General features: G+C 72.1%; 44 protein-coding genes, 1 tRNA gene and 2 pseudogenes. 23 read left to right on the top strand and 24 right to left on the bottom strand.

The window, feature by feature from the left end; genetic code table 11:
- Positions 1-75 precede the first annotated feature (75 nt).
- Positions 76-771: a histidine phosphatase family protein gene (locus ACJ6WD_RS28160; protein ID WP_233658050.1), complete on the bottom strand. Its 696-nt coding sequence runs from the start codon at positions 769-771 to the stop codon at positions 76-78.
- Between the two features lie 71 nt (positions 772-842).
- On the opposite strand from ACJ6WD_RS28160, the gene corA reads away from it, so the two are divergent.
- Positions 843-1,835, top strand: a complete 993-nt coding sequence (gene corA / locus ACJ6WD_RS28155) for a magnesium/cobalt transporter CorA (RefSeq protein WP_233658051.1) — start codon at positions 843-845, stop codon at positions 1,833-1,835.
- A 22-nt stretch (positions 1,836-1,857) separates the two neighbouring features.
- Here corA and ACJ6WD_RS28150 read toward each other — a convergent pair whose 3' ends face one another.
- Positions 1,858-2,646: a ferritin-like domain-containing protein gene (locus ACJ6WD_RS28150; RefSeq protein ID WP_331247601.1), complete on the bottom strand. Its 789-nt coding sequence runs from the start codon at positions 2,644-2,646 to the stop codon at positions 1,858-1,860.
- Positions 2,647-2,908: 262 nt separating this feature from the next.
- Positions 2,909-3,958 (bottom strand): LLM class F420-dependent oxidoreductase, encoded by a 1,050-nt coding sequence (locus ACJ6WD_RS28145; RefSeq protein WP_038518472.1) that lies wholly within the window; start codon positions 3,956-3,958, stop codon positions 2,909-2,911.
- 159 nt (positions 3,959-4,117) lie between these two features.
- Between ACJ6WD_RS28145 and ACJ6WD_RS28140 the strand changes: the two genes are divergently transcribed.
- Positions 4,118-5,101, top strand: a complete 984-nt coding sequence (locus tag ACJ6WD_RS28140; RefSeq protein WP_233658053.1) for an aldo/keto reductase — start codon at positions 4,118-4,120, stop codon at positions 5,099-5,101.
- Positions 5,086-7,431 carry a helix-hairpin-helix domain-containing protein gene (locus ACJ6WD_RS28135; RefSeq protein ID WP_407616782.1) on the top strand — a complete coding sequence of 782 codons (2,346 nt, stop codon included), beginning with the start codon at positions 5,086-5,088 and terminating at the stop codon, positions 7,429-7,431. The genes ACJ6WD_RS28140 and ACJ6WD_RS28135 overlap by 16 nt, the downstream gene beginning before the upstream one ends.
- 81 nt (positions 7,432-7,512) lie before the next feature.
- On the opposite strand, the gene ACJ6WD_RS28130 is transcribed toward ACJ6WD_RS28135, so the two are convergent.
- Complete coding sequence (locus tag ACJ6WD_RS28130) at positions 7,513-8,199, bottom strand: hypothetical protein (RefSeq protein WP_016574226.1); 687 nt, start codon at positions 8,197-8,199, stop codon at positions 7,513-7,515.
- A gap of 47 nt (positions 8,200-8,246) precedes the next feature.
- Here ACJ6WD_RS28130 and ACJ6WD_RS28125 point away from each other — a divergent pair, with 47 nt between their 5' ends.
- Entirely contained in the window at positions 8,247-8,435 is a 189-nt protein-coding gene (locus ACJ6WD_RS28125; RefSeq protein ID WP_018537156.1) for a DUF5703 family protein, read from the top strand.
- 85 nt (positions 8,436-8,520) lie between these two features.
- Here ACJ6WD_RS28125 and ACJ6WD_RS28120 read toward each other — a convergent pair whose 3' ends face one another.
- The 3 genes from ACJ6WD_RS28120 to ACJ6WD_RS28110 form a co-directional block, all read right to left on the bottom strand.
- Entirely contained in the window at positions 8,521-9,393 is an 873-nt protein-coding gene (locus tag ACJ6WD_RS28120) for a chaplin family protein (RefSeq protein WP_407616771.1), read from the bottom strand.
- 229 nt (positions 9,394-9,622) lie between these two features.
- A complete protein-coding gene (locus tag ACJ6WD_RS28115) occupies positions 9,623-9,856 on the bottom strand; it encodes a chaplin (RefSeq protein WP_233658056.1) in 234 nt (77 codons plus the stop codon).
- Between the two features lie 350 nt (positions 9,857-10,206).
- Positions 10,207-11,532: a M20/M25/M40 family metallo-hydrolase gene (locus ACJ6WD_RS28110; RefSeq protein ID WP_016574229.1), complete on the bottom strand. Its 1,326-nt coding sequence runs from the start codon at positions 11,530-11,532 to the stop codon at positions 10,207-10,209.
- Between the two features lie 304 nt (positions 11,533-11,836).
- Here ACJ6WD_RS28110 and ACJ6WD_RS28105 point away from each other — a divergent pair.
- Both ACJ6WD_RS28105 and ACJ6WD_RS28100 read left to right on the top strand, forming a co-directional pair.
- A tRNA-Leu gene (locus ACJ6WD_RS28105) sits at positions 11,837-11,924 on the top strand.
- 155 nt (positions 11,925-12,079) lie between these two features.
- Positions 12,080-12,763, top strand: coding sequence for an HAD family hydrolase (locus ACJ6WD_RS28100; protein WP_407616770.1), 684 nt, complete (start codon positions 12,080-12,082; stop codon positions 12,761-12,763).
- Between the two features lie 85 nt (positions 12,764-12,848).
- Here the strand turns inward: ACJ6WD_RS28100 and ACJ6WD_RS28095 are convergent, their stop codons facing one another.
- Both ACJ6WD_RS28095 and ACJ6WD_RS28090 read right to left on the bottom strand, forming a co-directional pair.
- Positions 12,849-14,474, bottom strand: a complete 1,626-nt coding sequence (locus ACJ6WD_RS28095; RefSeq protein ID WP_407616769.1) for an ABC-F family ATP-binding cassette domain-containing protein — start codon at positions 14,472-14,474, stop codon at positions 12,849-12,851.
- A 312-nt stretch (positions 14,475-14,786) separates the two neighbouring features.
- Entirely contained in the window at positions 14,787-16,217 is a 1,431-nt protein-coding gene (locus ACJ6WD_RS28090) for a cytochrome P450 (protein WP_331247595.1), read from the bottom strand.
- A 148-nt stretch (positions 16,218-16,365) separates the two neighbouring features.
- On the opposite strand from ACJ6WD_RS28090, the gene ACJ6WD_RS28085 reads away from it, so the two are divergent.
- Positions 16,366-16,773, top strand: a complete 408-nt coding sequence (locus ACJ6WD_RS28085) for a (2Fe-2S) ferredoxin domain-containing protein (RefSeq protein ID WP_331247594.1) — start codon at positions 16,366-16,368, stop codon at positions 16,771-16,773.
- A gap of 113 nt (positions 16,774-16,886) precedes the next feature.
- Positions 16,887-17,681 carry a winged-helix domain-containing protein gene (locus ACJ6WD_RS28080; protein WP_407616768.1) on the top strand — a complete coding sequence of 265 codons (795 nt, stop codon included), beginning with the start codon at positions 16,887-16,889 and terminating at the stop codon, positions 17,679-17,681.
- 57 nt (positions 17,682-17,738) lie between these two features.
- On the opposite strand, the gene ACJ6WD_RS28075 is transcribed toward ACJ6WD_RS28080, so the two are convergent.
- Together ACJ6WD_RS28075 and ACJ6WD_RS28070 are read right to left on the bottom strand one after the other, a co-directional pair.
- Complete coding sequence (locus ACJ6WD_RS28075) at positions 17,739-19,025, bottom strand: MFS transporter (RefSeq protein WP_407616767.1); 1,287 nt, start codon at positions 19,023-19,025, stop codon at positions 17,739-17,741.
- Complete coding sequence (locus ACJ6WD_RS28070) at positions 19,022-19,633, bottom strand: helix-turn-helix domain-containing protein (RefSeq protein WP_233658122.1); 612 nt, start codon at positions 19,631-19,633, stop codon at positions 19,022-19,024. The genes ACJ6WD_RS28075 and ACJ6WD_RS28070 overlap by 4 nt, the downstream gene beginning before the upstream one ends.
- A gap of 335 nt (positions 19,634-19,968) precedes the next feature.
- Between ACJ6WD_RS28070 and ACJ6WD_RS28065 the strand changes: the two genes are divergently transcribed.
- The 9 genes from ACJ6WD_RS28065 (at position 19,969) to ACJ6WD_RS28025 (ending at position 27,370) form a co-directional block, all read left to right on the top strand.
- Positions 19,969-20,868 (top strand): DMT family transporter, encoded by a 900-nt coding sequence (locus tag ACJ6WD_RS28065; protein ID WP_407616766.1) that lies wholly within the window; start codon positions 19,969-19,971, stop codon positions 20,866-20,868.
- A 148-nt stretch (positions 20,869-21,016) separates the two neighbouring features.
- Positions 21,017-21,670 (top strand): TetR/AcrR family transcriptional regulator, encoded by a 654-nt coding sequence (locus tag ACJ6WD_RS28060; RefSeq protein WP_407616765.1) that lies wholly within the window; start codon positions 21,017-21,019, stop codon positions 21,668-21,670.
- Complete coding sequence (locus tag ACJ6WD_RS28055; protein ID WP_233658064.1) at positions 21,663-22,454, top strand: glucose 1-dehydrogenase; 792 nt, start codon at positions 21,663-21,665, stop codon at positions 22,452-22,454. The genes ACJ6WD_RS28060 and ACJ6WD_RS28055 overlap by 8 nt, the downstream gene beginning before the upstream one ends.
- Before the next feature lie 65 nt (positions 22,455-22,519).
- Positions 22,520-23,071 carry an NUDIX domain-containing protein gene (locus tag ACJ6WD_RS28050; RefSeq protein WP_233658065.1) on the top strand — a complete coding sequence of 184 codons (552 nt, stop codon included), beginning with the start codon at positions 22,520-22,522 and terminating at the stop codon, positions 23,069-23,071.
- Between the two features lie 4 nt (positions 23,072-23,075).
- Entirely contained in the window at positions 23,076-23,459 is a 384-nt protein-coding gene (locus ACJ6WD_RS28045; protein ID WP_233658066.1) for a YidH family protein, read from the top strand.
- A 14-nt stretch (positions 23,460-23,473) separates the two neighbouring features.
- Entirely contained in the window at positions 23,474-23,839 is a 366-nt protein-coding gene (locus tag ACJ6WD_RS28040; protein ID WP_233658067.1) for a DUF202 domain-containing protein, read from the top strand.
- 145 nt (positions 23,840-23,984) lie between these two features.
- On the top strand, positions 23,985-24,941 hold the full coding sequence (locus tag ACJ6WD_RS28035; protein ID WP_016573478.1) for an MBL fold metallo-hydrolase: 957 nt from the start codon (positions 23,985-23,987) through the stop codon (positions 24,939-24,941).
- 157 nt (positions 24,942-25,098) lie between these two features.
- On the top strand, positions 25,099-26,148 hold the full coding sequence (locus tag ACJ6WD_RS28030) for a phosphotransferase family protein (protein WP_233658068.1): 1,050 nt from the start codon (positions 25,099-25,101) through the stop codon (positions 26,146-26,148).
- A 7-nt stretch (positions 26,149-26,155) separates the two neighbouring features.
- Positions 26,156-27,370, top strand: a complete 1,215-nt coding sequence (locus tag ACJ6WD_RS28025) for an acyl-CoA dehydrogenase family protein (protein ID WP_407616764.1) — start codon at positions 26,156-26,158, stop codon at positions 27,368-27,370.
- Positions 27,371-27,664: 294 nt separating this feature from the next.
- On the opposite strand, the gene ACJ6WD_RS28020 is transcribed toward ACJ6WD_RS28025, so the two are convergent.
- From ACJ6WD_RS28020 to ACJ6WD_RS28010, 3 genes are read right to left on the bottom strand one after another with little or no spacing between them, the layout of a single operon-like run.
- Positions 27,665-28,276 (bottom strand): TetR/AcrR family transcriptional regulator, encoded by a 612-nt coding sequence (locus tag ACJ6WD_RS28020; RefSeq protein ID WP_038518492.1) that lies wholly within the window; start codon positions 28,274-28,276, stop codon positions 27,665-27,667.
- A gap of 29 nt (positions 28,277-28,305) precedes the next feature.
- The gene (locus ACJ6WD_RS28015; protein ID WP_376443418.1) at positions 28,306-29,958 is read right to left on the bottom strand and encodes a class I adenylate-forming enzyme family protein; all 1,653 of its coding nucleotides are present in this window, start codon (positions 29,956-29,958) and stop codon (positions 28,306-28,308) included.
- Positions 29,955-30,728: an SDR family oxidoreductase gene (locus tag ACJ6WD_RS28010; RefSeq protein ID WP_233658071.1), complete on the bottom strand. Its 774-nt coding sequence runs from the start codon at positions 30,726-30,728 to the stop codon at positions 29,955-29,957. Before ACJ6WD_RS28010 ends, ACJ6WD_RS28015 begins: the two co-directional genes overlap by 4 nt.
- Positions 30,729-30,920: 192 nt before the next feature.
- Here ACJ6WD_RS28010 and ACJ6WD_RS28005 point away from each other — a divergent pair, with 192 nt between their 5' ends.
- Positions 30,921-32,189 (top strand): exo-beta-N-acetylmuramidase NamZ domain-containing protein, encoded by a 1,269-nt coding sequence (locus ACJ6WD_RS28005; protein WP_407616763.1) that lies wholly within the window; start codon positions 30,921-30,923, stop codon positions 32,187-32,189.
- Between the two features lie 362 nt (positions 32,190-32,551).
- On the opposite strand, the gene ACJ6WD_RS28000 is transcribed toward ACJ6WD_RS28005, so the two are convergent.
- The 5 genes and pseudogenes from ACJ6WD_RS28000 to ACJ6WD_RS27980 form a co-directional block, all read right to left on the bottom strand.
- Positions 32,552-32,941, bottom strand: coding sequence for a hypothetical protein (locus ACJ6WD_RS28000; RefSeq protein WP_407616762.1), 390 nt, complete (start codon positions 32,939-32,941; stop codon positions 32,552-32,554).
- A 7-nt stretch (positions 32,942-32,948) separates the two neighbouring features.
- Positions 32,949-33,224, bottom strand: a complete 276-nt coding sequence (locus ACJ6WD_RS27995; RefSeq protein WP_376443426.1) for a hypothetical protein — start codon at positions 33,222-33,224, stop codon at positions 32,949-32,951.
- A gap of 509 nt (positions 33,225-33,733) precedes the next feature.
- On the bottom strand, positions 33,734-34,072 hold the full coding sequence (locus ACJ6WD_RS27990; protein WP_407616761.1) for a hypothetical protein: 339 nt from the start codon (positions 34,070-34,072) through the stop codon (positions 33,734-33,736).
- Between the two features lie 157 nt (positions 34,073-34,229).
- Positions 34,230-35,057 carry a hypothetical protein gene (locus ACJ6WD_RS27985; protein ID WP_407616784.1) on the bottom strand — a complete coding sequence of 276 codons (828 nt, stop codon included), beginning with the start codon at positions 35,055-35,057 and terminating at the stop codon, positions 34,230-34,232.
- Between the two features lie 301 nt (positions 35,058-35,358).
- Positions 35,359-35,427 (bottom strand): annotated as a pseudogene (locus tag ACJ6WD_RS27980) (helix-turn-helix domain-containing protein); the annotation flags it as partial.
- Between the two features lie 563 nt (positions 35,428-35,990).
- Here ACJ6WD_RS27980 and ACJ6WD_RS27975 point away from each other — a divergent pair.
- Positions 35,991-36,392, top strand: a pseudogene (locus ACJ6WD_RS27975) (tyrosine-type recombinase/integrase); the annotation flags it as partial.
- 94 nt (positions 36,393-36,486) lie between these two features.
- On the opposite strand, the gene ACJ6WD_RS27970 reads toward ACJ6WD_RS27975, so the two are convergent.
- The 3 genes from ACJ6WD_RS27970 to ACJ6WD_RS27960 form a co-directional block, all read right to left on the bottom strand.
- On the bottom strand, positions 36,487-37,251 hold the full coding sequence (locus ACJ6WD_RS27970) for a barstar family protein (protein WP_407616760.1): 765 nt from the start codon (positions 37,249-37,251) through the stop codon (positions 36,487-36,489).
- Between the two features lie 68 nt (positions 37,252-37,319).
- Positions 37,320-44,174, bottom strand: a complete 6,855-nt coding sequence (locus ACJ6WD_RS27965; protein WP_407616759.1) for a polymorphic toxin-type HINT domain-containing protein — start codon at positions 44,172-44,174, stop codon at positions 37,320-37,322.
- A gap of 116 nt (positions 44,175-44,290) precedes the next feature.
- Positions 44,291-48,550 (bottom strand): LamG-like jellyroll fold domain-containing protein, encoded by a 4,260-nt coding sequence (locus ACJ6WD_RS27960; RefSeq protein WP_407616758.1) that lies wholly within the window; start codon positions 48,548-48,550, stop codon positions 44,291-44,293.
- A gap of 378 nt (positions 48,551-48,928) precedes the next feature.
- Between ACJ6WD_RS27960 and ACJ6WD_RS27955 the strand changes: the two genes are divergently transcribed.
- Complete coding sequence (locus tag ACJ6WD_RS27955; RefSeq protein WP_376443438.1) at positions 48,929-50,260, top strand: MFS transporter; 1,332 nt, start codon at positions 48,929-48,931, stop codon at positions 50,258-50,260.
- A gap of 19 nt (positions 50,261-50,279) precedes the next feature.
- On the opposite strand, the gene ACJ6WD_RS27950 is transcribed toward ACJ6WD_RS27955, so the two are convergent.
- Positions 50,280-51,320 (bottom strand): LysR family transcriptional regulator, encoded by a 1,041-nt coding sequence (locus ACJ6WD_RS27950; RefSeq protein WP_376443441.1) that lies wholly within the window; start codon positions 51,318-51,320, stop codon positions 50,280-50,282.
- 195 nt (positions 51,321-51,515) lie between these two features.
- Here ACJ6WD_RS27950 and ACJ6WD_RS27945 point away from each other — a divergent pair, with 195 nt between their 5' ends.
- Positions 51,516-51,863, top strand: coding sequence for a hypothetical protein (locus tag ACJ6WD_RS27945; protein WP_407616757.1), 348 nt, complete (start codon positions 51,516-51,518; stop codon positions 51,861-51,863).
- A gap of 112 nt (positions 51,864-51,975) precedes the next feature.
- Here ACJ6WD_RS27945 and ACJ6WD_RS27940 read toward each other — a convergent pair whose 3' ends face one another.
- A complete protein-coding gene (locus ACJ6WD_RS27940) occupies positions 51,976-54,798 on the bottom strand; it encodes a penicillin acylase family protein (RefSeq protein WP_233658079.1) in 2,823 nt (940 codons plus the stop codon).
- Between the two features lie 251 nt (positions 54,799-55,049).
- Here ACJ6WD_RS27940 and ACJ6WD_RS27935 point away from each other — a divergent pair, with 251 nt between their 5' ends.
- Positions 55,050-55,664 carry a hypothetical protein gene (locus tag ACJ6WD_RS27935; protein WP_233658080.1) on the top strand — a complete coding sequence of 205 codons (615 nt, stop codon included), beginning with the start codon at positions 55,050-55,052 and terminating at the stop codon, positions 55,662-55,664.
- 80 nt (positions 55,665-55,744) lie between these two features.
- Entirely contained in the window at positions 55,745-56,473 is a 729-nt protein-coding gene (locus ACJ6WD_RS27930) for a 3-keto-5-aminohexanoate cleavage protein (RefSeq protein WP_233658124.1), read from the top strand.
- Positions 56,474-56,702 lie beyond the last annotated feature (229 nt).

Below are 56,702 nucleotides of genomic sequence, written 5' to 3'. Positions count from 1 at the left end.
CGGTGCCCCAAAGGGTTACTGCGCGGATCACACGGGCGTCGCAGCGCCGTCGCACCACCCTACTGCGCCCGCTGATCACGCTGCGCCCGCACCGCCCCCGACGGCCGCGTCCCGCTCGCCGCCCGCCGCGCCGTCCGCGCGGGGCAGCAGCGACGCGAGGTCACCGGTGTCACCCAGCCGCACCACGTAGGGGCGGAGCCGGGTGTAGCGGATCACGGTCACCGAGCACGGTTCCACGGAGATCCGCTGGAAGAGGTCCAGGTGCATGCCGAGTGCGTCCGCGACCAGGGACTTGATGATGTCACCGTGCGAGCACATCAGATAGGTCGCCTCGGCGCCGGCGGTCTCCTCGACGCGGGCGTTCCAGTCCCGCACCGCGCTCACCGCGCGGGCCTGCATCTCCCGCATCGGCTCGCCGCCGGGGAAGGCGGCCGCGGAGGGGTGCTGCTGGACGGTCTCCATCAGCGGCTCGTCGGTCAGCTCGGCGAGCTTGCGGCCCGACCAGTCTCCGTAGTCGCACTCGGTGATCCGTTCGTCGGTCTCCAGGCGCAGCTCGGGGCGGGCGTCCAGCAGCGGCGCCAGGGTCTCCAGGCAGCGTTGGAGCGGGCTGGAGACGGCGGCGGCCAGCGGGACTCCCGCGAGCCGGGCGGGCAGCGCCGCGGCCTGGGCGGCGCCGCGTTCGTCGAGGGCGACGCCGGGGGTCCGGCCGGCGAGCACACCGGAGGTGTTGGCGGTGGAGCGGCCGTGCCGCACCAGGATCAGCGTGGGCATGACCGCAACCCTAGGGCAGGCCGCCGGCGACTGGCCCGCTTCCCTGGCAGGGGCCCCGGCGACGGGCGAGAATGCCTGGTGTGATCGTGGACTGCGCCATCTACCGCGAGGGCCGCCGCAGCGAGTGCGCGACGGACTTCTCCCGCGCGCTGGACGCGGCCCGGGCGGAGGGCCACTCCTTCCTGTGGTTGGGCATGCACGAGCCGACCCAACACGAGTTCGACCAGGTCAGCAGCGAGTTCGGCCTGCATCCGCTGGCCGTGGAGGACGCCCTCAAGGCGCACCAGCGGCCCAAGCTGGAGGTCTACGACGACTCGCTGTTCATGGTGCTGAAGCCGATCACCTACGACGTCGCGGCCGACACCGTGACCGCTTCGGAGCTGATGCTCTTCGTCGGCGACTCCTTCGTGGTCACCGTCCGGCACGGCACGGCCAGCCCGCTGGCGACGGTCCGGCAGCGGCTGGAGCAGCATCCGGAGATCCTGCGGCACGGCCCCGGTGCGGTGCTGTACGCGGTCAGCGACGCGGTGGTGGACCACTACCTGGAGGTCGCCGGCGAACTCCAGGTGGACATGGAGGAGTTGGAGGCGGAGGTGTTCGCCCCGATCCGCCGGGAGACCCGGAACACCGCCGCGCAGATCTACGCGTTCAAGCGCGAGGTCCTCGAATTCCGGCGGGCCACCGTGCCGTTGGTCGATCCGATGAGCCGGCTGCAGGACACCCGCGTGCCGTTCATCCACGACCACGCCCGGCCGTTCTTCCGGGACGTCGACGACCACCTCACCCGCGTCAACGAGTCCGTGGAGGGCCTGGACCGGCTGCTGTCGGACATCCTCGCCGCCCATCTGGCGCAGATGGGGGTCCGGCAGAACGACGACATGCGCAAGATCTCGGCGTGGGCGGCGCTGGCCGCGGTGCCGACGCTGATCGCCGGCATCTACGGCATGAACTTCCACGACATGCCGGAGCTGTCCTGGTCACTGGGCTATCCGACGATCCTGCTGCTGATGGCCGTCATCGAGGTGTCGCTCTACCGGTTGTTCAAGCGCCGCGGCTGGCTGTGAGGCGTCCGGCCCGGCGCGCCGGTCAGGCCAACTCCGGTGCGGCGGTGGCCGGACCGCCCAGCGCGTCGCGCCGCTCGGGCATGGCGAGGCTGACCATCCGCCGCCAACCGAGCAGCCGCTCGTAGCCGTAGTAGGCCGTGATCCCCGCCGTGAGCAGTGCGGACTTCAGCGGCGGCCAGCGCAGCAGGCGGCCCATGTGCGCCATCACGGCCAGGCTGACGTCCCGGTGCACGGCGATCTCGGCGAGCGCGCACTCCCGGAGGGTCCGTTGGATGGTCCGCCCGTGGCCGGCCCGCGCCAGGCGCAGCAGTTCCTCGTGGCAGTAGGCGAGGTGGTTCTCCTCGTCGTGGCAGATCATCGTGACCGCCCTGCCGACCTCGGGGTGGTCGCCGAAGAACCGGCGCAGCAGCAGCATCTGCTCGGCCGCGCGCTGCTCGGTGACCCGGCTGTGGGCGAGGTAGGTGATGACGTCCCGTTCGGTGAGCGGCTCGTCGCCGTGGAGCTTGTCGTGGGCCAGTCCGATGCCGCGGCGCTCCAGCAGCACGGTGTAGTCGGTGGCCGCCGGGACCTCGACGGGCGTCAGGCCGCGCTTGCGCAGCAGCGCGTGGAAGATCCGGCCGTGCTTGTCCTCGTCGGCGCCGTGCCGGGCGACCTTGGGCGCCAGCGCGCGCTGGGACGTCGGGAGCAGCGCGGCGATCCGGCCGTTCTCCCAGCCCCCCTGGGCCTCCCCGCTGGCCGCGATGGAGCAGAACAGGCGGTAGGAGGCGTCGTTGTCGACGATCTCCTGGAACAGGCTCCTGACCGAGAACATCAGCGTCACCTCCGAACGGACACGCCCGTAGACGGCAAGCCAAATGCCGTGTTCCGGCGGGGGCAACCGGGGGCGGTGCCCCGTGCGCCCGTTCGCCTGACCGGGTCGGCGCCGGGCCCGTAACCCGCCCGGGGCTGAGCCGTTGAGTTCCGTGACGGCCGTGGCGGGGAAGACCCCCGAGCCCCCACCACGGCCGCAGTGCTCCCCGACAGGCCCGGTGCCCAGGCACCGGGCCTGTCCGGCGTCCGGGACGCCGCGGGGGCTACGCCAGGCCGGCGCGCTCCAGCGCCTCGACGCCCGCGCGCAGCGCGGCCACCCGCTCGTCGAGGGTGAAGCCGGCCGGGGCCAGCGTCAGGGTGGTCACGCCGACCGCCGCGTACGCCTGCATCCGCTCGGCGATCCGGTCGACCGAACCGAGCAGGGTGGTCTGGTCGATCAGCCGCTCGGGGATCGCCGCGGCGGCGCCGGCCTTGTCACCGGCCAGGTACTTGTCCTGGATCTCGGCGGCCTCCTTCTCGTACCCCATCCGCTGCGCCAGCTGGTTGTAGAAGTTCTGCTTCCGGCTGCCCATGCCGCCGACGTACAGCGCGGTGTACGGGCGGAACTGGTCGGCGAGCGCGCTGACGTCCGCGCCGACCGCCAGCGGGAGGGTGGGGCAGACGTCGAAGCCCTCCATGGTCGCGCCGGCCGCCTCCCGGCCCGCCCGCAGGTGGGAGAGGGCGGTCTCCTCCAGGTGGTCGGCGGAGGGGAAGATCAGCAGCGCGCCGTCGGCGATCTCACCGGTCTGCCGGAGGTTCTTGGGCCCGATCGCGGCGATGTAGAGCGGGATGTGCTCGCGCTGCGGGTGGACGGTGAGCTTCAGCGGCTTGCCCGGGCCGTCCGGCAGCGGGAGCGTCCAGTGCTGGCCCTCGTAGGACAGCCGCTCGCGGGACATCGCCTTGCGGACGATCTCCACGTACTCACGGGTGCGGGCCAGCGGCTTGTCGAACTTCACGCCGTACCAGCCCTCGGAGACCTGCGGGCCGGAGACGCCCAGGCCGAGCCGGAAGCGACCACCGGAGAGGGAGTCCAGGGTCGCCGCGGTCATCGCGGTCATCGCGGGCGTGCGGGCCGGGATCTGGAAGATCGCCGAGCCGACGTCGATCCGCTCGGTCTGCGCGGCCACCCAGGACAGCACCGTGGGGGCGTCGGAGCCGTACGCCTCGGCGGCCCAGCAGACCGAGTAGCCGAGGCGGTCGGCCTCCTGCGCCACCGCGAGATTGTCGGAGTCCATGCCGGCGCCCCAGTAACCGAGGTTGATGCCAAGCCTCATACCGCTCCCCTTACCCATCAGTAACGTCGCTGTTCCGCGGACTCTAGCGCGCGGGTGCCGGAGCCGTCATCGGTGGGCGACGACCGGCCCGGGACCCGTCGCGCTGCCGTTGTCCACAGGTCCCCTGATCGTGCCGCACGGCGCGTAGGGTCTGGGCCCATGGAGCAAAGGCACCTCGGCCGCACGGGTCTGCGCGTGTCCCGCCTCGGGCTGGGCACCCTGAACTGGGCACGCGACACCGGCGAACAGGACGCCGCGGAACAGCTCAAGACGTTCTGGGAGGCCGGCGGCACCCTCGTCGACACCGCCGACATCTACGCCGACGGCGGCGCCGAGTACCTCCTCGGCCGGCTGATGGAGGGGCTGGTGCCACGCCCCGACCTGGTCGTCGCCACCAAGGCCGGCAGCGTCCTCGCCGCGGACCGCCGGGTCGACGGCTCGCGCCGCCACCTGCTCACCGCCCTGGACGCCTCCCTCGCCCGCCTGGGCACCGACTACGTGGACCTCTGGCAGCTGCACGCCTTCGATCCGCGCACCCCGTTGGAGGAGACCCTCCAGGCGCTCGACCTGGCGGTCACGACCGGCCGGGCGCGCTACGTGGGCCTGGCGAACTTCTCCGGCTGGCAGCTCGCCAAGGCCGCCACCTGGCAACTGGCCGCCCCCGACGTCCGCAACCGGCTGGCGAGCACGCAGATGGAGTACTCCCTGGTCCAGCGCGGCGTCGAGCGCGAAGTACTGCCCGCCGCCCGGGACCTGGGCCTCGGGCTGCTGCCCTCGTCCCCACTGGGCCGCGGCGTGCTCACCGGCAAGTACCGCCACGCCACTCCGGCCGACTCCCGCGGCGCCTCGGACCACCTCGCGCCGTTCGTCGCGCCCTATCTGGACGACACCGCGAGCCGGGTCGTCGACGCGGTCGCCACGGCCGCCGACGGACTCGCCGTCACGCCCCTGCACGTCGCGCTCTCCTGGATCCGCGACCGCCCGGGCGTCACCGCCCCGCTCCTCGGCGCCCGCACCGCGCAGCAGCTCAGAGCCGCGTTGTCAGTGGAGGCGCTTAGTCTTCCTGACGAGATCCGCCGGGCGCTGGACGATGTGTCGGCTCCGGTGCACCACTATCCCGACCACGACTGGAGCACGCTGTGAGTACCGACCGCGCCGGCGACAACCCGCCCGAGCAGGAGGCTGCCGCGCCCGGTGACGAGGCGGTCGGCGCGGCCGGCAGCGCGGCCGGCGCCGAGGGCGCCCCCCAGTCCGGCCCCGCCGCCTCGGTGGCGGCGCTGGCGGCGGCGGTGCGGGCCGTGGAGAGCGGTGAGCGCTCCGCCGCGTCGTTCTTCGCCGAGGCCCCGCGGGCCGGCAAGCCCGCCGCACCCGCCGCCCGCCCCGCGGCCGGCGGGACCGAAGGCCCGGGCCGGGGCGGGCAGTCGGCTCCGGCGGGCCCGGCGCCCGCCCCGACCCGCCCGACCGCACCGGACCCCGCCGCCCGGGACACCGCACCCGCCCCCGCGGTCCCCGCGGCCCGCCCCGCCGTCGCCCCGGCACCCGGCATCGAGGGCGTGCGGCGGGTGCTCGCGGCCGGCGGCGCCCCCGAGGCGCTCGCGGAGCGGGCCGCGGAGACGCTCGGCCAGCAGGCCGCCGAGACGCTGACCGAGGATCCCTGGCAGCTGCTCGCGGTCCCCGGCGTCCGCCCCGAGCAGGCCGACGGCTTCGCCCGGGCCCTGCTCGGCGCCGCCTGCGGGCCGGGCGACGAGCGGCGCGCCCAGGCACTGATCGGCTGGCTGCTGGAGCAGGCCGCCCTCGCCGGCCACTCCGCCCTGGAGGCGTCCGCACTGCGCGCCGCCCTCGCCCAGCGCGCCGTCCCTGACCCGGACGAGGCCCTCCAGCACGCCATCGCGGACGGCGCGGTGCTGGTCTTCCAGGACGCGCTGGAGACCCCGGGCCGCGCCCGGGCCGCCACGGACGACGACGCGGAGCAGCCGGTCCGCGTCCTGCTCGGCCTGGACCGGTTCGCGATGGCCGAGGAGAGCGTCGCCGACGGCCTGGCCCGCCTGCTGAACACCTTCGAACGGCCGGCGGACGAGCCCACGACCGCCATGCCGGGCGCCACCACCGACGACGCCGGGGCCGACGGCGAGCCCCCGGCGCCCCAGGGCCCCGCGACCGAGGACGGCCCCGAAGCCACCGCCCCGGAGGACGCCGGGGCGGACGACGCGGCGGACGCCCGCGTCCACCCCTCCGCCGGCGCCTGGGCGGCCGTCGCGACGGCCGCACCGTCGTCCTCCGCCGCCGAGCTGATCCAGACCGTCGCGTCCAGCGGCCTGACGACGCACACCGGCGGCGAGGCGGCCCGCGCCGAACCCGCCGCACTGATCGCCGCGGCCCGCGCCCTCGGGCTGCGGGCGTGCGGCGCGACCCACACCGCGGACGGCCGCCGGCGGCTGGCCGCCCACCTCGCCGAGGTCGCGGCGGACGGCGCCGCCGCCGAGCCGGCCGGGGCGGACGCCGCGGTGACCGTCGCCGGCCTGCTGTCCGGCCAGGAGGGCCCGGGCCGGGACGCCGACGGTGCGCTCGCCCTCGACCTCCTCGTGGTGCTGGACGCCCCGCAGCTCGACCTGGACACCGCCGCCGTGCTCGTCGAGTCGCTGTCCGACGGGACGCGCCTGGTGCTCAGCGGCGATCCCGGCGTCCTGTGGTCCGCCGGCCCCGGCCGGCTCTTCCAGGACGTCCTGCAGTCCCGCTTCTGCCCCCAGGTCGCGTCCCGCACCCCGGACTTCGGCCCGATCGGTGAGCTGGTGTCGGGCATCGGCGTCGGCGAGCTCGACGCGGTCCAGGCGCCCGGCAAGGAGGTGGTGACCGTTCCGGTCCGGGACGCCGGCGAGGCGGTCCACCGCACCGTCCAGCTGGTAGCCGACTCGGTGCCCCGGGCCCTGGGCATCCCCGCCGACCAGACGCAGGTCATCACCGTCGGCCACGGCGGCGCCGCCGGCACCCGCGCGCTGAACTCCGCGCTCAAGGAACGCCTCAACCCCGGAGCCGGCCGGTTCGGCGGCTTCGACTCCGGCGACCGCGTGGCCTACGCCCCGGCGCCGGGCCGGACGCTGACCGGCACGGTCACCGGCGCCGACGCCGAGGGCCTGCACCTCGACTGCGAGGGCACCGCCGTGGTCGTCCCCCGCGAGGAGGTGGCGTCGGGCGCCGTCCGGCACGGCTGGGCACTCACCGCCCACCAGGCGGCCGGGTCGCGCTGGCCCGCCGCGGTCGTGGTGCTGCCCGGCGACGCCGCCGGCGGGCTGACCCGCGCCTGGGTCTACACCGCCTTCAGCCGCGGCGAGCGGCACCTGTCGGTGGTCCAGGGCGTGGACCAGGCGCTCGCCCGGGCGGTCGCCGAACTGCCCGCCAAGGAACGCACCACCCGGCTGCGGACGCTGCTGCGGTTGCAGGCCGAGGAGCAGGCGGCCGATCCGGCGGCGGACTGACCGCACGCACCCCGCGCGGCGACGGGCCCGCGGGGCGACGGCACACCGGCCGTCCGCCCCGCGGGCCCGCTGCGCCGCGTCTCACCTGCTCCGGTCGGCCGGCTCCAGGAGGTCGTCCTCGTCATCGTCGTCGTCGAGTTCCTCGTCGAAGACCGAGCTGACGTCGAAGCGGCACACCACCCGCTGCGGATCCGCGTGGTCGAACGGCGCGGCGAGCCACTCCCCCGGCTCCGCCGGCTCGTCCACGGCCGCCACCCACAGGGTGGAGTCCCCCTCCTCCAGGCCGAACTCCCGGTGCCGGGAGGCGATCTCGTCCGGTTCGTACTCGCCGAAGAGCACCCCGAGCGCGGCGTGGACGCTGCTGCCGACCACCGCGACGGCGTCGGCGGCGCGGCCGGTCGCGTCAGTGGCGGCGTCCGGGTCCAGCGCCGCGATGCGCTGTGCCTGATGCAGCAGGCGCTGCGGCTTCGCGACGGTGTAGTCGCGCCGGATGAGCACGCTCAGCGCGCTCGGCTCCTCGGGGCCCGCGTAGGCGGGCAGGGCGTCGTTCCCGGGGATCTCGAAGGGGGTGACCTCGTCGTAGGCGTCGTAGAGCAGCTCGTCATAGGCCTCAGCGGCCGCGGCGACTTCGTCGAACGCGGCGTAGACGGCCGGGTCCTCCGGCCCCGAGCGGCGCTCGACCGCGTCGAGGTGACGGTCCAGCGCGGCTTTGACCGCCTCAGCGGCGGCACGTACCTCGGCAGCGGAAGGCTGCGCAGCATCAGACATAGTGCAGACGCTATCCGTACCGGGGCCGGTCCCGCACAATAGATGCGATGCCGGAATACGAATTCTGCGATGTGTATGTGCCTCGGGGCGTCTCCCGCAAGGCCGCCACACGCCTGCTGACCGACCACGCCGAGTACGGACACTGGGAGTTGGACCGACTTCGTCTCAATCCCGACGGCAGTCGTCGGGTGCGGCTGCGCCGCCGGATCATCCGACAGCTCCGCGCCACCTGGTGAGTCCCGGGAGCGCGTGATCGCAGCAGAGCGGGCCCCGGTGAGGTACGGGGCCCGCTCCGTCGTGCTGTCACACCGCGGTCGCCGCTCAGCTACGGGCGGTGCGCGCCCGCCGGTAGAGGACCGCCCCGCCGAGCAGCATGCCGGCACTGGCCGGGATCGCGTACCCGAGGGCCCCGGCGCCGGTGTGCGCCAGCTGCTCCCCGCGCTCCGGCGTCACCGTCCGGGCGTGCGGTGCACCGGCGGTCTGCGTCCGCACGCCCGGGACGTCCGGCGTCTGCGGGGTGGACGACCGCGGCTCGTGCGGGCTGCCGGGCTGGTGCGGCGTCCCCGGCTGGTGCGGGGTGCCCGGGTGGCCGGGAGTACCGGGGTGACCGTGCTCCGGCGGCTGGCCGGGCTGCGCCGGGTGCCCCGGGTGGGACGGGTGCCCCGGGTGGGACGGGTTCCCGGGGTGCGACGGGTTCCCGGGGTGCGACGGGTTACCGGGGTGGTGCGGGCGTCCCGGGCCCGACGGCGCGGTGTTGGCGCAGTCGTTCCCGAAGGACGGGTTGAGCACGCCGACCACGTCGACGCTGTTGCCGCACACGTTGACCGGAACGTCGACCGGGGCCTGGATGGTGTTGCCGGACCCGACGCCCGGGGAACCCTTCGCCCCGCCCACGGCGGTCGCCCCGCCGTGCCCACCGGACGTCCGCCGGTGCGTGCCCCCCTGGTCGTGCGTCCGCCCGTGGCCGCCGCCGTGCCGGCCGCCGGAGCCGTTCGCGCAGTGGTTGCCGAACGCCGGGTTGAGCACGCCGACCACGTCGACGGTGTTGCCGCACACGTTGACCGGGACGTCGATCGGGGCCTGGATGGTGTTGCCCGATCCGACCCCCGGCGAATGTGCCGTACCGCCCGCGGCGTTGGAGTCCGCCTGGGCGTATCCGGCGGCCATGGCGAGCATGCCGCCTGCGGCCGCCATGGTGATCAGGCCTTTTCGTGCGACCTGCCTCATAAGTCTTCCCCTGCCTTGTGCCTTACTGGAATGCGGCGGGTGGCGGCCGGCGGAGGTGTGGGTCACGCTCCGCGGACCGCCTCAGGTGGAGGATGCACCCGGCCGCGAAAATGCCCAGCGGCTCCGGAATGCCGCAAGGACACTCCGGAGCCGGACCGGGCCGGCCCTCAACGGGCCGGAGACGTCATCGGTAACGTCAGCCGTTCACGCAGGTGTTGCCGAAGGACGGGTTCAGCAGGCCGATCACGGAGATCGTGTTGCCGCACACGTTGACGGGGATGTGCACCGGAGCCTGGACGACGTTGCCGGAGACCACACCCGGGGAGTGCACCGCAGCACCCTGGGCACCGGAGTCGGCAACGGCCAGACCGGCACCCGCGATGACGACACCACCGGCGATCGCGGCAGCGGCGACGACCTTCTTGATCATGGTTCCTCCTAGTAGGCAATGCGGTCCCAGCCGCGGACCGCAGTCTGATCAACGAAGGCCGTGCCGTTGAAGCTACGAACACATCGCGGCGTTCACCCTTTCCGGCGAAGTCAATGTGAAAGGCAGGGAATTCACATCGACTTCACACTCGCCGTGGGCCACCGCACAGGTCGCCTTCCGGCAGGCACGACCCAGCAGGGAAGCCGCCGACGGCTCCGCGCGCGGACACACGACCCACCGGCGGCGTCGTCGCCGGCCGCACGCCCGCTCGCACACCTCTCCCCCGGCCGAACGGGCTTTCCCTTCCGGCCGGGGCGCAGCGGTGTGCCGCGCTCAGCTCTGCTCGATGCTCAGCTCTGCTCGATGAACCGGTCGAGCACCCGCACCCCGAACTTCAGCCCGTCCACCGGGACCCGCTCGTCCACCCCGTGGAACATCCCGGCGAAGTCCAGCTCCGGCGGCAGCTTCAGGGGGGCGAACCCGAACCCGCGGATGCCCAGGTCGTCGAAGGACTTGGCGTCGGTGCCCGCGGAGAGCATGTACGGCACGGCCCGGGCGATCGGGTCCTCGGCCTGGAGCGCCGACTGCATCGCGTCCACCAGGGCGCCGTCGAACGTGGTCTCCAGCGCCTTGTCCGCGTGGATGTCCTCGCGCTTGACCCGCGGCCCGAGGATCCGGTCCAGGTCCGCCAGGAACTCCTCCTCGTACCCGGGCAGGAAGCGGCCGTCGACGTGGGCGGTGGCCTCGCCCGGAATCACGTTGATCTTGTAACCGGCGCCGAGCTGCGTGGGGTTGGCGGTGTTCCGCAGCGACGCGCCGATCAGCTTGGCGATGCCGCCGAGCTTGGCCAGCGTGGCGTCCATGTTCTCCGGGTCCAGCTCGGTGCCCAGCGCGTCCCCGAGCTCGTCCAGGAAGGCCCGCAGCGTCTTGGTCACCCGCACCGGGAACTCGTGCCGGCCCAACCTCCCCACGGCCTCGGAGAGTTCGGTGATGGCGTTGTCCCGGTGGATCATCGAACCGTGCCCGGCCGAGCCGGCCACGGTCAGCTTCATCCAGTGCATGCCCTTCTGGGCCGTCTCCACCAGGTACAGCCGCAGGTTCTCGTTGACGGTGAAGGAGAACCCGCCGACCTCGCTGATCGCCTCGGTCACCCCCTCGAACAGCTCGGGGTGGTGGTCGACGAGGTACCGCGCGCCGTAGGTGCCGCCGGCCTCCTCGTCCGCGAGGAACGCCAGCACGATGTCCCGCGGCGGCTTGCGCCCCGTGCGCAGCCGGTCCCGCACGACGGCGAGCGTCATGGCGTCCATGTCCTTCATGTCGACCGCGCCGCGGCCCCACACGCACCCGTCGGCGATCTCCCCGGAGAACGGGTGGTGGGTCCAGTCGTCGGCGTTGGCCGGCACCACGTCGGTGTGCCCGTGGATCAGCAGGGCCGGCCGCGACCGGTCCGCGCCCTCGATCCGTGCGACGGTCGACGCCCGGCCCTTGTGCGACTCGAAGATCTGCGGCTCCAGGCCGACCTCGGCGAGCTTCTCCGCGACGTACTCGGCGGCGACGCGCTCCCCCGGACCCGAGTGGTCCCCGTAGTTGCTGGTGTCCATCCTGATCAGGTCCCGACAGAGGTCGACCACCTCGTCCTCGCCGGTGATCGTGCGGGACGGCTGCGCCTCGCTCATGCCGAAACCTCGCTTCGTCCGGCCCCGCATGCACGGGCCTCGCACCTCTCCGTCGTTCGCTCGCGGAGCTGGCTCACACTGCCTCCTGTTGGTTCACGGCCGCGGCGGCGTCCGAGGGCGCACCGCGGCGGGGTCCACCGCCATCCTCCACCCCGCACCCGCTCCGCCCAAGGCCGCAATGATCCCGACATGCGCTGGTCACAGGCGCGCGGCGGCCCCGGACCGGGGGTGATCGACCACCCCTGAACGTTTGCTATTGTTTTCCTCGTCGGAACGGCCCGGAGGTCGCAACGACAGACACCCTGTCCGGGTGGCGGAATGGCAGACGCGCTAGCTTGAGGTGCTAGTGCCCTTTATCGGGCGTGGGGGTTCAAGTCCCCCCTCGGACACCACATGGCACAGGCCCTGGATCTTCGGATCCGGGGCCTGTTGTCGTTCTGGCGCCTCCCACCGCCGCCTCCTCGGGGCCCCGCCGGGCGTGCGGAATTTCCGGTGCGGGGGTGCGGGGTCGTGCGTAGGGTGCCCCCGTTCATGGACGGTGAGAGGGGTGCGGGTGGTGTTGATCTTTGATGCGGACGACACGTTGTGGGAGAACAACGTGATCTTCGAGCGGGTGATCGACGAGTTCACGGGGTGGCTGGCGGGGCCGGGGCTGGACCGGGCGGCGGTGCGGGCGGTGCTCGACGGGATCGAGGCGGCGAACGCGGTGACGCTGGGGTACGGGAGCAGGGTGTTCCTGCGGAGCCTCGGGGAGTGCGTGGAGCGGGTGCGGGGGCGGGCGGCCACCGCGGCGGAGCGGAGCCGGATCGCGCGGTGGGAGGCGGCGTTCGCGGGCGATCACGTGGAGTTGATGCCGGGGGTGGCCGAGACGTTGGCGGAGTTGGCGGGGCGGCACGAGTTGCTGCTGCTGACCAAGGGGGACCAGGCGGAGCAGCAGCGGAAGGTGACCGCTTCGGGGCTGACCGGGCACTTCCGCGGGGTGCACATCGTGCCGGAGAAGGACGTCGCCACGTACGAGGAGCTGACGCGGGCCTACGGGTTGGTGCCGGAGCGGACGTGGATGATCGGGAACTCCCCGAAGTCGGACATCCTGCCGGCCCGTTCGGCGGGGTTGAACGCGGTGTTCATCCCGCACGTCCACACCTGGGCGCTGGAGCACGAGGAGGTGGATCCGGACGATGCGAAGGTGCTGCGGTTGGCGGAGTTCGGGGAGTTGGTGCGGCACTTCTAGGGCGCGGTCCGCAGGTCCGCCGGCCGCCGCCGGGCGCGCGGCCGGTCCCCGTTCGGGGCGGTCGTGGGCCCGGCGGCCGGTGCGGTCACAGCGGGTCGGCGGCGGTGAGCGTGTCGGAGGCGAGGGTCAGCCAGCGGGTGAGCGCGAGCTCGCGCAGGAAGCGGGGGTCGTGGCTGACCACGAGGAGGGCGCCCTCGTAGGAGTGGAGGGCGGTGACCAGGCGGCGGACGGAGGACATGTCGAGGTTGTTGGTCGGTTCGTCGAGGAGGAGGAGTTGGGGGGCGGGTTCGGCGAGCATCAGGGCGGCCAGGGCGGCCCGGAAGCGTTCGCCGCCGGAGAGGGTGCCGGCCCGTTGGTCGGCGCGGGCGCCCTTGAAGAGGAAGCGGGCGAGGCGGGCGCGGATGCGGTTGTTGGTGGCTTGCGGGGCGTAGTGGGCGACGTTCTCGACGACGGTGAGGTCGGGGTCGAGGACCTCGTCGAGGCGCTGCGGGAGGAAGCGGTGCGGGACGTGGAGGGCGGCGGTGCCGGCGGCCGGCGGGAGTTCGCCGGTCAGGGTGCGGAGCAGGGTGGTCTTGCCGGAGCCGTTGCGGCCGGTGAGGGCGATCCGTTCGGGTCCGCGCACCTCCAGGTCGGCGCGGGTGCCGTGGCGGGTGCGCAGGCCGGTGAGGGTGAGGACGGTGCGGCCCGGCGGGACCGCGGTGTGCGGGAGGTCGATGCGGATCTCGTCGTCGTCGCGGACGGCTTCGGTGGCCTCGTCGAGGCGGCCCCTGGCCTCCTGGAGGCGCTCGGCGTGCAGGATGCGGTGTTTGCCGGCGGAGACCTGGGCCTCCCGCTTGCGGGCGTTCATGATGATCTTGGGTTCGCGCTTCTGGGCGTACATCTTGTTGCCGTAGCGGACCCGGCGGGCCAGTTTGACGTGGGCGTCGGCGAGTTCGCGCTGCTGTCGGGCGACGTCGGCCCCGGCGGCGCGGACCGTCCGCTCGGCCGCCTCCTGCTCGAAGGCGAGGGCCTGTTCGTAGGCGGTGAAGTTGCCGCCGTACCAGTGGACTTCGCCATCGCGGAGGTCGGCGATCCGGTCGACGCGTTCGAGGAGTTCGCGGTCGTGGCTGACCACGAGGAGGACGCCGGACCAGGCGGTGACCGCGTCATGGAGGCGGCGGCGGGCGGGCAGGTCGAGGTTGTTGGTGGGCTCGTCGAGGAGGAGTACGTCGGGGCGGCGGAGCAGGAGGGCGGCCAGGCGGAGCAGGACGCACTCGCCGCCGGAGACCTCGCCGATGGTGCGGTCGAGGGCGAGGGCGGACAGGCCGAGTTGGTCGAGGGTGGCGCGGGCGCGCTCCTCGACGTCCCAGTCGTCGCCGACCGCGGTGAAGTGCGCTTCGCTCGGGTCGCCGGCCTCGATGGCGTGCAGGGCGGCGCGGGTGGCGGCGATGCCGAGGGCCTCGTCGACCCGGAGGCGGGTGTCGAGCGCGGCCTGCTGCGGGAGGTAGCCGACCTCGCCGACGGTCTTGACGCTGCCGTCGGTGGGGGTGAGTTCGCCGGCGATCAGCTTCAACAGGGTGGACTTCCCCGAGCCGTTGAGGCCGACCAGGCCGGTGCGGCCGGGGCCGACGGAGAACTGGAAGCCGTTCAGGACCGGGGTGCCGTCGGGCCAGGCGAAGTCGGTGCGGGTGCAGACGACGGCCGCGGCGGGGGTGGTGGCGGGCTTTGACATGCGGGTCTCCTGGGAGGTGTGCGCGGGGTGGGGTGGTGCGTGCGCAGGGAGACACCGCGGCAGTGCCGGGGTTCGGGTACGCCGTGCGTACGCCGAGGTCGGGGACGGGCCACGCGGGGTGCGGATCGCGGAGCGATGCGGCGGGCGCGGGCGCGGTGTCTTCCGGACCTCAGACGAGCAACGGCCTTCTCCTGTCGGGAGGGAGCCCCGCCGGGCGATGCCGGGCGGGGTGGACGGACACGACCGTAAGGGGTGGCGGGCGGGAAGGCAAACGCTATTTTTGTTGCGTTTGCCTTCCCGCCCGGGCCCCTGTCAGAGGGCGCGCAGGCGGACCCGGGCCGGGCCGGTCGCCTGGAGGGTGATGCCGGCGGCGACCGGCACGTCCTGGTCGACGGCCGTCAGCTCGTGCGAGCGCAGCAGGGTCGCCAGCGCCAGGACGGACTCCAGCATCGAGAAGTGCTGGCCTATGCAGGCGCGCGGGCCGCCGCCGAACGGGAACCAGGCGTAGCGGTGGCGCTCCGCCTCGCGTTCGGGGGCGAAGCGGTCCGGGTCGAACCGCTCGGGGTCCTCCCACAGGCCCGGGTGGCGGTGGGTGACCCACGGGGCGACGACGACGTCGGCGCCGGCCGGGAGGCGGTGGCCGGCGACCTCGGTGGCCTCGACGGCGCGGCGGCCCACGACGGCGGCCGCCGGGTAGAGCCGCATGGCCTCCTTGAACGCCTGGGTCAGCCGCGGGAGTCGGTCCAGGTCGGCGGCGGTGGGCGTGCGGTCGCCGAGGACGCGGGTGAGTTCGGCGCGGATCCGGGTCTGTTCGGCGGGGTGCCGGGCGAGCAGGTGGAGGGCGAAGGCCATGGAGGTGGCGGTGGTCTCGTGGCCGGCCAGGAGGAAGATCAGGACCTGTTCGCGGACCTCGGTGGCGTCGAGGGTGCCGTCCTCCTCGTTGCCGGCCGCGACGAGCAGGGAGAGCAGGTCGTTGTGGTCCGGGGTCGCGGTCGTGCCGGTGGCGGGGGCCGTCCGGCGCTCGGCGATGATCCGGTCGCACAGCGCGTTGAGTTCGGTGGTGACCTTGCGGTGGGTGAGGTTCCTGGGGGTGGGCCAGTCGCGGGGGACCTTCAGGGGGGTGTAGGCGCGCCGGACCACGTAGTCGTTGATGACGGGGGCGCAGCGGTGGATGGTCTCCACCGCGGCCTCCACGTCGAGGCCGAAGAGGATCCGGGCGACGGTGCGCAGGGCGAGCCGGTTCATCTCGGCGACGAGGTCGACCACGTCGCCCTCGACGGACCGCCAGCGGGCGGTGACCGCGTCGGCCTCGGTGGTCACGGCCGTGGCGTAGCCGTCGACGCGGCGCTTGGTGAACAGCGGTTGCACCAGCCGGCGCTGCCGGAGGTAGTCGTCGTCCTGGCTGGTGAGCAGGCCGTTGCCGAACGACTGGCGGACCTCTTCGTAGAGCGGGTGGTCCTTGCGGAAGTTGGCGGCCTGGGTGCCGAGGACCTGCTGGACGCCCTCGGGCGCGAAGACGGCGTAGAAGACGCTGCGCAGTCCGGGCGGGCCGGCCTCCAGCCGGACCACGTCGCCGTGTTCGCGCTGGGCCTTCAAGAAGGCGCCCAGGGAGTCGCGGCGGAGGTCGAGCAGCGAGCCGATCACGGGGAGGCCCGCGGGGCCGGGTATCGCGGTCGGGAGGGGCTGCCGGGAGGCCCGCTCCGCTTCGGGGTCGGCCGGAGTCGGTGAATTGGTCAGGGACATGCCCCGATTCCTATCCAGGAACGGGCCCGGGAATGTCGTGCACTGCCGTGGTGTGTGGAACGGAAGGGGCGGGGGCGGCGGCCGGGGGTGGCGGGATCGGTGGCCGGGGACCGGCGGGTGGTGCGGGGCGGGCACGTAGCATGGCCGGATGATCGAAAAGCGGGCCGGACGGGCGGGGCGGGCCACCGCGCAACAGTGCCGGGTGACCGTCTGCCGCGGCTGCTGCTGCGGGGACGCGGCGAAGATCCCGGGGGTCGACCACGCCGGGCAGATACCCCGGTTGCGGGCGGCGCTGGACGGGGCGGCGCCGGTCCGGGCCTCGGAGTGCCTGGACGTCTGCGACCAGGCGAACGTGGTCGTGGTGCAGCCCTCGGCGGCCGGGCGGGCCGCGGGCGGCCGACCGGTGTGGCTGGGACTGGTCAACGACGACGACGCGCTGGCCGACATCGCCGAATGGATACGGGCCGGCGGGCCGGGCCTCGCCGAGCCGCCCGGCGTCCTGGACCTGTACGCGCTGACGGTCTCCCGCCGGGTGCGGGAACAGCTGGAGAAGTAGCCGGCGCCCCGGGGCGGGGCCGGCCCCGGCGCGCGGCGGCGCGCGGGCGGGTGTTGGCTGGAGGTATGAGCCCTCGCCTGATGACGCGCCGTCCGGGCCCGGCGGGCTGAGCCGTGCCCCGCGCGACGCCGCCCGTTCCCCCGGCCGGCTCCCCCGGGCCGCCGCACCGCGTCCTGGTCGTCGTGGACGACCCGGCCGTCGCCACGGCGGTCACCGCCGCGCTCGCCGGCGCCGGCCACACCACCGCGTACGCCACCGACGGCTTCACCGCGCTGGAACTGGCCGCCGACTTCCATCCGCACGCCGTGGTCCTCGATCCGGCGTTGCCGGGCATCGAGGCGCTCCGCCTGCGGCGCCGGTTGCGGCGCAGCGGTGTCGGGGCCGCGGTCCTCCTGGTGCCGTTGACCGAGCCCGCCGGCACGGCGGCGGAGGCCGCGGAGCGGGCCGGGGCCGGGCCGGTGGGGGCGCGGGAGTCGGTGGCGCGGGTGGCGGCGGCGCTGCACGGGGCCGGCGGGGCGCCGGTCCTGCGGGTCGGTGAGCTGAGCGCGGACCCCGGAACCGGGCGGGCCGCCCGCGCCGGCCGGGAACTCACCCTCACCTCCCACGAGTTCGCACTGTTGGCGTTCCTGATGCGGCACCCCGGGCGGGTCTTCTCGCGGGAGCAGTTGCTCCGCCGGGTGTGGGGGCGGGACTTCGGCGACCTGTCGACGGTGGCGGCGCGGGTGGCCGGGCTGCGTGCGGAGGTGGACCGGGAGCCGGCCGCGGCGCGGCTGCTGACGGAGGTGTGGGGCGCCGGCTACCGCTTCGATCCCGGGGGCGGCGCGGTGGTGGGGGTGCCCGAGGGCGCGCTGGTCGGCGAGCCGGTTCCGATGGGCGGTGCGCCGCGGGACGTGCGGCAGTACGGGTGAGGCTGCTCGACGGGGCGGCGCGGCCGGGCCGGTGCGGGCCGGCGGCCCGCGGTGCGTTCAGGAGCGGGCGAGCAGGTCGGCGTCGGGACCGTCGGCGTCCCGTGCCGAGCGGCGGGACGGCAGGTCGCGGGCGGTGCGGACCGGGGAGGCGACGAGGATCAGGGCGGCCAGCGGAACGCCGGCGGTGGTGATCCACAGGGCCGGACGGACGCCGAGCGCCGCGCCCAACGCGCCGCCGAGCAGGGCGCCGAGGGGCAGCGTGCCGTAGTTGAGGAAGGCGGCGCTGGCGGTGACCCGGCCGAGCAGCGCGGGCGGGCAGTACCCCTGCTGGAATCCCGCCTTCAGGACGTTGCCGCCGACCACGCCCGCGGAGACGCCGAAGCTGCCGACCACGAACAGCGCGGCGCCGGGCCCGGCGGTGGCGAGCGGGATCAGCAACGCCAGTACGGGCAGGCCGAGTTCGAAGACCAGGGTGGCCCGGGCGGTGCCGATCCGGGCGGCGACCCGGCGGACGGCGAAGGCGCCCGCGATGCCGCCGGTGCCGGCCACCGCCAGCAGGGTCCCGACGGTGCCGGGCGACAGTCCGACCTCGCGGACGAGGAAGACCGGCAGGATCGACTGGTACCCCATCAGGGACAGGTTGGAGGCGGCACCGAAGAGCGTCAGGGTGCGTAGCCAGACGTCCCCGGACACCCACCGCAGTCCCTCGGCGACCTCGGCGCGCAGGGGCCGCCGGGCGCGCCCACCGGCGCCGGTCGGCCGCGGCTCCCGGTGCCGGATGCCCGACAGGCACAGCAGGGAGACCAGGAACGTGGCCGCGTTGGCCAGCAACCCGTTGGCGGCGCCGGCGAGTTGCACCAGGAAGCCGCCCGCGCCCTGCCCGGCGAGCTGCGCCGCCGAGGCGCTGCCGTGCAGTTTGGCGTTGCCCTCGGCCTGGTCGGCGGGGGCGAGGAGGCCGGGGAGGTAGGCGCTGTACGCCGTCTGGAAGACGACGGCGGCGGCGCCGCTCAGCAGGGCCGCGCCGGTCAGCAGGGCGAGGCTGAGCCCGCCGCACCAGGCGATGACCGGCACGGCGGCGAACACCACCATCGAGAGCGCGGCGGCGCCCACCATCAGCGGGCGGCGGCGCACCCGGTCCACCCAGACTCCGACCGGCAGCCCGATCAGCAGCCAGGGAAGCCAGCCGCAGGCACTCAGCACGCCGACCGAGAAGGTGTCGGCGCCCAGCGCGGCGACGGCGGTCAGCGGCATCGCCACCCCGGTGACCGCGGCGCCGAACTTGCCCGTGGTCTCGCCGCACCAGAGCAGCCGGAAGTCCCGGTGGCGACGGAGCAGGCCGCTCATGACCCGGTCCGCCCGTCGTCCCCGGCCCGGCCCGGGCCGGGCCTGCGGGGGAAGGACTGGAGTTGGACGATGACGGGCCGCGCGGCCGACGCGCCGGGAGCCGCGGGCGCTTCGCGGTCCGGGGCGGCCTGCGCGGCGGCGGCCCGGTGCCGGAGCACGACCTGTTCCAACTCGCGGTTCATGGCGGCGAGTTGGTCGGGCGTCAGGGTCAGGTCGTGCCACTGCGCGACCATGCCGGCGTCCTTCCACTCCGGGCCCCAGTCCTCGGCGAGGTAGCCGGTGACCTGCTGGAAGTGCTGTTGGACGAGTTCGTGGACGTAGAGCGACAGCGGGCCGCGGGCGTCCGGGTCGTCGCGGAAGTCGGTGGTGTTCAGCTGCCGGGAGACGGGCACCGCCCGCCACCAGCGCTCGCGCTTGGTGCCGCGGCCGGTCTCCTCCTCGATGAAGTCGTGGTCGGCGAGGTGGCGGAGGTGCCAGCTGACCGTGCCGGTGTTCTCGCCGAGCCGACGGGCCAGGCCGGTGGCGGTGTCCGGACCGTCGAGGGTGAGCAGTTCCAGGATGCGCATCCGCAGCGGGTGGGCGAGGCCGCGCAGGCTGCGGGCGTCCATGCGTCGGGTGGGGCGGGACACAGGGGACGGCTCTTCTTCGGGGCGGGCGTCGTCGCGGGTCATGGCGTCAGCGTAGAGATGCAGAGAGTCCTCTGCATAGGTTTCTCTGCAAAGAACTCTCTGCAATTGGCCGGGCGACGGCGGAGGGCGACGCGCGTCGGGGACGCGGGCAGGGGCGGGGCCACCGGCTCCGCGGGCGGTGGTGCCGTGCGGAGGACCGCCGGTGGTACAGACGGGTACGCGCGAGAATGGCGGGGTCGAGCGACGCGTTTCGGCCATCGCGGCTGACTATCCTCGGGCGCATCCCCCGCCCCGCGCGATACGAGGTGTGCGACGTGACGGTGATCCTGCTCGCCCTTGCCGCGGCATGCTGTCTGGGCACCGGGTTCGTCTTCCAGCAGCTCGCGGCCCAGCACGCCCCGCCACAGGACTACCTCTCCTTCCGGCTGCTGCTCGACCTGGTCCGGATGCCCCGGTGGGTGGCCGGGATCGCGCTGATGGTGGCGGGGATGGCGCTGGGCGCGGTGGCGCTGGGGATGGGGGACATCACCCTCGTCGAACCGTTGATGGCGACCAACCTGCTGTTCGCGATGGCGCTGGCCCGGCGGGTCTCCCGGCAGCGCCTGGGCCGCAGCGGCTGGGCCGGCCTGTTGCTGTTGGCGGGCGGGGTGACCGCGTTCATCGTGGCCGGGCAACCGCACGGCGGGCACAACAGCGAGGTGGGCCAGTTGGCCCAGTGGCTGATCATGGGCGGGGTGTCGTCCACCGCCCTGGTGCTGGCGGCGGTCGCCAAACGGGAGCGGGTGCACGTCAGCCTGGAGGCCGCGCTGCTCGGCGTGGCGGCCGGGCTGCTCTACGGCCTCCAGGACGCGCTGACCCGGATCAGCGGGCTGCGGTTCACCGCGGGCGGCTGGCGCGCGCTGCTGTCGAGTTGGCAGCCGTACGCGATCGTGGTGCTGGGGGTGGTGGCGCTGGTGCTGGTGCAGAGCGCCTTCGAGTCGGCGCCGCTGCGGATGTCGCTGCCGGCGCTGACCGCCGCCCAGCCGCTGGCCGGGATCCTCTGCGGGGTGGGTTTCCTGGGTGACCAGCTGCGGGTGACGACCGGGGCGCTGGCCTTCCAGGCGGCCGGCATCGCCGCGGTGGTGACGGGGATCGTCCTGATCGGCAGCCATCCGGCCATGCCGCCGGGGGCCGGGCCCAGCAGCAGCGCCGCGCAGGAGTGCCCGCCGCGCTGAGCACGGCGACTCGCCCGCCGCGGCGCGCCGACGGCCGTGCCGGTCCGCACGAGCTCCCGGCCCGCCCGAGGGCCCGACGACACGCCCGTCGGGAAACTTCCGACGCCCCCTTCCCGGTTTATTAATGTCGGGCATTAGAATCGGGGACATGCCCAGGACATCAGGCCCCGAGACCCGGGAGAAGCTGATCCGTGCCGCCGAGGAAGTCTTCGCGGCGCAAGGCGTGGACGGTGCGCAGATCCGCGACATCGTCACGCTGGCCGGCCAGAGCAACCCGTCGGCGGTGCAGTACCACTTCGGCTCCCGGGCCGGACTGCTGGACGCCGTCATGGCCGGCCGACTGGCCCGTACGGAGGCGGCCCTGGCGCCGCTGCTGGCCGCGGCCGCGGACGACCGACCGGCGCTGCGGGAGTTGATCGCGCTGCTGGTGACCGCCGAGGCCACCGAGCTGCGGACCGACCGGGGCCGACGCTGCCTGCGGATCTCCGCGCAGCTCAGCCACGAGAGCGGGGTCCGCACCCGGGTCCCGCACCCGACGCTCGCCGGCACCGCGTACTGGCGGCTGATCTGCCGGGTCGAGGAGGCGCTGGCCGCCGCCGGACTGCCGGAGGCGGTGCGGCTGGAGCGGCTGGACCTCGCGCTGACGCTGATCGGCGCGGGCATGGCCGACCGGGCCCGGCACTACCTGGACGGTGCCGCACCCCTGACGGGCGAGGAACTGTTCCTCGCCGACCTCACCGGGACGACGACCGCGTTCCTGCTCGCCGCCGCCCCCAGAACCGAAGGAGTTCCCCATGAGTGAGCCCATCCAGGCGGCTCCCGCCGCGGACCTGAGCGGCAAGACCGTCATCCTCACCGGCGCGGCGCGCGGGCTGGGCGCCGCGGCCGCCGAGCAGGCCGTCGCGGCCGGCGCCAACGTCGTCCTCACCGACGTCCTCCAGGAGGAGGGCGCCGCGACCGCGGCCCGACTGGGCGAGCGGGCCCGCTTCCTGGCCCACGACGTGACCTCCGAGGAGGACTGGCAGCGGGTCGCGGACTTCGCGGTGGCGGAGTTCGGCGGCATCGACGGACTGGTGAACAACGCCGGGATATCGACCGGGGCGCCCCTGGAGACGGTCTCCGTCGACTTCTTCCGCAAGGTCCTCGACGTCAACCTCACCGGCGTCTTCATCGGCATGAAGACCGTGCAGCCGGCGATGAAGGAGCGCGGCGCCGGGTCGATCGTGAACATCTCCTCCGCGGCCGGGCTCATGGGCCTGGCGATGACCGGCGGCTACGGCGCGTCGAAGTGGGGCGTCCGCGGCCTGACCAAGATCGGCGCGGTGGAGTGGGGCACCGCCCGGGTCCGGGTGAACTCCGTGCACCCCGGCATGACCTACACCCCGATGACCGCCCAGGTCGGCATCCAGGTGGGCGAGGGCAACTACCCGAACACCCCGATGGGCCGGGTCGGCGAGGCGCACGAGATCGCCGGTGCGGTGGTCTTCCTGCTCTCCGACGCCGCCTCGTACATCACCGGCGCCGAGCTGGCGGTGGACGGCGGCTGGACCACCGGCCCGACCGTGAAGTACGTCATGGGGCAGTGACCGGGCGGCCCGTGGCGGCGCGCCCCGGCAGGTGCGCGGGCCGCCACGGGTGGTTCCATGGCCCCATGACCGATCACCCGCCGCACACCGCGCAGGCGCCGCTCAACGCGGACGAAGTCCTCGATGTCGTCGACGAGCAGGACCGGGTCGTGGGGCAGGCCCCACGGGCGGAGACGTACGCCCGCCGGCTGCGCACCCGGTGCGCGTTCGTCCTGGTCCGGGACGCCGACGACCGGGTGTTCGTCCACCGGCGGACGCCGCAGAAGCTGGTGTTCCCCTCGCACTACGACATGTTCGTGGGCGGGGTGGTGGGCGCCGGGGAGACGTACGACGAGGCGGCCCTGCGGGAGGCCGAGGAGGAACTGGGGGTGTCCGGACTGCCCCGTCCGGAGCCGCTGTTCCGCTTCCTGTACGAGACGCCCGAGCACACCTGGTGGTCCGCGGTCTACCAGGTGCGCTGCACACTGCCGGTGGCGCCCCAGGAGTCGGAGATCGACTGGCACGCCTTCCTGCCGGAGGAGGAGCTGGCCCGGCAGTTGGACACGCGGGCGTGGACCCCGGACGGGCTGGCCGCGTACCGGGAACTGCTCGCCCGGCGGGCGGCCGGGGAGGTCTGATCCGATGGGCCCCGGGCTCCGGCTGTGGTTCTTCCCGGAGCGGGTGCGCGAGGAGGGCACCACACCCGACTACCGCTTCTCGCTCGCCAACGAACGCACCTTCCTCGCCTGGCTGCGCACCGGACTGGCACTGATCGGCGGGGGCTTCGCGGTCGACCAGTTCCTGCCCCGGCTGCACGGCAGCCTGCGGCTCGCCTTCACCGTCGTCCTGCTGGTCGGCGGGGCACTGTGCGCCCTGCGGGCGGTCAACCACTGGGTGCGCTGCGAGCGCGCGATGCGGCGCGGCGAGGACCTGCCGCTCTCCCGTTTCCCCACCGTGCTGGCGCTGTGCGTCGCAGGGCTCGCGGTGGCGGTGGTGGCGCTGACGCTGCTCGGCCGGACCGACTAGCGGGGGCCGGGGCGATGGGCGCACCCGGGGAGGCCGGGCGGAGCGGCGGGGCACCGCGGCCGGCCGCGGAACGGGACCCCGGACTCCAGCCGGAGCGGACGAGGTTGGCGTGGCGGCGGACGGTGCTGTCGGCCGCCGTGGCGGCGGTGCTGGCCGGCCGGCAGGTGCTGCGCGGTGGCGCGCCGGGTCCGGTCGAGGCGGTGCTCATGGTGCTGGTGGCGCTGCTGTGGTGGGCGTTCGCGATCGTCGCGCACCGCCGGATGCGGGCGCTGACGGCCGGCCGCCCGGCCGCCCTGTCGCCGCGCCCGGCCCTCCTGGTGGCCGGCTGCACGGTCGGACTGGCGGTGTGCGGAGCGGCACTGCTGGCGCCGGGGCGGTGAGGTCGGGCCCGCAGGTACCGTTACGAGTGCCGCGCGGCAGACGGATCGTCACGGCGGGGCCGCACGGCACCGCGTCGCCGCCGGTCCCGACCGGCGGCGACGACGTCCGCACGGGACCCAACCACCCCCCACCCGAAAGCGGGACATGACGGACCACCAGCACGCTCCGGAGACCGCCGCCGACACCGACGGCGACCTCCCCGAGCCCTACCTCACCGAACTCGCCCCAGGCGTGCACGCGTTCATCCAGCCGGACGGCGGCTGGTGCCTGAACAACGCGGGCTTCGTCACCGACGGCACCGCCACCCTGGTCGTGGACACCGCCGCCACCGAGCGTCGGGCCCGGCTGCTGCGCCGCCGGATCGCGGAGAGCGGCGCCCCCACCCCGAGGACCCTCGTCAACACCCACCACCACGGTGACCACACCTACGGCAACGGCGTGTTCACCCCCGAGGCGACGGTCATCGGACACGCGGCCTGCCGCCGGGAGTTGCTGGCCGCCGGCCACCAACTGCACGCGGTGTGGCCCGAGGTGCCGTACGGCGACATCGTCCTGACCCCGCCGGAGGTCACCTTCGAGGACCGGCTGACGGTGCACGCAGGCGACGTCGAGGTGCAGCTGATCCACCCGGGGGTGGCGCACACGCCCGGCGACACCATCGTCTGGCTGCCGCAGCAGCGGGTGGTGTTCACCGGCGACCTGATCTTCAACGGGGGCACCCCGTTCCTCTTCATGGGCTCGCTGACCGGGTCGCTGCGGGCGATCGAGGTACTGCGGTCGCTGGGTGCGGAGACGGTCGTGCCCGGACACGGTCCGGTGGCCGGACCGGAGGTCTACGACGAGGTCGAACGGTACCTGCGGTTCGTCGCGGAGCTGGCCCGTACGGGGCGGGCGGCCGGGCGGACGCCGCTGGAGGTGGCCCGGGAGGCCGAGCTCGGCGCGTTCGCGGAGCTGAAGGAGCACGAGCGGCTGGTGGCCAACCTCCTGCGGGCGTACGCGGAGCTGGACGGGGCGGCGCCGGGCGCGCCGCTGGACGCGGTGGCCGGGTTCGGGGCGATGGCGGAGTTCAACGGCGGGGTGCCGCCGGCCTGCCACGCCTGAGCCGGTCGGGGCGGGCGCGGGGTGGCGCAAACGCATCGGGTGACCGACGCCCCACGGACGGACACTGGACGCCATACCGACTAGTCGGCATGATCAGGCGGGACGGGCCCGCCGGCCCTGGACCGTCCGACCGTCCACTCCGTACGGAGGAAGCACAATGAGCAACGGCACCCCGCCCCCGCCGGCCGCCGGAAAGGCACCCCCCGGCCTCGATCCGGAGCGCCTGCGGGAGCACCTGGACCGGGAGCGGCCGGGCCTGGTCTCCGGGCCGCTCGGCGCGCAGCTGATCGAGGGCGGGCGCTCCAACCTCACCTACCGGGTCACCGACGGCACCGCCTCCTGGGTGGTCCGCCGCCCGCCGCTCGGCCACGTGCTGGCCACCGCGCACGACATGCGGCGCGAGCACCGGGTGATCAGCGCCCTGCACGACACCGCGGTGCCGGTGCCGGAGGCGCTGCTGCTGTGCACGGACGAGTCCGTCATCGGCGCGCCGTTCTACGTGATGGAGCTGGTGGCGGGCACCCCGTACCGGACCGTGGAACAGCTGGCCCCGCTCGGGCCGGCGCGGACCCGGGCGGTGGTGCTGTCGCTGGTCGACACGCTGGTGGAACTGCACGCGGTGGATCCGGCGGCGGCCGGGCTGGGCGACTTCGGGCGCCCGGACGGCTTCCTGGAGCGCCAGTTGCGGCGCTGGGGCAAGCAGCTGGCGGCCTCCAAGAACCGCGACCTGCCCGGCATCGACGCGCTCCACGAGGGCCTGGGCCGGGCACTGCCCGCCTCCCCCGCGCCGACCGTGGTGCACGGCGACTACCGGCTGGACAACGTCCTGGTGGGCGCCGGCGACACCCTCACCGCGGTGCTGGACTGGGAGATGTCCACGCTGGGCGACCCGTTGACCGACCTCGGGCTGCTGGCGATGTACTGCACCGACCTGGGCCTGCCCGGCTCGCCGGTCAGCACCACCAGCGGCGCACCGGGCCACCCCGACCCGGACGAGCTGATCGCCCGCTACGCCGAGCGCTCCGGCCGGGACGTCGGACGGATCGCCTGGTACACCGCGTTCGCGTGGTTCAAGCTCGCGGTGATCCTCGAAGGCATCCACTACCGCTACACGCTCGGCCAGACCGTCGGCGCGGGCTTCGACCGGATCGGCGAGTTGGTGCCCGTCTTCATCGACCGCGGACTGACCACCCTCAAGGAAGGCTGAGGCACCGATGGACTTCGCATTCGACGCCCGTACCGAGGAACTCCGGGCGCGGCTCCAGGCGTTCATGACCGAGCACGTGCATCCGGCGGAGCGGATCGCCGAGGAGCAGCGGGCCGCGCTGGCCTCGCCGTGGGACACCCCGCCGGTGGTGGAGGACCTCAAGGCCGAGGCGCGCCGGCAGGGCCTGTGGAACCTCTTCCTGCCGGACGCGGAGCACGGCGCGGGGCTGACCAACCTCCAGTACGCACCGCTGGCCGAGATCACCGGCCGCAGCCCGCAGTTGGCGCCGACCGCACTGAACTGCGCGGCGCCGGACACCGGCAACATGGAGGTGCTGGCGCAGTTCGGCGACGACGAGCAGAAGAAGCGGTGGCTGGAGCCACTGTTGGCGGGTGAGATCCGCTCGGCGTTCGCGATGACCGAGCCGGAGGTCGCCTCGTCGGACGCCACCAACATCGAGACCCGCATCGAGCGGGACGGCGACGACTACGTCATCAACGGCCGCAAGTGGTACATCTCCGGGGCCATGAACCCGCTGTGCCAGGTCTTCATCGTGATGGGCAAGACCGACCCGGACGGCGCGGACCCGCGCCGCCAGCAGTCGATGGTGCTGGTGCCGCGGGACACCCCCGGTCTGACCGTCAAGCGCGCCATGCAGGTCTACGGCTACGAGGACCACTACCACGGCGGGCACGCGGAGGTCGTCTTCGAGGACGTCCGGGTGCCGGTGGGCAACCTCATCGGCGAGGAGGGCGGCGGCTTCGGCATCGCACAGGCGCGGCTCGGGCCCGGCCGGATCCACCACTGCATGCGGCTGATCGGGATGGCCGAGCGGGCGATCGAGCTGATGTGCCGGCGGGCGGTGGCCCGTACGGCGTTCGGCAGGCCGCTGGCCCAGCAGGGCGTGGTCCAGGAGTGGATCGCGGACGCCCGGGTGGCGGTGGAGCAACTGCGGCTGCTGGTACTGAAGACCGCGTGGCTGATGGACACCGTCGGCAACAGGGGTGCGCACACCGAGATCCAGGCCATCAAGATCGCCACTCCGCGCACGGTGGTGGACATCCTCGACAAGGCGGTGCAGCTGCACGGCGCGGGCGGCGTCAGCCAGGACTTCCCGCTGGCCGAACTGTGGGCCGCCGCCCGGACGCTGCGACTGGCCGACGGCCCCGACGAGGTGCACCAGCGCTCACTGGCCCGGCGCGAACTGAAGCGGTACCTGTAGGGCGGGCGGCGGTGTACGGGCGGGTCTCCTGCGTGCGGCCCGCCCGGGCCGCTGCGGGCCGTGCCGTCGGGGGCGTTGCGTTGGCGGGGCATGGGGCCAAGGGGCCCCGGACCGCCCCGGACGGCCCGTGGGGTGGGTCGGACGGACCCCGTAGGGCGTGGTCGGACCCCGTACCCCGTAGGGCGTGGTCGGGCCCCGTAGGGCGTGGTCGAACGGTTCCCGTAGGGGTCGGGTGCGCCCCCTGCGGGGCCACAACGCCGGGTGGGGGCGGGGGTATTCCGGGAGGCGTGCCCGTTACGGTCGCAGGGCCCGCAGGAGGAGTCCGGCCAGGTGGTCGGCGACCTGCTGGGGGCTCAGCGGCCCGTCCTCGCGGTACCAGGTGCCCAGGTGGTGCACCGAACCGAAGTGGTAGTCGACGACCAGGTCGGCGGGGACGTCCGCGCTGAACACCCCGGTGTGCTGGCCCTCTTCGATCAGCGCTCGGAACCGCTCGTGGTAGCGCCGCCGTTCGGCCCGCACCTGCTTGTCCTTCTCCGGGCTGAGGTGGTGCATCGAGCGGAAGAAGATCTTCGTGTCGTCGAGGTTCTCGATGGTGGTGACCACCACGTCGGCGGCGGCGTCCCGCAACCGCTGCTCCACCGGCGCGTCGGCGTCGGCGAACCGGTCCAGCCGCTCCTGCTGGAGCCGCAGCACCCGCCCGTAGACCTCGTGGAGCAGGTCCTCCTTGGAACCGAAGTAGTGGTAGAGGGCGCCCTTGGTGACGCCCGCCGCGTCCACGATCTCCTGGACCGAGGTGCGGTCGTAGCCCTGCTCCGCGAAGAGCCTGGTGGCGGTGGCCAGCAGTCGTTGCGCGACGGGCTTCGCCGCGCCGCCGCCGTTGCTGGCGCCTTCCTTGATGCCGGCCATCGCTCTCACCTGTTCCTTACGTGCGTCCGTCATGCGCGCTGGCGCAGCTCCCGTCGGAGGATCTTGCCACTCGCGGTCTTGGGCAGCTCCGGCAGGACCTCCACCACACGGGGGTATTTGTAGGCCGCGAGTCGTTCCTTGCAGTAGGCGGCGAGTTCCTCCGGGGCGGGGCAGGCGCCCGGGCGGAGACTGACGTACGCCTTGACGGTCTCCCCGCGGTAGGGGTCGGGCACCCCGACGACGGCGGCCTCGCGCACCGCGGGATGGGTGTAGAGGACGTCCTCGACCTCACGGGGCCAGACCTTGAAACCGGCCGCGTTGATCATGTCCTTCTTGCGGTCGACGACGTAGAGCCAGCCGTCGCGGTCCATGAACCCGATGTCGCCGGTGCGCAGTTCACCGTCCGGGAGGGTCTCGGCGGTGGCGTCCGGCCGGCGCCAGTACCCGGGCACGACCTGCGGACCGCGGACCGCGATCTCGCCCTGCTCCCCGAACGGCAGGTCGCGGCCGGCGTCGTCGACGATCCGCACGACGGTGTCCGGGCCCGGGACGCCCACCGCGAGGGTGCCGGAGACCTTGTCGACGGGGGCCCGGCGCCCCGGCGGGACGCTGGCGCAGGGCGCGGTGCACTCGGTCAGGCCGTAGCCGTTGTGCACGTAGGGCCCGAAGTCGGCGCGGAACCTCTCGACCAGGGCCGGCGGCAGCGGTGCGCCGCCGGAGCTCATGCAGTGGAAGGAGGCGAAGTGGCCTGGGGTGACGTCCGGGTGGGCCATCAGTGCCATGTAGGCGGTGGACGGGCCGACGGTGAAGGCCGGCCGGTGTTCCAGGAAGGCGTCGAGGACGGTGCCGGCCTCGAAGCGGTAGGCCAGGGCCAGGGTGCCGGCGGTGGCGAGGCAGGCGGCGAACTCGCAGACCATGCCGGTGATGTGGAAGAGGGGGGCGAGGGCGAAGTAGGTGGCGCCTTCGGGGAGGCCGAGGCCGGTGCGCTGCCGTTCGGCGTTGTAGCTGATGTTGCCGTGGGTGTTGATGGCGCCCTTGGGGGTGCCGCTGGTGCCGGAGGTGTAGCTGATGAGCGCGGTGTCGGTGGCGTCCGGCTCCGGGACGGCGGGCGCCGGTCCGCCGGTGCGGGCGGCGGTGAGCAGGTCGTCCGCGCCGTCCTGGGGGCCGGCGGGCGCGCCGCGCAGCACGCGGGCGTCGTGGCGGTCCTGGAGGCCGCGTTCGTCGGCGGTCAGCGCGATGCGGACCGAGGGCGTACGGGCGGTGGTGGCGCGCAGGTGGTCCGCCCAGGTGCGGTCCGCACACAGGACGGCGGTCACGTCGGCGTCCTCCAGGATGTGCCGGGTCTCCGCCGCCTTGTACATGGGGTTGACCGGGACGACCACGCCGCCGGCCTTCCAGACCGCGAGCACCCCGAGCACGAAGTGCGGGGTGTTCTGGAGCATGACCACGGCCCGGTCGCCGGGCCGGAAGCCGCGGGCCGCCAGGTGGCCGGCGAGGCCGTCGGAGAGCGCGTCGGCGTCGGCGTAGGAGATCCGGCCGTCGAAGTAGGCGAGCGCGGTGCGGTCGGGGGCGCGGCGCACCGCGGTGCGGAAGGCGTGCAGCGGGGAGGGCGGCGGCTGGACGGGGGCGCGTTGGGCGGCGGTGAGCAGGGCCAGCCACGGCTTGTCCTGGTAGGTGGTCACCGGGTCTCCCCCTCGCGCGCCTCCAACTTCTGCTGGAGGTGGTTCATTCCGGACAGCCAGCGGTCCGGGTCGGCGGCCCGCGCGGTGACGTAGTCGGCGACCTCCGGGTGCGGCAGGACCAGGAAGCGGCGGTCGTCCATGGCGGTGAAGAGCGCGTCGGCGACGGCGTCCGGTTCGATGGCGGTCGGGGTCAGGACGAGGTCGCCGGCGACGCCGGTGGCGGCCAGCATGTCGGTGCGCACGCCCTGCGGGCAGATGGCGTGCACGTCGATGCCGCGGTGGCGGTAGGTCAGCGACAGCCACTCGGCGAAGGCGTACGCGCCGTGCTTGGTGACGCTGTAGGGCGCCGCGGCGACCATGGTGAGCAGGCCGGCGGCGGACACCGTGGAGACGAACCGGCCGCTGCCGCGCGCCAGCCACTCCGGGAGCAGCTCGCGGGCGGCCCGCACGTGGGCCATCACGTTGACGTCCCAGGCCAGTGCCCAGTCGTCCTCGGGGGCCTCGGGTCCGCCGCCGGTGCCGACCCCGGCGTTGGCGCAGAAGACGTCGATGGTGGAGCCGAGCGCCTCGCGGGCCGGACCGACGATGCCGGAGGCGTCGCCGGGGACCGCGACCGCCCCGATCTCCTCGGCGGTCTTGCGGGCCTTGGTCTCGTCCAGGTCGTTGACCACGACCCGGGCGCCCTCGGCGGCGAACCGGCGGGCCAGTGCGGCGCCGATCCCCCCGCCCGCTCCGGTCACGACAACGGCCTTGTCCCGTACGGCTGCCACGCTGCGTCTCCCTCGGTCGTCGCCCTGGCCCACCCGTTCTCCGGATGCCGGCAGGGGCAGACTAACCAGTCGGTATGTCCCAGCGGAAGTCTCTGTTTCCCGCCACGGCCGGGCACGTTCCGCAGCGGGCCGCGGAGCATTAGCGTGCCCACGACACACATCGGGTCCACCACTGTTCACGGAGGTGTGCGCATGGCTCTGTCGAGACGCGTTCTGTTGGGGCACCTGGCGGCGACCGGGGCGGCCGCGGCGGCGGTCACCGCGGGCCCGGGCTCGGCCCAGGCGGCCCCGCACGACGGCCGGCGGCGGGTGCGCACCGGCTTCGACCGCCTGGCCGCCGACGGCTACCGCCTCCTGGACGGCCACCGGGTCGGCATCGTCACCAACCCCACCGGCGTCACCCACGACGTGCGGCACGTCGTGGACGTGATGCACGCCGACCCCCGGGTCCGCCTCACCGCCGTCTTCGGCCCCGAGCACGGCTTCCGCGGCACCGCCCAGGCCGGCGGCTCCGAAGGCCGCTACGACGACCCGGCCACCGGGCTCCCCGTCTACGACACCTACGACAAGAGCGGACGGGAACTCGCCGACGTCTTCACCGCCTCCGGCGTCGACACCGTCGTCTTCGACATCCAGGACGTCGGCGCCCGCTTCTACACCTACATCTGGACGCTCTACGACTGCATGGTCGCGGCCGTCCTGGCCGGCAAGCGGTTCGTGGTGCTGGACCGCCCCAACCCGGTGACCGGCCGGCGGGCGGCCGGCCCCGTCCTGGACCGCCGCTACGCCTCCTTCGTCGGCCGCGAACCGATCGCCCAGGCGCACGGGATGACGGTGGTGGAACTGGCCCTGCTCTTCAACGGCGAGTTCGTCCCCGCGGCGGCCGGGCGGCCGGCGGCGCTGGACACCGTCACGATGACCGGCTGGCACCGCACCGACTTCTTCGACGCGACCGGCCTGCCGTGGGTGCCGCCCAGCCCCAACATGCCGACCGCCGACACCGCCCTGGCCTACGCCGGCACCTGCCTCTTCGAAGGCACCAACCTCTCCGAGGGCCGCGGCACCACCCGCCCCTTCGAACTCCTCGGCGCGGACGGCCTGGACCGCCACTGGGCCGAGGCCGTCACCGAACTCGCCCTGCCCGGCGTCCACTTCCGCGAGGCGTACTTCGCCCCCACCTTCTCCAAGTTCCAGGGCACGACCATCGGCGGCCTCCAACTCCACGTCCACGACCGCACCACCTTCGACCCGATCCGCACCGGCCTCGCCCTCCTGACCACCGCCCGCCGCCTCCACCCCGGCTTCACCTGGCTCACCTCCCACTTCGACCACCTGGCAGGCACGGACACCGTCCGCAAGATGATCGACGCGGGGGCGGGCGTGGACGAGATCACCAACTCCTGGGAGGAGGGCCTGAGGGGGTTCCGGGGGGTTCGGGGGAGGTATTTGCGGTATGAGTAGGGGTGGGTCAGACGGTGGGCGATGGCGATCGAGGGGCGACGCGCCGCGACCCTCCTCCCGCCGCGGGGAGTCGAACTTGACGTGCTCAAAAGGAACTCCTCGGACATGCCCTCCGCAACCCCGCCGAGATCACTGGCAAGACCAACGACGGCGACACCCCCCTCGTCGGATCCACCGTCCGCTGACGTTGCCGTCAGCTACAGCCGTCAGGGACCTCACCCGAGAAATATTTGGGTGGGGTCCCTGAGGATATCACTGAGCTATTAACCGCATTTCGGAGACCGGTGTTCCACCTGGAGGAAAAGGGGAGCCTTCCGACCCAATCCACAAACACGCCAATTCTTGCGCATCGGCGGATCTCGCTAATTTTTTGAGACCATCGAAATCCCGCCCGCCGCAAGGGAGAAAATCCGAACAAGCACCTTCCGAACGTCCGGGTCCCGATCTATCCGCTCCAGTGACTCGAACCTCACCGGATCAAGGTCGATCGTGGCAATTCCGCCAGCATCGCCGTCACCTACGGTCGAGAACAGCAGGAGGCATCGGTACGCCCGCAGAATTCCTCCTCGCTCTTCGCGCATCAGCGACTGAAGGACAATAGCCCCCTCTTTGACCTGACTACGGACTGCGTCCACCGAGGTCCACCGCGTTGCCCAGCCACGATCCTCTGCCTCCAATTGGATCTCAAGCAGAGTATCGAAACTGATCTGACACACACGGAAGTCAGGGTCGGTCGAATGAATCATAGACATCAGAGCACTACTCCCCGCCGAGGACGTCGATACGGATTGGCGTGTCTGGGTCGATACGCCCGTCTTTGATTCTGGTCTGGAGTTCGTCCCAGCGGTGGTGACCTCCAAGAATCGTCCCGCCACGGGAGACAAGAATTCCCTCTCCTTCGGCAGCATTGTTGATTCCGTCCAGAAGATCCTTGTTGCTCAGCTCTTCGTGATACCACTGCGAAGCCGGGTCCCGAGTCGATTGCCCCTCAGTGTATTTACCACCGAGATCGCCAGCCTTCTCGTTGCGCGGCACGAACTCCGGGCATCCGCCGGAATTGTGAACAAGGACTGGAGTGGCACCAGCGAGCACATAGTACGTGTGCTAAGCGACCCCCTTCTACCTGCGTATTCGCAGGTCAACTGCAGTTTTGGGTTCCGCTGGCGTCCGTGATTGTGCGTGCGAATCCGTGGGTGTTGCCGTCGCTACTGCCGTCAGGGGCTCGGGCCGCCTTGCCGCTGGCGTGGTGTCGCCTCCGGGGACTTCACTGCCATGGGCCAGGCTCGGCACGGACAAGGACTCGGACGGTCTGCTCATACAGTTCGTGGCTGCTCTGGGCGCGGTGTCCGGCGATCCATCGGGTCAACTCGTCCGAGGTATGCAGCGTGCCTGACGTGGCACCGCAGCTGCGCTCCTCGCCAGTGACGCAGACCGCCTCCATGGTCGGCAGCGCCAGAGGGTCGGGGACGGTGGTCACGCGGTACTCGCGGAAGCGGTAACACCCCCGAGAGGCATCGCGTACTGGTGCGCTGGCGTTCGGAGAGTCAGGCATCCTCGGTCGCCTCTTCCTGATCCGGGATGCGCTGTCCGCGCGATTCCGCGACCCTGAGCACGTCCGCCAGGGCTTCTGTCAACCGGCGGGCCAACCAGCGGTATTCGGTCGCCGACAGGGTTTTCGTGCCGGGTGCCGTGGCGTCGCGGGCGTACTCCAGCAACTCCTGGCCCATGCTGAGCTGTACCGTCTCGATGCTGTCGGCGAGGGTGGAGAGGTAGCCCCGGCCGTCGGTGCTCAGGTAGCAGGGCTTCCCCTCCGGGCTGGTCCACGGCAGTAAGCGGGGGCCTCCCCTACCCGACGCGGCGTCGTACAGGTCTCTGCGACGCATGCGGTCGGCGTCGCTCCTGGGCTGGCTCACTGGGCACCCCCGGCCTGCGTCACTGATGGTGGACACACCGACCGTAGGTACTGACTGGCCGTCACCCCAGCTAGGAGACATGGCAGTTCGCAACTCTTGGTTCACGAACTGCCACGCTGCGTGGCAGCTATCCGACGACGCCCAGGTAGTCGGCCATTTCGCGCATCTCTGTCGTGAGGGTGCGCTTGCGCTTGCCCAGGATCTCCTGCATGGTCTCGGCGGCCCCGTTCTGGTGCCGCAGCCACTGCGGGGCGGCTTCCCGGGCGCGGGTCAACTCGTCCATGGCGGCGGACAGGTCGCCGGTCCGGGTGTGGGCGCGCGCCACGTCGAGGGTGAAGCGGTTCCCGTCGTTGGTGCTGGGTCTGCCCAGGCGCTTCCATGCCTTGGGCGACAGCTCCTCCTGCTCGCCCGCCTTGCGCACCACCGCGCGGGCGTCGCCGATGACCAGGGAGTCTTCAAGTGCCTTGACCGCGACGGTGACCGGCCCGAAGACGGACCAGTGCCGGGAAACATTGCGATGCGCCGTCCCGACCGCGGTCGCCGCGACCCGGGCGGCCTGACGGTACGCCTTCGCCTCGTCGGGACGGTTGTTCCTCGCGGCTGCGGCGGCGGCCTCCATCGCCAGGCCGCCCCACACCGCGTAGTGGTCCGGCTTGGCCCCGGTGATCTTCGGCTCCACCGCGTCCATGCTCCGGGCGGCGACCTGTTCCGCCTCGTCCAAGCGGCCCTGGCGCACCAACAGCCAGCACATGCAGCCGACACCGGAGCCCGCCGCAAGCATGTCTCCGGCCTGACGGGCATCCATGATGGCGCCGCGCACAGCGGCGTACGCGATGTCGTACTGCCGTACCTGGGTGAGGTAGGTGCCGGCCAGACGCAGCGCCTCGGGCGCGGGCCAACAGTGCCTGCCGGTGCTCGTCCCCGCCGTCGTAATAGGCGACGGCTTGTGCGGCATCACGCAACAGGACCGGCAGTTGAGCCGCGACGCTCTTGTAGCTGTCCGAGAAGTACAGCACCCGTGCGTCTTGCAGGGTCCGTCGGAAGGTGCGCAAGTTCGGTTCCTCGGCCACAGCTTCGGCGTCCTGGTCCGCGAGTCCGACGGCTGGGGTGAGGGCGGCGCGGAGCTGGATCAGGTTGACCCGGTTAGGCTCCTCGGTCTGCCCGACGGGCTCCGGGGCATCGGACGCCATCAACGCGGCGGTGGTCACCCCCAGCGCGCGGGCGAGCGCGTGCAGGGTTTCCATGCGGAGAGTGCCACCCTGCTCGGCCTTGCGTACCGTGCCCGGCGACACGCCTGCGGCATGGGCCAGTTCCTCCTGGCTCATTCCCGCGCGACGCCGGTACTTGCGGACGTTGTCGGCCAACTCCGTAATCATCAACTCACCACCTCCCACTCCACGGTACGCCCGGGCGGCACATCAGCCGGGGACGATCCGGCAGACACCCACCCACAGGAGTGGCCCACCACGTGGCGAGCCGGAACACAGGCAGAATCGGGGCCTGAGCGGGAGGGGGTCCCTCGTCGGTCGGGCAGCTTCGCCGGACCAGGGTTCCCCGGGGGCCGCCAAGGCTCACACCGTGACGCATGCGCTCGGCCTTGGCGGCCCCCGGGGGTTCCTGGTACGCCTCCGGTGACCGGGCGACGAGGGACCCCCTCCCGCGCCCCCGACCCCACACCACGACGAAGCCGCACCCGCAAATCGGCCCCCTGCCCCTCAGAGAGAGGGCCGGGGTCTGGGGCAGGGCCCCAGGGTGGTTCGCTGTGCTGGCTGTTGCGCGCCCGGACCGGCGGGGCCGTCGCCAGCGGGGCGGAGACAGGAGCGGGCGGCGGCCCCGCCGGGCCGGAGCGCGCGCGGGCCGCGTCAGCGGGCCGCCTTGAACAGCACCGCGCGACCGACAGCGCAAGGAACGCGAGGCGGCGGGAACGGGCTGGAAAGACAGCGGCTACGTCTTCACCCGCCTCGACGGCGCCCCGATCGAAGGGTCCACCCTCACCCGGCACTTCAACACCCTGCTCCGCCAGGCCAGACTCCGTCGCATCCGGTTCCACGACCTGCGCCACTCGGCGGCCACCCTCCTCCTGGAGCAAGAAGTGGAACTCGTCGTGATCAAGGAGCTGTTGGGCCACGCCCACATCGGCGTCACCGCCACCGTCTATGCCCACGTCCGGCTCCGCCTCCAACGCGACGCCATCGACCTCCTCGGCCACGCCCTCCGCAACCCCACCGAGACCACCGGGAAACCCGAAGACAGCGACGAACCACCCCTCGCCGGAGCCACCGTCCGCTGACGTTGCCGTCAGCTACTGCCGTCACCCCACCCAGACGCCCCGCCAGATGCCATCTGGCGGGGCGTCATATTTACTCACGCACACGCCCCTAAAGTCAGCAAGTGGCGAGATCTACGCGGAATTCGCGCATTAGTCCCACAATCGAATCCAGGAAGGCGTGATCAAGAGATTCTTGAGACGCCTGAAAGTTCCGCCAAATAATCCTCTCCGGGGGCCCCTCGCCGAAACTCGAAGAAATACAGTCCGCGAGAGCGTCAAGATTCGACCCAAAGTACCCGCCCGGGCCATTGACCGCCTCACCCAATGCGCAGTAGAACCCCGACTTCGTCGAAATTTGTCCACCATCCAAGTGGACAACCTCTTCCACTCCATAGCGAGCAGCCCTACGGTTCGTAGCAAACCAGGAATTCTGAACGACATGCAGCCATGCGCCCTGATAGTTCGCCGGCCACCGAAGCCATTCACCCTTCTCCAGGGCGATCCCTGATGCCCAACGTGGCCAAATTCTCTCAGCTTCGGGATACTCACAGCGATTACCAAAGAACCGGTAAGCGACTCTCGAAATATTTCCGCCTGGCTCCTCTACGTCCGTATCGCTGAGCACAACCCGGCCAATGAAGTACTCACCAATCTTCTCCCGTTGACGATTCATGACCGCCATCACTGCATCTTCGACCCTCCGCCTACCCTTCTCGACCTCATGGGCCCTCAGGAAGGCCACTTCCGGCAACTCTTCTTCCGGGTCGACAAAAAAACCCTCTACCCCTTCAGCCGCAACAAGCACCCCTCCGGACTCTTCATCCGATACCACGTACAGCGGAAAATCTACCTTTCCCGCCACCGACAGTTCGCCAGTCATGTCTAATCCCCAAACCGGAACTGGTGCAGCGGCAATCAAGTCGCTGCACCAGTTAACCAATAGAGCTACTAATTCCACCCCGAGTCAGGGAAATGGGGTGCACTGAAGCGTTGAATCTTCGTGTAATGCGTGGACGTCCACCCGTATACCTTGACGCCGTTCGGCAGCTCCTTTTCCAGGATTCTGTCAGTTTCCGGCCTGCCAGGCACGCGATACTCCTTGGAACCTGCCCACCACGGGTGTTCACGTCCCCCGTACGTGTCGTGCGAAGGAATCCGTCCTGCCTTCACGTCGTCGTAGGCTGAAGCGATCTTATTATTCATCCCCCTAGGCAGGGGATCCGACAGCTTCCCATTGGGGCAGTTGCTGTTGTGAACCAAGACCGGCGTCTGACCAGCGAGTACATAGTACGTGTGCGTGCCCTCGACGGTCAGGTCGTGCGTCTGCTGCTGCTTGAGGAAGTGACGAACCGCGACGACCTTGACCACCGCACCCTTGGGGGTGCGGAGTTCGGTGCCCGGGCGAAGGTCGCCGGCGTTGATCCACTTCTTCTTTTCGACGGACCAGAAGGGGTGGGTGTCGGTGGCGATGATGCTGGAGTCGCCGGAGGGGGTTTTGACCGTCAGGTCGGTGAAGTGCTTGTCGTCCTTGGTGACGATGGTGGCGACTACAGGACGCGTGCTGGTCTTGCCGGTTTCGGGGTCGGTGGCTATGACCTTGTCGCCGGTTTTGATGTCCTCGATGCGCTTCCGCTTACCGTTGGCGAGAGCGACTTCAGCGTCCGGCAGGAAGCTGTGACACGGGGCCCCGCCACGCCTGGATCCGCGTCCGCCCAGGCGTGCACCGGGCCCCTCGCCACCGCCAACGAGCAAGCCTGCTGTGGCTGCGTCCACTATCAACGACAAGCGAGACTCGGGGCAGTGGAGTTTCATCTCGCCGCAGACTGACAGCCGCAGGCCCGCCAAGGTCAGCTGCGCGGAGGGCTCACCGGGGTCGATATTGAACATGCCCTGGTAGAAGAGGTGCTGGTCCGTCACCCGGTTGTAGATGCGGTTGGTGAACTCGTCGGCGTGGTCCCACGTGGCGTCGACGCTGAGTCCGGGAAGGACTGCGGCCTTGGGCTTCGGAGACCGGTACCCGCCCCACTTCTTCGGGTTCTCCGCGGCGAGGGAGTCAAGGAAGTTCTTGCGTTCGTTCTTCGACCCCCAGCCAAGCCACGGGCAGAGGACGGGGTCACAGCCGATGCTTCCGTTGTCGATCGCCCTCGCGAGGCCGCTTGGGTCAGAACTCGTCACCGGGCTGTTGCCCGCGTAGGTGTAGCCGTTGAAGGACTCCGAGTCGGCCAGGTCCATGAGCGGGTCGACCGACAGGAAGCGGCCCGTGTCCGGGTCGTATTCGCGGGCGCCGAGGTGGGTGAGGCCGGTGTCGGTGGTGTCGTTGGTGCCGCCGACGAAGGACTTGGTGCCGGGCCAGGTGTCGGGTTGGGTGCCGCGGGGGCTGCCGAAGGGGAGCGTGCGGCGTTGGGTGAGGGCCTGGTTGGCGGTGTTGACGGCGAGTTGGCCGGTGCCCTGGTGGTCGGCGAGGGTGACGGTGTAGGTGCCGTCGTCGGTCAGGACGGCCTGGTTGCCGCCGCCGAGGGGGATGTAGCGGGTGCCCTTCGGGGTGTCGGAGCCCTTGTCGAGGGTGACTTCGGTGTGGTCGCCGAGGGTGAGGGTGGTCTTGGTGTCGGTGCGGGTGATGAGGCGGTTGCCGTCGGCGTCGTAGAGGTAGGCGGTGGTTTTGGTGCCCTTGTCGCCGGCGGGTTCGGTGACCTTGGTGAGGTGTCCCTCGGGATCCCAGGTGAGGGTCTGCTTGTCGCCGTGCAGGGTGCGGGTGGCGGTGTTGCCGGTGGGGTCGTAGGTGTAGGCGGAGGTGCTGCTGCCGGTGGGGGCGGTGGTGTCGACGGTGGTGAGGGTGTGGGGCTGGGGAGTGCCGGGCTTGGGGTAGGTGTAGGTGCTCTTGGTGTCCTTGGCGGCGTCGCCGGTGGGGTCGTGCTCGGTGCGGGCGGTGCGGTTGCCGGCGAGGTCGTAGCGGTAGGACTGCCAGTACGGGGCGGGGCCGGCGATGAGGTTGCCGGCGGGGGCGGTGGCGCAGGTCTTGTCGGACTGGGTCCAGGCTTCGGTGAGGCGACGCAGGTGGTCGTAGGCGAAGCACTGGGTGTCGGTGCCGGAGCGGGAGACGTCCGAGAGGGACGTGATGTTGCCGGCGGGGTCGTAGGTGTAGGTGGCGGACTTGTCGACGCCGTTGACGTCCTGGCGGTCGACGCGGGAGTTGGACAGGCGCCGGGTGCCCCACTCGTAGGTGTTGGTGACCTGGGTGGGCTTGCCGGTGCTGGTGCCGATCCGGTAGGTGAGGGGCTGTCCGACGAGGTTGTAGGTGGCGTCGGAACGGATGCCGTCGCCGAAGACGGACGTCAGTCGCAGGGTGTCGTTGGCGTAGGAGTAGTTCCAGCCCTTGCCGAGGAGGGTGCCCACCTGGGACATGCTGCGGGCCTTGGGCAGGCCGTTCGTGTAGTAGGCCGTGGTGGCCTCGTAGGTGCCGGCGAGCTTGCCCTCTGAGTCGGGGATGACCACGGAGACGCGCTGCGGCCGGTAGAGGGTGTCGTACTGGGTGGTCTTGGTGGTGTAGGGCTTGCCGTCGACGTAGCGGGTGGACTCGGCGAGTTGGCCCTTGGACTTGGCGACGGTGTCGTAGACCCACTTGGCGCGGAGGGTGCCGTCGGCGGTCTTGTCGTGGAGTTCGATCTTGCGGCCGAGGCCGTCGTAGACGGAGGCCAGGGCGGCGCCGTTGGCGTCCTCGGTGGTGGTCAGTTGGCTGCGGTCGTCGTAGGTGTTCTTCAGGACGCCCTTGTCGGGGTCGTCGGCCTGGATCTGGTTGCCGCGCTGGTCGTAGGCGTAGCTCCAGTTGTTGCCGGCCGGGTCGGTGACCTGGGCGAGCTTGCCGGCGGGGGTGTAGGTGTAGCGGGTGGTGTCGGCCGGGGCACCGGCGTCGCGGGTGCGGTGTTGGAGGAGCCCGGTGGTCTGGCCGCGGGCGTCGATGACGGTCGTGGTGGCGGTGCCGCCCTCGGGCGGGATGACGGTGGTGCGGTCGCCGCCGTAGGTGGTGCGGGTGACGGCGAGGACCTTGCCGCCCTCGCCGTTGCCGGCGACCTGCCGGGACTCGGTCTCGCGGCCGAGGCCGTCGTAGGTCTGCCAGGTCTGGGACTCCACGCCCAGCGCGTCGGCGGGCTTGAAGACGTCGCGGGCCGGGGCGCCGGTGCTGTAGTACGGCGCGAACGCCTTGGTGGCCAGGCCGCGTTCGTCGTAGAAGGTGTCGCTGATCAGTCGTCCGCCGTCGGGGCCGGGGGCCTGGGTCTGGCGGGCGCGCAGGTAGCCGTCGTACAGGGTGTAGGAGACGAGCTGACTGGTGCCGGTCGTGTTGAGGGTGCGGGTGGCGACGGCGGCCGGCTTGCCCTCTTCGACGTAGTAGTCGAACTGGTAGGTCGGGAGGGCCGTGGAACTGCGGTCGGGCAGGCTCACCTTGGTCGAGCGGCCGAGGGCGTCGAACGCCATCACGGTGCGTTTGCCGTTGGTGTCGACGGTGGCGGTGGGCAGGCCGCGCAGGGGGTTGAGTTCGGTGGTGGTGGTCTGCGCGGTGGTGGGGTCCTGGGGGTTGGCCGGGGGTGTCGTGGTGACGGTTTGGGTGGGGAAGCCGGTGGCCGGGGTGTAGGTGGTGGTTGTGGTGCGGCCGTCGGTGCGGGGGGTGCGGGTGGGGGCGCTGGTGCCGATGGCGGTGACGGTGGCCGTGAGGTCGGTGGTCTTCTGCGGGCGGCCGTAGTCGTCGTAGCCGGTGGTGGATTCGAGGTAGGTGGCGGTGGTGCCGTCGTGGCTCTTGAGGGTGGCGACGGCGGTGGGATCACCCTTGGTGGGGGCCGCTCCGTAGGCGCCGGCGTCGTAGGCGGTGCGGACGTCGGCCAGGACGTCCTTGGCGCGGTCGGGGCTGGTGCCGCATTCGGTGGCGACGGTCTCGACGCGGGCGGGCAGGTTGAGGATGTTGCTGTCGGTGTTGGTGGCGTAGGTGGTGCGGGTGCAGCGGTCGTCGTCGGTGGTGGCGTCGTCCCCCCGGTCACTCACCTCGGTGACGCGGCCGGCCACGGTGTCGTAGGTGGAGGCGGTGGTGGTCGTACGCCACTTGGCACCCGCCCCGTCATCCAGGGAGGTGAAGGCGCGGGCGCTCGCGGTGCCGGTGAAGTTGGCGGTGACGGTGCCCCAGTCACGGACCTTCTTGGCCGTCTCGTGGTGCCAGGGCCGGCTGACGGTCTTGGCCAGGACCTTGCCGCCGGGTGCCGAGTAGGTGACGGTCTTGTACGCGAACCCGGCCGCGGAGGCGTCGTCGGTCAGGGGCTCGCCCTCGTCGTCGGGCAGGGTGACGCTGACGGCCTTGGTGCCGCCGCCCGCGCTCTTGCGGTCGCCGTCCATGCCGCGCAGGAAGTAGGTGTCCTGCTGCGTCTTCATGGCGTCGGCGGCGGTGCCCTGGCCGCCCGTCTGGACACGGACCTGACCGTAGCCGCGCCACTGGGACCAGGTCTTGAACTTCTCCTTGGTCAGGCCGTCGTCATCGTCGTAGTGCCAGGCGGCGTCGCCGAGGTAGCCGTAGCGGGTGACCTGATCGGGGGCTCCGCCGGTGCGGTCGGTGGTGGTGACGGAGGTGACGACGTACTTGTTGAACCAGGACTGCTCCATGTCGTCGCTGGCACTGCCGCCGATGAACTGCGGGAAGCAGCGGGTGGTGTTGGACTCGGGGGTGGGCAGGCCGGCGAAGGAACAGGCGGGTTCGGAGTAGTTGACGTTGATCTGGCCGCCGTATTCGTCGGCGACGTGGGAGAGGCGGTCCTTGACGTACGGGGCGTAGCCGTCGCCGGTCTTGTCGAGGCGGTTGGCGAGCTGGGTGTAGGCGAAGGTGGTCTTCGGCAGGGTGATCGGGGTGGTGGCGGTGCGGCCGGTGTGCTGGACGGAGTCCAGTTCGAGCTGGTAGTCGACGTCGGCCTTGCCCCAGCGGTGGGTCAGCGCCCAGGAGTCGACGGGGGTGAGGACGCCGTCCTTGAGGACCTCGGTGCTCACGCCGGTCAGGCGCTTGCGGGTCCAGAAGGTGGGCGAGAACCGGCCCTGGTCGCAGGCGGTGCCGGCCTTGCAGTTGAGGTCCCAGGGGGTGTCGTACCAGTAGAAGCCCTTGGCGTCGATGGTGTCCGCGGCGCAGGTGACGCCGGTCTCGGGCAGGCAGCGTTCGGAGCTGGTGAAGGAGACCTGGGCGAGCGGTTTGCCCGTGTAGAGGTCGTTGGCGGTACGGCCGTACTCGATGCGCTTGAGGGAGCCGCCGCGGGTGTAGGGGGTGCCGCTGTCCTTGTCGAGGTCGCGGCCGTAGGTGTTGGTCTCCTTGTCGTAGTAGTAGGCGATCGCGCTGCCGTGCGGGTCGACGACGTAGTCGAGGTTCCAGCGCCATGCCTGCTGGCACCAGGAGTCCTTGAAGGTGGACTTGTTGCAGGGCTCGCCGCTGTTGTTGCCGAAGACCGGGGCGGTCCAGGTGGCGTCGGTGGTCTCCTTGCCGGTGGCCCAGCCGGGGAGCTTGTGGTAGCCGAAGTAGTAGCGGGTGCCGGTGGTGTCGGTCAGCTCCCAGTACTCGTTGTCGTTGTCCCCGTTGTCACGGTCGGTCGAGGTCAGGCGCTTGATGCGGGTGCCGTCGTCGGTCTGGAGCTTCCATTGGTCCTTGCCTGCGGGGACCAGTTCGCCGGCCTTGCCGTTGAAGGAGAGGAAGGCGTTGTCGTAGGCCCAGCACAGGTCGCCGGGCTTGTTGCCGTCGGCGTGCTTCTCACCGTCGTCGGAGCAGGGCTTGTAGCGGCGCTCGATGAAGCCGGGCCACAGCTCGAAGCCGTCCCCGGCCCAGGAGCCCTGGTTGTTGGTGCCGCCGGTACGGCCGTCGATGGCGCCGGAGGAGTACGCCAGCCCGACCTTGGGCTTCAGGCCGCCGGGGACCTCGGGGACCGGCATGTCGTAGGACCAGGTGAAGTCACCGGTGTTGAGGCTGGTGTTCCAGGTGGCGGAGGGGGCGAGGCTGGTGGCCTTGTAGTCGCCCTTGACGCCCTTGTCGTCGCCGACGGCGGCGAGGACGGTGGGGGCCCCGGAGCGCATCGGGACCGCGGAGGCGGTGAGGGTGTGCCGCTCGGTGTCGTTCTGCGTCGCCAGCGGGGTGGACGTGCGGCAGGCCGGCTTCTCCGGGGTGGTCACCGCGCAGGCCGGCAGCTCCACCAGGCGCAGGCGGGAGGCGTAACCGCCGCCGTAGGCTCCGGCGAAGGCGGTGTAGTCGAGCCTCGCCTGCACCGGGGCGGGGCGGGCAGGTGCCGCAGCGGCCCTCCCCGCGGGTTGCAGGGTGAACAGCATCCCGTCGACGCCTGCCTGGCGGGCCTTCGACCGTTCCAGCACGCGGACGTCGACCGTTTCCGGTACCGCGGCATCGGCTGCCGCCCGACCCTTGGCCACGGCGGCCGGTCGTTGCCGTGCGGGGGTGAGCGTCAGCGGAAGGGCCGTGGCGCCGTCGGCCGAACTCTTCGACGGCGTTGTCGTGGTGGCCCCCGTGACGGGCAGGGTCGCCGTGCCGGGCTCGGGCCACGCGCTCTTGGGCCGCTCCTGCGGGGTCCTGGGTCCCGCGGAGAGCTTGCGGGGCTTGACCCGCAGACCGTCGGCCCCCGGGACGGGCCTGCCCGGATCCGGGCGGCCGGCCGACGCCCCGGACGTCGCCGGCTGCGCCGCCGGGGACAGTGCCGTCAGCAACGAGCCGGTCAGCGCCGCGGCGAGTCCCACGGCGAGTCGACGCCGCAGGCGTCTACGTCGGAAGAAGAGCTTTCCGTTCATGTTCCGTTCCCACCCCTGATCGCCGTCCGGGCATGCGGATGCCCGGGTGACGGCGTTGAAGGAAAATTCCGATCGGATGCGGTGTGCGGAGCGCCGGCCCCGCACACCGCGGTGCGTCAGACGGGGCCCGGTACGTCGGGCACCTCGGTCGGCAGCCCGGTCCAGGCACCGGCCATCCTGGCGACCTGCTCCTCGCTCAGCGCCCCTTGGAACGTCCAGACGTCGTCGATGGCGCCGGGCCAGTAGTCGCCGAAGGAGTTGGGGCCCTTGGCACGTCCGAGCTGCAAGGACTTCACGGCTCGGAACGAGATGACGTTCTCGGCCCACGGAACCGCTTCCGTGCATGCCGCCTCATCGGTTTGCCCCTCACCACCGGTCTCGATGCACGAGACCTCGCCGAGTTGCCCGTTGACGTAGATGCGAGCCTGTTTGGCGAACCCGTCGTAGACGACCGCGACATGGTTCCATTCCGTCACGCTGTTGAAGTTCTGAGCGTTCATGGCACGGTCGATTCCGCTGTCGGCCGCGTCCGACCTGAATGCGGCCACCTCCCAGAGCCCTTCGCCGGTCCAGCCGTTGGGGTACGGATCGAAGCCCGCACCGAAGCTGCTGACGTTGGTGCCCTCCGCACTGATCAGTGCAGCGGGGCGTGCAGGCACAGCGGCTGCCTGGACCCACGCCGTCACAGTGAAGCTGGAGCTGGTGTCGATGGGCACGGCACTGGAGGCGTAGTCCTGCTGAGCTCCGGTGAGTACGAGGCCGCCGGGGCCCATGAATCCTCCGCCAGGGACCAGCTTGGCCCCCGTCCCCAACGTCATGGCCGGACCACCCGCCACAGAGTTGGCGCCCGGGGCGTCGGTCTGGTCGAACTGCCAGCGGCTGGTGAGAACCGGCCGCCTGCTGACGAGCTGGTGCACCTCCCCCTCCGCCACCGGCCGGTCGAAGAGCCGTACGTCGTCGATCTGCCCGGCGAGGTAGTCCACGTAGGACCCCCGGTACAGTGCGCGTCCGATCTGCAGCGCCCCGTCCGCCGACCAGGTCTGGGGTGCGGCGGCGGAACCTTGCAGGGCTCCGTTGACGTACAGGCTGACGGTCCCCTGCACCGTGTCGAGGACGGCCGCCAGGTGCGTCCACGCTCCCACGGCCGCCTTCTGTTTGGAGGCGACGCGCTGCGCGGTGAGGCTGCCGTCGGTGGCGTCCCTGGTGGCCAGGCGCACGCTCCAGAGGCCGGTCGGGGCCTCGTAGGAGAGGTAGAAGGCGCTGAGGAAGCCGCCGTCCTGGGCGACGACGGTCTGGTTGCGGGTGGTGTCGGTGATGCGGGCCCAGGCGGTGACCGCGTAGGAACGGTCGGTGGGCAGGTGCGGGGCGTCGGCCGAGGCGTAGTCGTCCTTGCCGTCCAGGGTCAGTGCCCGGCCCGCCACGCCGCCCTGGTCCGTGCCGACGCCGCCGTGGAAGGCCGCGGGCAGCACGTCGCCGTGGCCCGTGATCTGCTGGGCGTCGGCGCCCTCGTCGAGGGGGAAGACCGCGCGGGCGGGCCGTCCGGGTCCGCGCAGGCGCTGCTTGCCGTACAGCTGGGTGACCTCCGGGCCGCTCAGGGCCCGGTCGAAGATCTCCACCTCGTCCACGGCGCCGGGGAAGAACGCTCCCGGTTTGCCGTCGTAGGAGCCGGCGCCCAGTTGGAGGCCGCGGCGGGCGTTCCAGGCCGTCGCGTAGGCCACTTGGCCGGCGAGCTGGCCGTTGACGTAGAGCCGCAGCACTTTGGCGGCGCCGTCGTACATGCCGACCAGGTGGGTCCACTGGTCGGCGGTGACGCCGCCGGGTTGGGGGGCCATGGCGCGGGCGATGGAGGCGTCCGGGCTGTCGGCGGTGTACTGGTTGAACACCCAGCGCTGGAGGTCGGCGGAGTAGTACAGCTCGAAGCCGGGGCGGCTGTTGCCCGGTTGGGTGGCGACGATCGCCGGATGGGTGGGCACCTCGGTGGGCTTGACCCAGGCGGAGACCGCGAAGCTGCGGGAGGTGTCCACGACGGGGATGTCGGTGACGGCGTAGCCGTCGGTGCCGTTGAAGGACAGGGCCGACCCCATCGCGCCTTCCGTGCCCGGTGTGGCGCCGCCGTGCAGGGCGGCGGTCCGCGCCGGCGTGGTGGGCCGGGCTTCCGTGGCACCGGCGGCGTCGTCGAACTGCCAGGTGGCGCGCTCGGGTTGCCCCGCCTTGACCCGGTACTGGTACGTGCGGACCTCGCTGCCGTTGCCGGCCGCGTCGAAGGCCTGCGCGGTGACGAAGTTGACGCCCGCCTTCCCCGGCAGGACGTTCACGGACTTCGCGGCTCCGGCGGAGGTGGCGACCTCGTCCCGGACCGTGGGGTCGTTGTTGAGGCCGTAGCGGTAGCGGGTGACGTCGGTGGACGCGGACTTCAGGGCGAAGCTGCCGTACTGGCCGACGCCGTCGTACCAGGGGTCGTCGGGGTTCTCCGGGTCGGAGGCCGGATAGGCGCCGGAGGTGATGGTGGGGGCGGCCGGTACGGAGGTGTCGTAGACGAAGTAGCAGGCTTCCGCCGCTCCGGTGAACGACCACGGCGAGTACTGGGCGCCGTCGGAGACGCGGACCGCCCAGCTGACGGTCTTGTTCGTCGGGATGCTGGTCGGGAGGGCCAGGGAGAAGCCCGATCCGGACTTCTTCGCTGTCGACAGTGCCGGCTGCCACCGGGCGATCATGCCCTTGCCGTCGCCGGCGTCCCAGCTGGCCTGGAACTGCACCCGGACGTCGTCCCCGTCCGGGTCGGTGATGTTGTTGGCGTAGAGCAGGCCGCGGGTCCGGATCCGCGCGGGTGAGGCCGAGGGGTGGCAGGTGCCGCCGTACTCCATCACCAGCTGGGACGGCTTGGCCTGGGGCGGCGGACGGTTGTAGGTCACCCGCAGGAACCCCTTGTCGGAGAACCGCTTCCAGCCGTAGCCGTCGGTCTCGTCCGCGGCGCGCAGGCCGAAGGTGAGGGTGGGCCAGCCGTTGTCGGCGGCCTCCTGCACCGCGGCCTGCACGTCGAACTCGGCGTCCTTGGCCGCACAGCCGTCGTAGCCGTAGGCGAAGGCGGCGGTGCGCAGGTGCTTCTGCCAGAACCCGGCGGCGTTCTGCGAGTTCCACGTGGTCGAGGTGTCGATGGGCTTGGTGCGCCACAGTTCGACCGACCGGGCGCTGCACGACGCGGACCAGGTGTTGCGGACGACGAACTCGGCCTTCAGGATCGACTTCCCGGCGAAGGCGGAGGTCGGGATCTGGTAGAAGAGCCGCTTGACGTCGTAGGGGTTGCAGTAGTTCCAGTTGCAGTAGCCGAGCCCGGAGTCCGGGTCACCGTTGAACTTCCACTGCGGGGACGAGGCCCAGTGCTTGGACGCCATCGTCCAGGACGTCGCGCGGGGGGTGGACCACTGCGGGTCGATGAAGACCGGGTAGACGGTGTCCTTGCCCTTGAGCACGTCGGCGTCGGGTGTGAGGACCACCTGGCCCTTCCCGGCCGGAACCGCCACCCCGACCGGCGCGAGCTTGCCCGACTCGCCGGCGGACGGTTCGCCGGGCGCCGCCCCGTCCGGCGCCGCGGGGGCGGCGGACCTGCTGGTCCGCGCGGACTTGGCCGGGCCGGGGGTGGGGGCACCGGCTCCCGGGCTGGAGTCCCACATCACGGGGGTGGGCGCCTCGAAGACCGTCGCGTCCGTGCCGGGCTCGACCGCGGACAGTCCCCCGGCGGCGGTCTTCTTGACGTCCGTCCCCTCGGTCGCCAGCTTCAGTTCGAGCTGTGCCAGTTGCGGACTGGACGCCGCCTGGGCCGACTTGACGACCAGCAGCTGGGTGAAGCCGTCCGCCTGCGCCCCCATCCGCAGGTCCACGTCCGGCAGCACGTCCGGATAGGTGGCCGTCGCGCCGTCCGTCACCGGCGTCGGCAGCTTCCCCGGCCAGGAGAGGGCCAGTTCGCGTCCCGCACGGCGCATCCGCACCAGGGGGCCGTCGCCGCCGCCCGAGAAGGCCAACCCGACGGAGGTGGCCTTCGGGGCCAGCGTCCCGTCGGTCTGTCGGGCGAGGTCCGTGTCGATGTCCTGCCAGCGACCTTCGATCCGGGTGCGCACGGGTCGGAGGTACTGGCGGGCCTGCAGCTTGCCCTCGGGGGTGGCGACGACGTCCACCGACTCCCCGCGCAGGGCGGCGACTTCGACCTCCTTGCCGGTGCGCTTCGCCTGTTCGAGCGCGGCGTCCTCGGTGGGTGCCTGGGATGCGTCCGCGGGCGTGGCGGGCTGCGCGGCACGGGTCGTGGGGGCGGCGTGCGCGGCGGGGGCCGCCGGCCCGGAGAGCAGGCCGGCCGTCAACCAGCCGGCCGCGCCGACCGACAACCACCGGTACGTACGTCTTCGCCCCACCCCAACAGACGACACGATCGCCCCACCCCCCGCTCACAAAGATGAAAATTCTCTGAAGAAGTTGTGTGCGGGAACGTAAGGGAGCGCCAGGCCCGCTGGGAAGCCCCGGCAATCTCCCCTCGCATAGCGAAAGCGGCATTTCGGATGACGGAGGCGCGTGATCCGCGTCACTACGGTGCGGGGTTGTACGCGTTCAAGCCGTAATCGGAGCGGAATCGCGACAGCGCGGGCCGCACGCACGACGCCACGGTCGCGGCCGTCACCGGACGCGGCACCCCGCACGTCTCACCATCCGGGACCCCCCACCCCCTCCATTGACTGCCCCCTACACCAACCATGAGAGTGCGGCTCGTGCACAGTGACGCGAGATCAGCAGCAGCGAAGACGGCGGCGGTTCCGGAGGGGGAGGGGGCCGGCGGGGAGAGCCTGCGGCGGGTGGCGGTGGCCTCGTTCATCGGGACCGCCATCGAGTTCTACGACTTCTACATCTACGGGACCGCGGCCGCCCTGGTGCTCAACCAGGCGTTCTTCCCGACACTCGACCCGGTCAACGCCACCCTCGCGTCGTTCTCCACCTACGCGGTGGCGTTCGCCGCCCGGCCGTTGGGGTCGGTGGTGTTCGGGCACTTCGGCGACCGGGCCGGGCGCAAGTCGGTGCTGGTCGCGTCGCTGTTGCTGATGGGCCTGTCCACGGCGCTCGTCGGACTGCTGCCCGGTTACGGGACGTTGGGGATCTGGGCCCCGCTGCTGCTGATCCTGCTGCGGTTCCTCCAGGGGATCGGCCTGGGCGGCGAGTGGGGCGGGGCGGCGCTGCTGGCCGTCGAGCACGCGCCGCGCGGGCGGCGGGGCCTGTACGCCGCGTTTCCGCAACTCGGTCCGTCGGTGGGGTTCTTCGCGGCCACCGGGGTGTTCTGGCTGCTGTCGGACGTGATGAGCGACGCGGCGTTCCGCTCGTGGGGCTGGCGGGTGCCGTTCCTGTTGTCGTTCCTGCTGGTCGGCGTGGGACTGTTCGTCCGGTTGAAGATCAGCGAGACGCCGGTCTTCGCGAAGGTGCGGGACGCCCAGGAGGCCAGCAAGGTGCCGGCCGTGGACGTGTTCCGGCGCCACCCGCGGGAGTTGCTGCTGGGCGCCGGCGGCATGGTCATCGCCTACGGACTCTTCTACACCGCCACGACCTACTGCCTCTCGTACGCCACCGGCACCCTGGGCATCTCCCGCACCACCATGCTCGGGCTCTCGCTGGTCGCCTGCCTGTTCCTGGCGGCGGGCACCTGGCTGGCCGCCACCCGCTCCGACGGCGTCGGACGCCGCAAGCTGGTCCTGGGCGGCGCCGGGCTCGCGGCGGTGTGGGGGCTGGCGCTCTTCCCGCTGCTGGACACCCGGCAGCCGGTGCTGATCGCCCTGGGCATCGGCGGCGCGCTGTTCTGCATGGGCGTGGTCTACGGACCGATGGGCGCCTACCTGCCGGAGCTGTTCGGGACGACGGTCCGCTACTCGGGCGCCTCGCTCGCCTACAACCTCGGCGGGGTGCTGGGCGGGGCGGTCGCGCCGCTGGTGGCCACCCGGCTCCAGGCGGCGTTCGGTTCGGCGTCGGTGGGCTGGTACGTCACCGCGATGGCGCTGGTGTCGCTGGCGTGCGTGCTGGCGCTGCCGGAGACCCGGGAGCGCGAACTCCTGGGCTGAGCCGGCCCGTAGGGGCCGCTCAGGGCCGGAGCCACCACCGCTCGCTCTCCCACGAGAGCGCCTCCCAGAGGCGGTTGAGCGGGTGCTCCGGCCCGTAGGAGGCCCGTTCGCCGCGCCGGGTGAAGACGCCGACCAGGACCTCGGTGCGGGGGCCGACGTCCCCGGTGACCTCCAGGGTGCGCAGGCCCTCGGCCTCCGGGAGGTGGCCGTCCGACGCGGCCTCCCCCAGCCCGCGGGTGACCAGCATCGCGCCGCTGACCACGCCCGAGCGGAGCAGCTCGAAACCGTAGTGGGCGGCTTCTATTTCGGCCGCGACGGTCAGTTTCTGGCGGTAGTCGCTGCCGTACCAGGCGGTCAGGAAGCGGTCGATGAGCCCGCCGGTGGAGACCACCAGCGGCAGCCGCGGCAGGTCGGCGGCGCGGAACGAGCCGCCGGGCAGCCGCTCCGGCGGCAGGTTCGTCAGCAGCGACAGCCCGCTGCGCCGCCACTCCATCACCTCGTACGGGGCGAGGTGGGCGCTCTCCTCGCCCTCGGTGACGACGACGCTGCCGCAGACCAGGTCGAGTTCCTGGGAGCGCAGCTTGGTGAACAGGTCGCCGGTGCGCACGTGCGTGATCTTCAGGTCGACGCCCTCGCGGTCGAAGTCCCCGCTGACGTACTCCACGGCGTCCAGGAGGAAGCCGAGGGTGTAGCGGGTGGTGCCGACGGAGAGCGTGCGGCCGAGCCGGCGGCGGGCGTCGTGGACGCCCGCTGACCACTCGCCGAGGGTCCGCCGGGCGAGTTCGACCAGGGCCTCCCCGGTGGCGGTGAACAGCGCGTCGCGCCCGCGGCCCTGCTTGAGGACCAACTCCTCGCCGCACAGCGCCGCGAAGGTGCGGTTCATGGTGTCGAGCTGCTTCTGCACGCTGGACTGCTCCCGGCCCAACCGGCGGGCCGCCGCCAGCGCGGTGCCCGCCTCGTGCACCGTGATGAGCGTGCGCAGCTGGTCCATCGTGGTGTCGAGCAGCTCCGTCGGGTACTGCCGTTGCCCCGGGTTCCGCTGCGGACCTGACACGACCATGCGCCCCTACTCGCTTTCCCTTCCCCCAAATTCAGGAATGAGCAGCATAGCCGCCCCGGAAAAGCCATCCGGAGATCACCGGGGATTATCTGTGGATTTCTTCCAGAAAATACTGGATGCGTTTGCGGTACCCGTGGAATGGTCGGGTCAATGCCGCACCGCGCAACCACGTTCTTCACAAGGGGAGTTACGTTCGTGAGCCATTCCCCGGCCGCCCCCCGGCGGCCCGGTGCCCTCAACGCCACCGTGGCCTGCTCGATCGCGTCCGCACCGGGCACCTTCGCCGGCGCCCTCGCCGTCGTCGCCGGGGGCCGCCCCCTGGCGGAACGGAACGTCGAGCAGGCGGTCCAGGAGGATCCACAGCTTCTCGGGCTGCCCGCCGGGACCACGACGGCCGACCTCAAGGCGATGGCCGGGCCGGCCACCGCGGTGGCGGCGGCGGTGCTCGCCTGGCTGCCGCCCAGCGGCCGTTACGCGGAACAGTTGGGGAACGGCATGCGGAACGCGCCGGCGCCGCAGCCGACCGCCGCGTTTTCCGGCTGACGGCGGAAAACGGGAGGGAAACGGAAGGGAAATGCGACACGGCCCCGGGGTGTGCACCCCGAGGCCGTGTCGCTCGTGTCGCTCGTGTCGCTCTGCGGTGGCCGCCCGGTCGTTACCTGTGGGCGGGGAATTCCACCACCTGCTGGTAGGTGGGACGGTTCTGCCAGGTCATCTTGTCGTGGGTCAGACCGCCCACCGCGCGGTGGATGATTGAGTCCGCGCACCACTGGTCGCCGGCCTTGCAGTTGTCGTCGCCCGGGTAGACCTGGGCGGCGGTCTGCGCGTTGGCCTGCGCGAGGGTGGTCAACAGCGTGTCCCGGCAGGCGGAGAGGTCGCCGCCGCCGCAGTAGCGGACGGCGAGCGGGCCCTGGACCTTGTCGCCGAGCACCGCACGCAGGTCCTTGTCGGCGTAGCTCCACCAGCCGTACTGGAAGGCCGATCCGGCGTGCGCCCCGGTGGGACCGTGGCCGGCCGAGGGCGACTCGTCGATGGCGAGGTTGGCACCCAGGGCGTCGTAGAGGTCGGTGCCGAGGCCGGGCCGGAAGACCTCCTTGACCATCAGCGGCCACCAGGCGTCCATCAGCCGGACCGCGTCGGAGTGGGCGTAGGCGTGCGAGCCGGGGGACGTCTCGCGGCGCTGGGCGCCGTCCTTGCGCCAGGCGTCCAGCCGTTGGATCGCGGTCCGCAGCGCCGGGTCGGCGACCGGCTTGCTGCCCAGGACCCGCAGCATGTCGGGCAGCACGTCCTCGCCACGCAGGTCGGTGAGGGCGGCGTCGGCCATCGCCCGGGTCAGGGACGCCCGGGTGACCCCGCCGTCCGCGGTCAGGGCGCGCACCCGGTCGTCGAGCAGGTTGGCGCGGTGCACCGAGCCGTTGCCGAAGCCGGCCGAGTCGTAGTCCTTGGCCTGCTTGTTGTTCCAGGAGACGTAGTAGTCCTGGTCGATCGACTGCGGGTGCTGGGCGGGCGGGGTGTAGGCGGAGGTGTTGGTGGTGGGGTCGAAGCCCTTCCACTCGTAGGCCGGGTCGGCCTTGACGGGCAGCGCCGGGTCGACGTCGGGGTTGCGGACCGGGTTGAGGCCGCTGTTGTAGTACGCGATGTCGCGGGAGTCGGCGTAGAACCAGTTGAAGGCGTAGCCGATGTGCTGGGCGGCCTGCTGGAAGCTCTTGGCGTCGCGGACGTACGACGGGTCGTTGAGCATCTGGAAGCCGATGATGGAGTCGGCCTCGTGGCGGTAGGTGGAACGCAGCGCAGTGTAGGCGACGGGCTTGCCGCCGACGGTGGCGCGGTGCGTGACGACGCCGTACCGGGTGCGGAAGACCTGCATCCGGTACGAGCCGGCCGCGGTGGGGTCGGCGATGGTGGGCTTCCAGGAGTTGGTGCGCTCCAGCTTCTCCATCGGCAGGCACCGGCCGTGGTAGCGGTAGGAGGTGGAGTCCTTCGTGGGCTCCGAACCGTCCGCGTTGCACAGGTCGACGGCGTAGGTGTCGGTGATGTCCTGACCGGCGGAGGTGGCGCTCCAGGCGTAGTCCTGCCCGCGGCCGAGCTGGACGTACATCCCGACGCCGGCGAACGACGCGCCGCGGGCGCTGATGCCGGGCCCCTGGATCTCCTGGAGCATCAGCAACTGGGGTGCGAAGTAGCCGGTCTGCGGGCCGAAGACGGCGACCGGGTGGCCGCTGGCGGTGTGCTTGCCAGAGACCAGCAGGGCGTTGGACATCCCGCGGTGCTGGGTCGGGTCGAAGCTCCCCTTGGGCAGCACGCCGTCCCTAAAGAGGCCCTCCAGCTTGCGGTACTTCTCGGGGGCCTTGACCGGATCGCGGGGCGGGGTGGCGCTCTTGGAGGCGGCGGCACCGGTGCGGTCGAAGACCAGCGGTTCGGGCGTGACCGAACCGCGGTCGGGCAGCGCGGTGCCCTTGGCCTTGGCGGGCTTGACGGCGTAGGGGAAGCTCTGGCCGTCGTGCAGCGTCTTGACCGCCTCGGGGTCGTTGCGCTCGCGGAAGGACTCCCAGACCTTGGTGCCCTTCTCCAGGCCGTACTTCTGCTGGGCGGAGAGCAGGGCGAGCGCCGAGGGGACCTCGCCGCCGCCGCCGTTGCCGAAGAGCCCGCCGACGACGGAGGCCAGGGCTATCAGGTCGGTGAGCTTGAACGGCTGGATCTCACCGGCGTTGGTGATCGCGTCCACGTGACCGGTGACGACGTACTCGCCGGGGAAGTAGCGGCCCTTCTTGGACTGCTCGCGGTAGGCGTTGATGCCGTCCACGTACGCCTGGGCGTCCGCCATGGCCTGTTTGCCGCGCTCGCCGTTGTCGTTGCGGATCGCGTCGACCTGCGCCTGGAGGTCGGCCTCGGTGTACGGGGCCGAGGGCCAGAACTGCTGCTCCAGGCCCTGGTTGGCGGGGGCGCCGCCGGCGAACGAGGTCAGCTCGCCGCGCCCGATGTGCCGGAAGAGGTCCATCAGCCAGAGCCGGTCCTGGCCCGCGGCGAAGCCGGCGCCGTACTCGGTGCCGTAACGGGTGGTGCCCTTGATGTGCGGGACGCCGGTCTTCTTGTCGCGGGTGATGGTGACGTCCGGACGCGGGCTGCTCACCGAGGCGACCTGGTCCTTCGCGACGCCGAAGGAGGCGTCGTTGAAGAAGTCGGTGAGGGTGTCGTCGGTGAGCGAACGGTAGCCGCCGGCCAGTGCGTTGTAGGGGGCGATCTGGTCGGTGGTGTGCGGCGGGTGGGTGCCGAACAGCTTGTTGCCGAGGATCTGCATCAGGGTGGCGTTGCCCGTCGCGCCCGGCGGCAAGATGTCCGCGCACTGGCCCTGGCAGTAGTCCTCGGAAGTCTGCGGTGCGGCCGCGGCCGCGGTGGGGGGCGGTGCCAAGAACGTGGCCCCCAAGGCGAACAGGGCCGCGGTGGCGGCGGCCCTGAGCCTTCCGGTACGTCGTCGCATTCCTGCTCCTCTAGGGGTCCCCCTGCCCGTGAGGGCTCGGGGAAGAGTGGGCCGGACGTTACCGTCGGTTACTCGTCACCGGAAGATGAACAACAGTCACCTTTTCGAATTCCCCACAGCGGGCAGGCGTTACGGCCGGACACCCCGGCACATCGCCGCCCAAAACCGCAAAAGAATTCGATGGATCCAGGCGGCGGCCGGGTACGTCCATTCCCTGTCCAGTCGGGATCCTCCTCGGAGGTGGAAGCACCATGGCCGGTTTCAGAGCCCTCGCAGAACAGGTCCGCAACCCGCGGCTCGTCACCGTTCGGCGACGCACCGCCCTGCGCAAGTGCTTGGAGCGCTTCGCCCCATACGGGCACCGCGCGACCTGGCACCACCTGTGCACCAGGGCCGGGTTCGCCATCCAGGACCGTGACCCGGATCCGGCGCGGCTGGTGGCCGCGCTGGCCGAGCTGGAAGAGGCACGCGCCCTCTGGCTCGCCTACGAAGAGGAGTTCGCCGCCCGGCGCCGCCGCGAGAAGCACGACGGCATCCGGCAGCCCGGCGCCCTCGACGCATGGCACCGCCGCACCTGGGGCGGCTACGACATCGTGCCCTGCGCCTCCCCGCAGCGGCACCCGGCGGCCCGCCTCTCCGAGGTGCTGCACCGCATGATCGCGGCGATGGAGGCGGGACGCCCGCGCCGCGACTGCCCGGTCTGCGGCTGCACCCGCTTCGCGTGGGTCCCCGACCCCGACGGCGACCCGGGAACCGGACCGGCCTGCCGCGACTGCGGAGTGCTCGCCCCGACGGCCGTACTGGCCCCCGAGGCGCTGCACACCGCGGCCGGACAGCCCCTCACGAACGCCTTCGCCGCGGCCTGACGCCCCCTGCGCACCGCACCGTTCACCCCGTTCGCGCACGCCTGTCAGACCCTCCTGCCATCATCGACGACATGCTGCAGATGCTTCAGGTGTGTCTCAACGGCGCGCGTACCGGGGCCGATTCGGGCGCCGTGCCGCTCTCGCCGGCCGCGCTCGCCGACGCCGCGCGGCAGGCGGTCGCGGCCGGCGCCCAGGACGTGCACGTCCACCCCAAGACCCCATGCGGCCAGGACTCCCTCTCGCCGCGGGTGGTCGGCCCCGTCCTGGAAGCGATACGGGAGGCGGTGGACGTGCCGGTGGGCGTGACGACCGGCGCCTGGGCCGAACCCGACCCCGAACGCCGGGCGCAACGCATCGCGTCCTGGACGGTCCTGCCCGACCACGCCTCGGTCAACTGGCACGAGGACGGCGCCGAGGCGGTCGCCGAGGCGCTGCTGGCCCGCGGCGTCGGCGTCGAGGCCGGCATCTGGGCCGGCACCACGGCCGCCGCACGATTCGCCGCCTCACCACTGGCACCCCGGGTGCTGCGGGTGCTCGCCGAGGTCATCGACGACACCGACCCCACCACCGCCCCCGCCACGGCCCGGACCCTCCTGGCCGAACTGGCCCGCGCACCACACGGCCGCCCGGTACTGCTGCACGGCCACGACGGCGGCACCTGGCCGGTCCTCCAACTGGCCGACGCACTCGGCCTCGCCACCCGCATAGGCATCGAGGACACCCTCCTACTCCCCGACGGCACACCAGCCACCCACAACGCCCAACTCATCACCCACGCCGTGAAACTGACGGGCGCCGTGTGCCGCTAGGCGGGGCGTCTTCCCACGTTGTCGGCTTTCCCGCCGTGGGGGTTGCTGTTTGCGCCTGCGGCGCGGGGCCGCTGCGCGGGGCGTCGTCGTACGTCTCCGGCCGCCCCGCCGTGGGGGTTTCGCTTTTGCGCCTGCGGCGCGGGGCCGCTGCGCGGGGCTGTTGGGTGCGGTGTCGGGGGTGCGGGTGGTGGGGTGCCGGGACTGCTGCGCTTTACGTCCCGGCACCCCA

The organism is Streptomyces sp. VTCC 41912 (genome assembly GCF_045799175.1).
In the GTDB taxonomy this organism is placed as follows: Bacteria; Actinomycetota; Actinomycetes; order Streptomycetales; family Streptomycetaceae; genus Streptomyces; species Streptomyces albulus_C.
The sequence above is the reverse complement of the archived record's forward strand: the minus strand, read 5'-3'. Positions and strand labels throughout refer to the sequence as shown.

Bases quoted from the DNA above. Each gene is read 5' to 3' on its own strand.
- ACJ6WD_RS27935 (WP_233658080.1), top strand. From the start codon at position 55,050: ATGGCCGGTTTCAGAGCCCTCGCAGAACAGGTCCGCAACCCGCGGCTC.
- ACJ6WD_RS28075 (WP_407616767.1), bottom strand. From the start codon at position 19,025: ATGAGCGGCCTGCTCCGTCGCCACCGGGACTTCCGGCTGCTCTGGTGC.
- ACJ6WD_RS28090 (WP_331247595.1), bottom strand. From the start codon at position 16,217: ATGTCCCTGACCAATTCACCGACTCCGGCCGACCCCGAAGCGGAGCGG.
- ACJ6WD_RS28025 (WP_407616764.1), top strand. From the start codon at position 26,156: ATGGACTTCGCATTCGACGCCCGTACCGAGGAACTCCGGGCGCGGCTC.
- ACJ6WD_RS28035 (WP_016573478.1), top strand. From the start codon at position 23,985: ATGACGGACCACCAGCACGCTCCGGAGACCGCCGCCGACACCGACGGC.
- ACJ6WD_RS28150 (WP_331247601.1), bottom strand. From the start codon at position 2,646: ATGTTCTCGGTCAGGAGCCTGTTCCAGGAGATCGTCGACAACGACGCC.
- ACJ6WD_RS28055 (WP_233658064.1), top strand. From the start codon at position 21,663: ATGAGTGAGCCCATCCAGGCGGCTCCCGCCGCGGACCTGAGCGGCAAG.
- ACJ6WD_RS28050 (WP_233658065.1), top strand. From the start codon at position 22,520: ATGACCGATCACCCGCCGCACACCGCGCAGGCGCCGCTCAACGCGGAC.
- ACJ6WD_RS28000 (WP_407616762.1), bottom strand. From the start codon at position 32,941: ATGTCTATGATTCATTCGACCGACCCTGACTTCCGTGTGTGTCAGATC.
- ACJ6WD_RS27950 (WP_376443441.1), bottom strand. From the start codon at position 51,320: ATGGTCGTGTCAGGTCCGCAGCGGAACCCGGGGCAACGGCAGTACCCG.
- ACJ6WD_RS28020 (WP_038518492.1), bottom strand. From the start codon at position 28,276: ATGGCCGGCATCAAGGAAGGCGCCAGCAACGGCGGCGGCGCGGCGAAG.
- ACJ6WD_RS27930 (WP_233658124.1), top strand. From the start codon at position 55,745: ATGCTTCAGGTGTGTCTCAACGGCGCGCGTACCGGGGCCGATTCGGGC.
- ACJ6WD_RS28070 (WP_233658122.1), bottom strand. From the start codon at position 19,633: ATGGACGCCCGCAGCCTGCGCGGCCTCGCCCACCCGCTGCGGATGCGC.
- ACJ6WD_RS28060 (WP_407616765.1), top strand. From the start codon at position 21,017: ATGCCCAGGACATCAGGCCCCGAGACCCGGGAGAAGCTGATCCGTGCC.
- ACJ6WD_RS28120 (WP_407616771.1), bottom strand. From the start codon at position 9,393: ATGGCGGCCGCAGGCGGCATGCTCGCCATGGCCGCCGGATACGCCCAG.
- ACJ6WD_RS28125 (WP_018537156.1), top strand. From the start codon at position 8,247: ATGCCGGAATACGAATTCTGCGATGTGTATGTGCCTCGGGGCGTCTCC.
- ACJ6WD_RS28045 (WP_233658066.1), top strand. From the start codon at position 23,076: ATGGGCCCCGGGCTCCGGCTGTGGTTCTTCCCGGAGCGGGTGCGCGAG.
- ACJ6WD_RS27985 (WP_407616784.1), bottom strand. From the start codon at position 35,057: ATGCCGCACAAGCCGTCGCCTATTACGACGGCGGGGACGAGCACCGGC.
- ACJ6WD_RS28110 (WP_016574229.1), bottom strand. From the start codon at position 11,532: ATGAGCGAGGCGCAGCCGTCCCGCACGATCACCGGCGAGGACGAGGTG.
- ACJ6WD_RS28140 (WP_233658053.1), top strand. From the start codon at position 4,118: ATGGAGCAAAGGCACCTCGGCCGCACGGGTCTGCGCGTGTCCCGCCTC.
- ACJ6WD_RS27965 (WP_407616759.1), bottom strand. From the start codon at position 44,174: ATGAACGGAAAGCTCTTCTTCCGACGTAGACGCCTGCGGCGTCGACTC.
- ACJ6WD_RS28160 (WP_233658050.1), bottom strand. From the start codon at position 771: ATGCCCACGCTGATCCTGGTGCGGCACGGCCGCTCCACCGCCAACACC.
- ACJ6WD_RS28085 (WP_331247594.1), top strand. From the start codon at position 16,366: ATGATCGAAAAGCGGGCCGGACGGGCGGGGCGGGCCACCGCGCAACAG.
- ACJ6WD_RS28005 (WP_407616763.1), top strand. From the start codon at position 30,921: ATGGCTCTGTCGAGACGCGTTCTGTTGGGGCACCTGGCGGCGACCGGG.
- ACJ6WD_RS28030 (WP_233658068.1), top strand. From the start codon at position 25,099: ATGAGCAACGGCACCCCGCCCCCGCCGGCCGCCGGAAAGGCACCCCCC.
- ACJ6WD_RS28040 (WP_233658067.1), top strand. From the start codon at position 23,474: ATGGGCGCACCCGGGGAGGCCGGGCGGAGCGGCGGGGCACCGCGGCCG.
- ACJ6WD_RS28145 (WP_038518472.1), bottom strand. From the start codon at position 3,958: ATGAGGCTTGGCATCAACCTCGGTTACTGGGGCGCCGGCATGGACTCC.
- ACJ6WD_RS28095 (WP_407616769.1), bottom strand. From the start codon at position 14,474: ATGTCAAAGCCCGCCACCACCCCCGCCGCGGCCGTCGTCTGCACCCGC.
- ACJ6WD_RS28130 (WP_016574226.1), bottom strand. From the start codon at position 8,199: ATGTCTGATGCTGCGCAGCCTTCCGCTGCCGAGGTACGTGCCGCCGCT.
- ACJ6WD_RS27970 (WP_407616760.1), bottom strand. From the start codon at position 37,251: ATGACTGGCGAACTGTCGGTGGCGGGAAAGGTAGATTTTCCGCTGTAC.
- ACJ6WD_RS27940 (WP_233658079.1), bottom strand. From the start codon at position 54,798: ATGCGACGACGTACCGGAAGGCTCAGGGCCGCCGCCACCGCGGCCCTG.
- ACJ6WD_RS27990 (WP_407616761.1), bottom strand. From the start codon at position 34,072: ATGCGTCGCAGAGACCTGTACGACGCCGCGTCGGGTAGGGGAGGCCCC.
- ACJ6WD_RS28115 (WP_233658056.1), bottom strand. From the start codon at position 9,856: ATGATCAAGAAGGTCGTCGCCGCTGCCGCGATCGCCGGTGGTGTCGTC.
- corA (WP_233658051.1), top strand. From the start codon at position 843: ATGCCTGGTGTGATCGTGGACTGCGCCATCTACCGCGAGGGCCGCCGC.